This window comes from Nocardioides sp. zg-DK7169, assembly GCF_013155365.1.
In the GTDB taxonomy this organism is placed as follows: Bacteria; Actinomycetota; Actinomycetes; order Propionibacteriales; family Nocardioidaceae; genus Nocardioides.
Map to the genome: position 1 here is coordinate 1 of NZ_JABJRA010000015.1, position 55551 is coordinate 55551.

Annotated in this window: 55 protein-coding genes and 1 riboswitch (1 of these 56 only partly in view); of the genes, 16 read left to right on the forward strand and 39 right to left on the reverse strand. The window is 73.9% G+C overall.

All coding sequences use genetic code 11. The annotated features are described in order from the left end of the window. A partial coding sequence (locus HOQ23_RS18870; RefSeq protein ID WP_216654441.1) for a hypothetical protein occupies nucleotides 1–575 on the reverse strand: 575 nt, incomplete at its 3' end. Nucleotides 576–885: 310 nt separating this feature from the next. Between HOQ23_RS18870 and HOQ23_RS18875 the strand changes: the two genes are divergently transcribed. Together HOQ23_RS18875 and HOQ23_RS18880 are read left to right on the forward strand one after the other, a co-directional pair. Beyond that, a complete protein-coding gene (locus HOQ23_RS18875; protein ID WP_172216863.1) occupies nucleotides 886–3162 on the forward strand; it encodes a helicase C-terminal domain-containing protein in 2277 nt (758 codons plus the stop codon). A 44-nt stretch (nucleotides 3163–3206) separates the two neighbouring features. Then, nucleotides 3207–4847, forward strand: a complete 1641-nt coding sequence (locus HOQ23_RS18880) for a DNA repair helicase XPB (RefSeq protein WP_172216865.1) — start codon at nucleotides 3207–3209, stop codon at nucleotides 4845–4847. A gap of 100 nt (nucleotides 4848–4947) precedes the next feature. On the opposite strand, the gene HOQ23_RS18885 is transcribed toward HOQ23_RS18880, so the two are convergent. Beyond that, nucleotides 4948–5709 carry a hypothetical protein gene (locus HOQ23_RS18885; RefSeq protein ID WP_172216867.1) on the reverse strand — a complete coding sequence of 254 codons (762 nt, stop codon included), beginning with the start codon at nucleotides 5707–5709 and terminating at the stop codon, nucleotides 4948–4950. A 165-nt stretch (nucleotides 5710–5874) separates the two neighbouring features. Here HOQ23_RS18885 and serA point away from each other — a divergent pair, with 165 nt between their 5' ends. The 3 genes from serA to HOQ23_RS18900 all read left to right on the forward strand — a co-directional run bounded on the left by serA (nucleotide 5875) and on the right by HOQ23_RS18900 (nucleotide 9435). After that, nucleotides 5875–7077 carry a phosphoglycerate dehydrogenase gene (gene serA, locus HOQ23_RS18890; RefSeq protein ID WP_172216869.1) on the forward strand — a complete coding sequence of 401 codons (1203 nt, stop codon included), beginning with the start codon at nucleotides 5875–5877 and terminating at the stop codon, nucleotides 7075–7077. Between the two features lie 99 nt (nucleotides 7078–7176). Next, nucleotides 7177–8058, forward strand: coding sequence for an oxygenase MpaB family protein (locus HOQ23_RS18895; RefSeq protein WP_172216871.1), 882 nt, complete (start codon nucleotides 7177–7179; stop codon nucleotides 8056–8058). Between the two features lie 36 nt (nucleotides 8059–8094). Beyond that, nucleotides 8095–9435, forward strand: coding sequence for a collagen binding domain-containing protein (locus HOQ23_RS18900; RefSeq protein WP_172216873.1), 1341 nt, complete (start codon nucleotides 8095–8097; stop codon nucleotides 9433–9435). On the opposite strand, the gene HOQ23_RS18905 is transcribed toward HOQ23_RS18900, so the two are convergent. Then, a complete protein-coding gene (locus HOQ23_RS18905) occupies nucleotides 9428–9802 on the reverse strand; it encodes a nuclear transport factor 2 family protein (protein WP_172216875.1) in 375 nt (124 codons plus the stop codon). The genes HOQ23_RS18900 and HOQ23_RS18905 overlap by 8 nt on opposite strands. Before the next feature lie 66 nt (nucleotides 9803–9868). Between HOQ23_RS18905 and HOQ23_RS18910 the strand changes: the two genes are divergently transcribed. Beyond that, nucleotides 9869–10477 (forward strand): hypothetical protein, encoded by a 609-nt coding sequence (locus HOQ23_RS18910; protein ID WP_172216877.1) that lies wholly within the window; start codon nucleotides 9869–9871, stop codon nucleotides 10475–10477. 103 nt (nucleotides 10478–10580) lie between these two features. Here HOQ23_RS18910 and HOQ23_RS18915 read toward each other — a convergent pair whose 3' ends face one another. Genes HOQ23_RS18915 through HOQ23_RS18935 form a run of 5 tightly spaced genes read right to left on the reverse strand, consistent with a single transcriptional unit; the run spans nucleotide 10581 to nucleotide 13009 of the window. Beyond that, a complete protein-coding gene (locus tag HOQ23_RS18915) occupies nucleotides 10581–10853 on the reverse strand; it encodes a DUF4031 domain-containing protein (protein WP_172216879.1) in 273 nt (90 codons plus the stop codon). Next, on the reverse strand, nucleotides 10850–11572 hold the full coding sequence (locus tag HOQ23_RS18920) for a copper homeostasis protein CutC (RefSeq protein WP_172216881.1): 723 nt from the start codon (nucleotides 11570–11572) through the stop codon (nucleotides 10850–10852). The genes HOQ23_RS18915 and HOQ23_RS18920 overlap by 4 nt, the downstream gene beginning before the upstream one ends. Nucleotides 11573–11581: 9 nt before the next feature. After that, nucleotides 11582–11920 (reverse strand): hypothetical protein, encoded by a 339-nt coding sequence (locus HOQ23_RS18925; RefSeq protein WP_172216883.1) that lies wholly within the window; start codon nucleotides 11918–11920, stop codon nucleotides 11582–11584. Further along, nucleotides 11917–12660 (reverse strand): WXG100 family type VII secretion target, encoded by a 744-nt coding sequence (locus HOQ23_RS18930; RefSeq protein WP_172216885.1) that lies wholly within the window; start codon nucleotides 12658–12660, stop codon nucleotides 11917–11919. Before HOQ23_RS18930 ends, HOQ23_RS18925 begins: the two co-directional genes overlap by 4 nt. Before the next feature lies 1 nt (nucleotide 12661). Next, nucleotides 12662–13009 (reverse strand): hypothetical protein, encoded by a 348-nt coding sequence (locus HOQ23_RS18935; RefSeq protein ID WP_172216887.1) that lies wholly within the window; start codon nucleotides 13007–13009, stop codon nucleotides 12662–12664. Nucleotides 13010–13102: 93 nt separating this feature from the next. Between HOQ23_RS18935 and HOQ23_RS18940 the strand changes: the two genes are divergently transcribed. Further along, entirely contained in the window at nucleotides 13103–13450 is a 348-nt protein-coding gene (locus HOQ23_RS18940; RefSeq protein ID WP_172216889.1) for a hypothetical protein, read from the forward strand. Nucleotides 13451–13453: 3 nt separating this feature from the next. On the opposite strand, the gene HOQ23_RS18945 is transcribed toward HOQ23_RS18940, so the two are convergent. From HOQ23_RS18945 to HOQ23_RS18955, 3 genes are all read right to left on the reverse strand, one after another. Further along, nucleotides 13454–14173 carry a GntR family transcriptional regulator gene (locus HOQ23_RS18945; protein WP_367650580.1) on the reverse strand — a complete coding sequence of 240 codons (720 nt, stop codon included), beginning with the start codon at nucleotides 14171–14173 and terminating at the stop codon, nucleotides 13454–13456. 74 nt (nucleotides 14174–14247) lie between these two features. After that, on the reverse strand, nucleotides 14248–16794 hold the full coding sequence (locus HOQ23_RS18950) for an ABC transporter permease (protein ID WP_172216893.1): 2547 nt from the start codon (nucleotides 16792–16794) through the stop codon (nucleotides 14248–14250). After that, on the reverse strand, nucleotides 16791–17549 hold the full coding sequence (locus HOQ23_RS18955) for an ABC transporter ATP-binding protein (protein ID WP_172216895.1): 759 nt from the start codon (nucleotides 17547–17549) through the stop codon (nucleotides 16791–16793). Before HOQ23_RS18955 ends, HOQ23_RS18950 begins: the two co-directional genes overlap by 4 nt. A 128-nt stretch (nucleotides 17550–17677) precedes the next feature. Here HOQ23_RS18955 and HOQ23_RS18960 point away from each other — a divergent pair, with 128 nt between their 5' ends. From HOQ23_RS18960 to HOQ23_RS18970, 3 genes are read left to right on the forward strand one after another with little or no spacing between them, the layout of a single operon-like run. Beyond that, nucleotides 17678–18295 (forward strand): alpha-ketoglutarate-dependent dioxygenase AlkB, encoded by a 618-nt coding sequence (locus HOQ23_RS18960; protein ID WP_172216897.1) that lies wholly within the window; start codon nucleotides 17678–17680, stop codon nucleotides 18293–18295. 54 nt (nucleotides 18296–18349) lie between these two features. Next, complete coding sequence (locus tag HOQ23_RS18965; RefSeq protein ID WP_216654443.1) at nucleotides 18350–19234, forward strand: aldo/keto reductase; 885 nt, start codon at nucleotides 18350–18352, stop codon at nucleotides 19232–19234. 59 nt (nucleotides 19235–19293) lie between these two features. Beyond that, on the forward strand, nucleotides 19294–19674 hold the full coding sequence (locus HOQ23_RS18970) for a lipopolysaccharide assembly LapA domain-containing protein (protein ID WP_172216900.1): 381 nt from the start codon (nucleotides 19294–19296) through the stop codon (nucleotides 19672–19674). Nucleotides 19675–19788: 114 nt separating this feature from the next. On the opposite strand, the gene HOQ23_RS18975 is transcribed toward HOQ23_RS18970, so the two are convergent. The 20 genes from HOQ23_RS18975 to HOQ23_RS19070 all read right to left on the reverse strand — a co-directional run bounded on the left by HOQ23_RS18975 (nucleotide 19789) and on the right by HOQ23_RS19070 (nucleotide 43573). After that, the gene (locus HOQ23_RS18975; RefSeq protein ID WP_172216902.1) at nucleotides 19789–20541 is read right to left on the reverse strand and encodes an SRPBCC domain-containing protein; all 753 of its coding nucleotides are present in this window, start codon (nucleotides 20539–20541) and stop codon (nucleotides 19789–19791) included. A 3-nt stretch (nucleotides 20542–20544) separates the two neighbouring features. Beyond that, complete coding sequence (locus tag HOQ23_RS18980; protein ID WP_172216904.1) at nucleotides 20545–21399, reverse strand: xanthine dehydrogenase family protein subunit M; 855 nt, start codon at nucleotides 21397–21399, stop codon at nucleotides 20545–20547. Continuing rightward, nucleotides 21396–23894: a xanthine dehydrogenase family protein molybdopterin-binding subunit gene (locus tag HOQ23_RS18985; protein WP_172216906.1), complete on the reverse strand. Its 2499-nt coding sequence runs from the start codon at nucleotides 23892–23894 to the stop codon at nucleotides 21396–21398. Before HOQ23_RS18985 ends, HOQ23_RS18980 begins: the two co-directional genes overlap by 4 nt. Continuing rightward, complete coding sequence (locus HOQ23_RS18990; protein WP_172216909.1) at nucleotides 23891–24388, reverse strand: (2Fe-2S)-binding protein; 498 nt, start codon at nucleotides 24386–24388, stop codon at nucleotides 23891–23893. The genes HOQ23_RS18985 and HOQ23_RS18990 overlap by 4 nt, the downstream gene beginning before the upstream one ends. A gap of 266 nt (nucleotides 24389–24654) precedes the next feature. Then, entirely contained in the window at nucleotides 24655–25878 is a 1224-nt protein-coding gene (locus HOQ23_RS18995; protein WP_172216911.1) for a helix-turn-helix domain-containing protein, read from the reverse strand. 90 nt (nucleotides 25879–25968) lie between these two features. After that, entirely contained in the window at nucleotides 25969–27039 is a 1071-nt protein-coding gene (locus HOQ23_RS19000) for an alpha/beta hydrolase family protein (RefSeq protein ID WP_367650581.1), read from the reverse strand. Nucleotides 27040–27043: 4 nt separating this feature from the next. Then, entirely contained in the window at nucleotides 27044–27415 is a 372-nt protein-coding gene (locus tag HOQ23_RS19005; protein ID WP_172216915.1) for a cupin domain-containing protein, read from the reverse strand. Nucleotides 27416–27447: 32 nt separating this feature from the next. Continuing rightward, on the reverse strand, nucleotides 27448–28584 hold the full coding sequence (locus HOQ23_RS19010) for an XdhC/CoxI family protein (protein ID WP_172216917.1): 1137 nt from the start codon (nucleotides 28582–28584) through the stop codon (nucleotides 27448–27450). Further along, the gene (locus HOQ23_RS19015; protein ID WP_172216919.1) at nucleotides 28577–29713 is read right to left on the reverse strand and encodes a VWA domain-containing protein; all 1137 of its coding nucleotides are present in this window, start codon (nucleotides 29711–29713) and stop codon (nucleotides 28577–28579) included. Before HOQ23_RS19015 ends, HOQ23_RS19010 begins: the two co-directional genes overlap by 8 nt. Next, nucleotides 29710–30585: a MoxR family ATPase gene (locus HOQ23_RS19020; RefSeq protein ID WP_172216921.1), complete on the reverse strand. Its 876-nt coding sequence runs from the start codon at nucleotides 30583–30585 to the stop codon at nucleotides 29710–29712. The genes HOQ23_RS19015 and HOQ23_RS19020 overlap by 4 nt, the downstream gene beginning before the upstream one ends. 112 nt (nucleotides 30586–30697) lie before the next feature. Beyond that, nucleotides 30698–31282, reverse strand: coding sequence for an NTP transferase domain-containing protein (locus HOQ23_RS19025; RefSeq protein ID WP_367650582.1), 585 nt, complete (start codon nucleotides 31280–31282; stop codon nucleotides 30698–30700). Then, entirely contained in the window at nucleotides 31279–31920 is a 642-nt protein-coding gene (locus HOQ23_RS19030) for a hypothetical protein (protein ID WP_172216923.1), read from the reverse strand. The genes HOQ23_RS19025 and HOQ23_RS19030 overlap by 4 nt, the downstream gene beginning before the upstream one ends. After that, on the reverse strand, nucleotides 31917–32459 hold the full coding sequence (locus HOQ23_RS19035; protein ID WP_367650583.1) for an RNA polymerase sigma factor: 543 nt from the start codon (nucleotides 32457–32459) through the stop codon (nucleotides 31917–31919). Before HOQ23_RS19035 ends, HOQ23_RS19030 begins: the two co-directional genes overlap by 4 nt. Nucleotides 32460–32533: 74 nt before the next feature. Then, on the reverse strand, nucleotides 32534–33253 hold the full coding sequence (narI, locus tag HOQ23_RS19040; RefSeq protein ID WP_172216925.1) for a respiratory nitrate reductase subunit gamma: 720 nt from the start codon (nucleotides 33251–33253) through the stop codon (nucleotides 32534–32536). Continuing rightward, nucleotides 33253–33969, reverse strand: a complete 717-nt coding sequence (gene narJ / locus HOQ23_RS19045) for a nitrate reductase molybdenum cofactor assembly chaperone (RefSeq protein WP_367650584.1) — start codon at nucleotides 33967–33969, stop codon at nucleotides 33253–33255. The genes narI and narJ overlap by 1 nt, the downstream gene beginning before the upstream one ends. Beyond that, entirely contained in the window at nucleotides 33966–35717 is a 1752-nt protein-coding gene (gene narH / locus HOQ23_RS19050; RefSeq protein ID WP_172216927.1) for a nitrate reductase subunit beta, read from the reverse strand. The genes narJ and narH overlap by 4 nt, the downstream gene beginning before the upstream one ends. Next, nucleotides 35717–39460 carry a nitrate reductase subunit alpha gene (locus HOQ23_RS19055; RefSeq protein WP_172216929.1) on the reverse strand — a complete coding sequence of 1248 codons (3744 nt, stop codon included), beginning with the start codon at nucleotides 39458–39460 and terminating at the stop codon, nucleotides 35717–35719. Before HOQ23_RS19055 ends, narH begins: the two co-directional genes overlap by 1 nt. Further along, a complete protein-coding gene (locus HOQ23_RS19060) occupies nucleotides 39457–40644 on the reverse strand; it encodes an MFS transporter (protein WP_172216931.1) in 1188 nt (395 codons plus the stop codon). Before HOQ23_RS19060 ends, HOQ23_RS19055 begins: the two co-directional genes overlap by 4 nt. Nucleotides 40645–40889: 245 nt before the next feature. Continuing rightward, a complete protein-coding gene (groL, locus tag HOQ23_RS19065; protein ID WP_172216933.1) occupies nucleotides 40890–42515 on the reverse strand; it encodes a chaperonin GroEL in 1626 nt (541 codons plus the stop codon). Between the two features lie 203 nt (nucleotides 42516–42718). Then, a complete protein-coding gene (locus HOQ23_RS19070; protein ID WP_172216935.1) occupies nucleotides 42719–43573 on the reverse strand; it encodes a RimK family alpha-L-glutamate ligase in 855 nt (284 codons plus the stop codon). Nucleotides 43574–43682: 109 nt separating this feature from the next. Between HOQ23_RS19070 and HOQ23_RS19075 the strand changes: the two genes are divergently transcribed. Genes HOQ23_RS19075 through HOQ23_RS19085 form a run of 3 tightly spaced genes read left to right on the forward strand, consistent with a single transcriptional unit; the run spans nucleotide 43683 to nucleotide 45468 of the window. Continuing rightward, nucleotides 43683–44051, forward strand: a complete 369-nt coding sequence (locus tag HOQ23_RS19075; protein ID WP_172216937.1) for a YciI family protein — start codon at nucleotides 43683–43685, stop codon at nucleotides 44049–44051. Next, nucleotides 44048–44266 (forward strand): hypothetical protein, encoded by a 219-nt coding sequence (locus tag HOQ23_RS19080; protein WP_172216861.1) that lies wholly within the window; start codon nucleotides 44048–44050, stop codon nucleotides 44264–44266. The genes HOQ23_RS19075 and HOQ23_RS19080 overlap by 4 nt, the downstream gene beginning before the upstream one ends. A gap of 47 nt (nucleotides 44267–44313) precedes the next feature. Then, nucleotides 44314–45468 (forward strand): RNA polymerase sigma factor, encoded by a 1155-nt coding sequence (locus HOQ23_RS19085; RefSeq protein ID WP_253945714.1) that lies wholly within the window; start codon nucleotides 44314–44316, stop codon nucleotides 45466–45468. A gap of 1 nt (nucleotide 45469) precedes the next feature. Here the strand turns inward: HOQ23_RS19085 and HOQ23_RS19090 are convergent, their stop codons facing one another. The 3 genes from HOQ23_RS19090 to thrC are packed head-to-tail and all read right to left on the reverse strand — an operon-like array spanning nucleotide 45470 to nucleotide 47594. Beyond that, on the reverse strand, nucleotides 45470–45931 hold the full coding sequence (locus tag HOQ23_RS19090; protein ID WP_367650585.1) for an OsmC family protein: 462 nt from the start codon (nucleotides 45929–45931) through the stop codon (nucleotides 45470–45472). Between the two features lie 47 nt (nucleotides 45932–45978). Further along, nucleotides 45979–46257 carry a MoaD/ThiS family protein gene (locus HOQ23_RS19095; RefSeq protein ID WP_172216941.1) on the reverse strand — a complete coding sequence of 93 codons (279 nt, stop codon included), beginning with the start codon at nucleotides 46255–46257 and terminating at the stop codon, nucleotides 45979–45981. Between the two features lie 50 nt (nucleotides 46258–46307). Continuing rightward, nucleotides 46308–47594 carry a threonine synthase gene (gene thrC / locus HOQ23_RS19100; RefSeq protein ID WP_172216943.1) on the reverse strand — a complete coding sequence of 429 codons (1287 nt, stop codon included), beginning with the start codon at nucleotides 47592–47594 and terminating at the stop codon, nucleotides 46308–46310. Nucleotides 47595–47605: 11 nt separating this feature from the next. Beyond that, nucleotides 47606–47746, reverse strand: a riboswitch (SAM riboswitch). A 674-nt stretch (nucleotides 47747–48420) separates the two neighbouring features. Here thrC and HOQ23_RS19105 point away from each other — a divergent pair. Then, on the forward strand, nucleotides 48421–49725 hold the full coding sequence (locus HOQ23_RS19105) for an HNH endonuclease signature motif containing protein (protein WP_172216945.1): 1305 nt from the start codon (nucleotides 48421–48423) through the stop codon (nucleotides 49723–49725). Between the two features lie 195 nt (nucleotides 49726–49920). Here the strand turns inward: HOQ23_RS19105 and otsB are convergent, their stop codons facing one another. The 3 genes from otsB to HOQ23_RS19120 are packed head-to-tail and all read right to left on the reverse strand — an operon-like array spanning nucleotide 49921 to nucleotide 51646. Then, nucleotides 49921–50778, reverse strand: coding sequence for a trehalose-phosphatase (gene otsB, locus HOQ23_RS19110; protein WP_172216954.1), 858 nt, complete (start codon nucleotides 50776–50778; stop codon nucleotides 49921–49923). Between the two features lie 59 nt (nucleotides 50779–50837). Next, on the reverse strand, nucleotides 50838–51341 hold the full coding sequence (locus HOQ23_RS19115) for a LytR C-terminal domain-containing protein (RefSeq protein ID WP_172216956.1): 504 nt from the start codon (nucleotides 51339–51341) through the stop codon (nucleotides 50838–50840). 8 nt (nucleotides 51342–51349) lie between these two features. Beyond that, the gene (locus HOQ23_RS19120; RefSeq protein WP_153322036.1) at nucleotides 51350–51646 is read right to left on the reverse strand and encodes a DUF3263 domain-containing protein; all 297 of its coding nucleotides are present in this window, start codon (nucleotides 51644–51646) and stop codon (nucleotides 51350–51352) included. Nucleotides 51647–51796: 150 nt separating this feature from the next. Here HOQ23_RS19120 and HOQ23_RS19125 point away from each other — a divergent pair, with 150 nt between their 5' ends. Beyond that, nucleotides 51797–52804: a Gfo/Idh/MocA family protein gene (locus HOQ23_RS19125; RefSeq protein ID WP_172216958.1), complete on the forward strand. Its 1008-nt coding sequence runs from the start codon at nucleotides 51797–51799 to the stop codon at nucleotides 52802–52804. Here the strand turns inward: HOQ23_RS19125 and HOQ23_RS19130 are convergent. Then, nucleotides 52789–53442 carry a response regulator transcription factor gene (locus HOQ23_RS19130; RefSeq protein ID WP_172216960.1) on the reverse strand — a complete coding sequence of 218 codons (654 nt, stop codon included), beginning with the start codon at nucleotides 53440–53442 and terminating at the stop codon, nucleotides 52789–52791. The genes HOQ23_RS19125 and HOQ23_RS19130 overlap by 16 nt on opposite strands. Continuing rightward, complete coding sequence (locus HOQ23_RS19135) at nucleotides 53439–54728, reverse strand: sensor histidine kinase (protein WP_216654444.1); 1290 nt, start codon at nucleotides 54726–54728, stop codon at nucleotides 53439–53441. The genes HOQ23_RS19130 and HOQ23_RS19135 overlap by 4 nt, the downstream gene beginning before the upstream one ends. A 116-nt stretch (nucleotides 54729–54844) precedes the next feature. On the opposite strand from HOQ23_RS19135, the gene HOQ23_RS19140 reads away from it, so the two are divergent. Further along, nucleotides 54845–55551, forward strand: partial view of a trehalose-6-phosphate synthase gene (locus tag HOQ23_RS19140; protein WP_172216962.1) — the 5' end (the start) only. Its footprint extends 721 nt past the window's final position; the window shows 707 of its 1428 coding nt (coding positions 1–707); the start codon lies at nucleotides 54845–54847; its stop codon lies beyond the right edge, outside the window.

The following is a 55551-nucleotide window of genomic DNA, read 5'->3' on the forward strand; positions in this document are numbered from 1 at the left end:
GGGGCGGGCGGGGCCGGGGGCGGCGCCGCGGGCGGTGCCGGCGGCGGCGTGGTCGGAGGGCCCGAGGGCGGGGCCGGCGGGGCGGTCGGGGGCGACGGCGCCTCGGCGACGTACGGCGGGTGGTCCACGCGCGCGGCGCGCACCAGGCCGTCGGTGACCAGCAGGTCCGGGCCGCTCGACTCCCCCGCGCTCAGGGTGATCCGGCGCACCCGGGCGAAGCGGCGGTCCAGGAAGCTGGCGGCCTCGGCGCCGTCCAGGGTGGTGACCCCGTCCGGGCCGTGCACCTCGACGCGGACGTCGCCGCGCAGCAGCACCCGGGTGTCGCCGTCCTCGACGACGCCGGCGAGGGCGAAGGCGGACAGCGAGCGCAGGCCGCCGGCGAGCAGCGCGTCGAGGAGGTCCTCGAGGTCGGCGCCCTCGTCGGCCAGCTCCCAGAGCCGGGCCGCGCGGGCGCGCTGGTCCGGGGGCAGGAGCAGCGCGGTGCGCGGGCCCAGGACGGCGTACCAGTCCCCGGTGCGGTAGGAGCGCGGGCCGCTGTGCGGCGTCCGCCCGCCCTCCGGCTGCGAGTCGGTCATCGTCTGCCTCCCCATGCCTCTCAGTACCTCTCGGGCCTCTCGGAACATCTCGGCTCTCTCCGCCTCTCGGGCGTCTCCGGGCCCGGCCCGGCGAGGGACGGGCCGTCGTGGGTGTCTCGCGTGTGTCTCGGTCGATCCCACCACACGTCCCACCGGGGCATCCTCCCCGTCACCCAGCATCCCGCACCGCCGTCCCCACCGGCCTGTGGAGGGCCCGGTGCCTAGGCGCCCGCCGCCGTCGTGGGTGAGGGCCGGTCCTGTTCGCGGACCCCGCCACGCGGCGTACCGCCGGGCCGCTAGCGTGGGAACGATGTCCGGACGATCTCCGCTCCCCAGCGGTTTCCGCTCCCTCGCCGACCAGCTGCGCAGCTGGCCCGACGCGCGGCTCTCCCGCCTGCTCGCAGCCCGTCCCGACCTGGCCAGCCCGGTGCCGCACGACTCCAGCCAGCTGGCCTCGCGCGCCGCGGTGCGCTCCTCGCTGCTGCGCGCCCTGGACCAGCTCGACCTGCTCGAGCTCACCGTCCTCGACGCGCTGGTCGTGCTGGGCCACACCACCCCCGAGCGCCTCGCGGAGGTCGTGAACGCCGACGACGTCGCGGTCGCCGCCGCCCTGGCCCGGCTGGGCGACCTCGCGCTGGTCTGGGAGAGCCCCGCCGGGTTGCGTCCCCTGACCGGCGTCGCCGACGCGCTGGGCTCCGGGCCGGGGACCAGCGGCCTGCAGCCGTGCAGCGCCGAGCCGCCGTCCGCCGCGCAGGTGGACAAGCGGCTGGCCGAGCTGTCCGACCCCGCCCGCGCGCTGCTCGAGCACGTCGCCGAGCACGGCGGTGAGGCGACCACCGGCACCTCGCGGCACCTGGTCAGCCCCGCCGACGCCCGCACCCCCGCCGAGGAGCTGCTGGCCCGCCGGCTGCTGGTGCCCCGCGGCGGCGGGGTCGTCGTGCTCCCCGGCGAGGTCGGCCTGGCGCTGCGCGGGGGCCACACCACCCGCGAGGCCGTCGGCACGCCGCCCGCGCTGCTCACCAGCGAGCGGGCGGGCGAGCTGGTCGACCGGGCCGCGGCCGGCACCGCCTTCGAGGCGGTACGACGCGTGGAGCTGCTGCTCGACCACTGGAGCACCCACCCGCCCACGGCGCTGCGCACCGGCGGCCTCGGCGTGCGCGACCTGCGCGCCACCGCGCTGCTGCTCCACGTGGACGAGCCCACGGCCGCCCTCGTCGTCGAGGTCTCCTACGCCGCGGGGCTGCTCGCCACGGCCGCCGACGCCGACGGCAACCCCGCCTGGGTCCCGACCGACGCCTTCGACCTGTGGATCGCCACCTCTCCCGCCGAGCGGTGGGCGACGCTGGTCCGGGCCTGGCTGGGATCCTCGCGGCTGCCCGGCCTGGTCGGGCGGCGCGACAACGCCGGCAAGACCTGGAACGCGCTCGCCCCCGAGCTCAGCGGGACCCATGTGGTCGAGACCCGCCGGGCCGCGCTGGAGGAGCTCGCCGCGCTGCCGCGCGACCGGGTGCTCGCGACGGGCACCGGCGCGCCGTCGCTGGTGGCCCGGCTGGCCTGGCTGCGGCCGCGCCGACCCCGCACCCGCGCCGACCTGGTCGCCTGGACCCTCGAGGAGGCCGCGGCCCTCGGGGTCACCGCGCTCGGCGGCGTGCCCGGCCCGGCCCGGCTGCTGCTCGAGGGCAGGGACCCGGCCGCCACCCTGACCACGCTGATGCCCGAGCCGGTCGACCACGTGCTGCTCCAGGCCGACCTGACCGCGGTCGCCCCCGGCCCCCTGGAGTCGAGCCTCGCGCGACGCCTCTCGCTGGTGGCCGACGTGGAGTCGCGCGGCGGCGCCACGACGTACCGCTTCACGCCGGGGTCGGTACGCCGCGCGCTGGACACCGGCTGGGGCGCGGGCGAGCTGCACGAGTTCCTCGCCTCGGTCTCGCGCACCCCGGTGCCGCAGCCGCTGACCTACCTCGTCGACGACACCGCCCGGACCTTCGGGACCATCCGGGTCGGCCACGCGGAGGCGTTCCTGCGCGCCGACGACGAGACCGCGCTCGCCGAGCTGCTGCACCACCCCCGAGCCGCGTCGCTCGGACTGCGCCGCATCGCCCCGACGGTGCTCATCAGCGACACCCCGATCGACGTTCTCCTCCCCCGGCTGCGCGACCTCGGCGCCGCGCCGGTGGTCGAGGCCCCCGACGGCACGGTGCGGGTCTCGCGCCCGGACCTGCTGCGCGCCCGCACCCCCAAGGAGCACCGCCGCAGCGCCGGCGCGAGCGCGGCCCGAGCGACCGCCACCGTCGCCGCCGTCGTCACCGCGATCCGCTCCGGGGACCGCGCCGCCGACGCGCGCCCGACCGGCGCCGCGGCCGCCCCGCTGACCCCGAGCGGCTCGCTGGCGGCACTGCGCGAGGCGGTCGAGACCCGCTCCAGCGTGCTCATCGGCTACGTCGACAACCACGGCACCTCCACCGAGCGCGTCGTCGACCCGATCTCGGTGGAGGGCGGCCAGCTCACCGCCCACGACCACCGCTCCGACGACGTGCGGACCTTCGCGGTGCACCGCATCTCGGTGGTCCGCCCGATCGAGGACTAGCCGGCGACCGGGCCGCGCACCCGCCCGCTCCGTAGACTCGCCGGGTGAACGACGGCCCCCTCATCGTCCAGTCGGACAAGACCCTGCTGCTCGAGATCGACCACGAGCGTGCCGCGGACTGCCGCAAGGCGATCGCGCCGTTCGCCGAGCTCGAGCGCAGCCCCGAGCACATCCACACCTACCGGCTCACCCCGCTGGGGCTGTGGAACGCCCGCGCCGCCGGCCACGACGCCGAGCAGGTCGTGGACACGCTGCTCGCCTACAGCCGCTACGCCGTACCGCACGCGCTGCTCGTCGACGTCGCCGAGACGATGGCGCGCTACGGCCGGCTGCGCCTGGAGAAGCACCCCACCCACGGCCTGGTGCTCTCCAGCACCGACCGCCCGGTGCTCGAGGAGGTGCTGCGCGCCAAGAAGGTCAAGGGGATGCTCGGCGAGCGCCTCGACGACGACAGCGTGGTCGTGCACCCCTCCGAGCGCGGCAACCTCAAGCAGGCGCTGCTCAAGCTGGGCTGGCCGGCGGAGGACTTCGCCGGGTACGTCGACGGCGAGGCGCACGCGATCTCGCTCGTCGAGGACGGCTGGTCGCTGCGCGACTACCAGCGCGACGCCGCGGAGTCGTTCTGGCACGGCGGCTCGGGCGTCGTGGTGCTGCCCTGCGGCGCCGGGAAGACGATCGTCGGGGCCGCCGCGATGGCGCACGCCCAGGCGACCACGCTGATCCTGGTCACCAACACCGTCAGCGCGCGGCAGTGGAAGGACGAGCTGGTCAAGCGGACCTCGCTGACCGAGGACGAGATCGGCGAGTACTCCGGCGCCGTCAAGGAGATCCGGCCGGTCACGATCGCGACGTACCAGGTGCTGACGCTGCGCCGCAAGGGCAGCTACCCGCACCTCGACCTGCTCGACGCGCGCGACTGGGGCCTGATCGTGTACGACGAGGTGCACCTGCTGCCCGCGCCGATCTTCCGGATGACCGCCGACCTCCAGGCGCGCCGCCGGATCGGGCTGACCGCGACGCTGGTGCGCGAGGACGGCCGCGAGGGCGACGTGTTCTCCCTGATCGGGCCGAAGCGGTACGACGCGCCGTGGAAGGACATCGAGTCGCAGGGCTGGATCGCGCCCGCCGACTGCGTGGAGGTGCGGGTGACCCTGCCGAGCTCGGAGCGGCTGGTCTACGCCACCGCGGAGCCGGAGGAGCGCTACCGCCTCGCGTCCTGCACCGCGGAGAAGACCCGGGTGGTGCGCGACATCGTGGCCGCGCACCCCGACCAGCCGACGCTGGTGATCGGGCAGTACATCGACCAGCTCGACGAGCTCGCCGCCGAGCTCGACGCCCCGGTGATCAAGGGCGAGACCACGGTCAAGGAGCGCCAGCGGCTCTTCGACGCCTTCCGCTCCGGCGAGATCGGGCTGCTGGTCGTCAGCAAGGTCGCGAACTTCTCCATCGACCTGCCCTCCGCCGAGGTGGCGATCCAGGTGTCGGGCTCCTTCGGCTCGCGCCAGGAGGAGGCCCAGCGCCTCGGCCGGCTGCTGCGGCCCAAGAGCGACGGCAAGTCCGCGCACTTCTACACGATCGTCTCGCGCGACACCGTCGACGCGGAGTTCGCCCAGAACCGCCAGCGCTTCCTCGCCGAGCAGGGCTACGCCTACCGCATCCTCGACGCCGAGGACCTCCCCGCCTGACCCCTCCCCCGAGTCGGCCCGCGTGGTTGCGCGAGTCGGCCCGTGTGGTGCGGCGAGTCGGCCCGTGTGGCGCGGCGAGTCGGCCCGTGTGGCGCGGACGTCAGCGCGCAGGCGGCGTCGTCCGCCCCTTGTCGAACAGCTGGTCCAGGTCGGCGTCGACCTCGAGGATGTCGTTCTCCAGCCGGGGCGCGTCGTCGGGGCCGCCGACCGGCAGACAGCGCACGACCATGCCGGTCTGCACGTCCAGGGCGACGTCGTAGTGGTCGGGGTAGGTCCGGCCCCGCCAGCGCTCGGGCACCTCCTCGTCGTCCTCGAAGTCGGCGCGCAGCCCCGCCTCGCTGAAGAGCAGCTCGCAGCAGTTGCCGCCGCACCGCGGGTCGTAGCCCGGCAGCGCGCGCAGGTCGGCCCGCCACGCCGGCCGGTCCGCGACGACGTCGGTACGCAGCCGGTCCACCGCCACGTGGTGGCTCAGCTCGACCGGGTCGAGCATCGCGACCCAGCTGTAGTTGACGTACATCGGGTCGTCGTAGTCGAGGTAGAAGCGCTCGGGTCGCCGCTCGACCAGCCCGTCGGCACGCAACGGCGGGGCGATCTGGTGCGGGAGCACCGAGGTGTGCCCCGGCATCGGTTCCGGGCGCGGCGTCTCCTCCGCGGTGAAGACCGTCAGCGTGGCGCGGGTGTAGGGCAGCCCGCCCTCCCGGTGCCACTGGCCCTCGCTGTCGCGCACCAGCAGCTCGCCCGGGCGACGTACCCAGGCCTCGCACGCCCCCGCGAACGCCGAGCGGTGCGCCAGGTGCAGGGTGGTCCAGCGCCACGGCGAGCTGCGCGCCAGGGCGAGGAAGGCATCGACGTCGGGGGTCACCACGGCGACGCTAGACGCGGCACCGCCCGGGCCGCCACGGGTTTGCCCGCGGGTGTGGCGCGTGGCGGCGTACCGCCCGAGCACGACGTGCGCCGTAGGTCACGCACCGTCCGAGGACCGGCCCGGTCCGGTCCGGACCGCGGTGCAGTCCTACAGTGAGTAACCGTGAAGGTCCTGCTGCTGGAGAACATCCATCCCGTCGCCGTCGAGCAGCTCGAGGCCCGTGGCTTCGAGGTCGAGCTGCTGAGCCGTTCGCTCTCCGAGGACGAGCTCATCGCGGCCCTGCCGGGCGTGTCCATGCTCGGCATCCGCTCCAACACCAACGTCACCGCGAAGGTGCTGGAGTCTGCCCCGGAGCTGCTGGCGATCGGCTGCTTCTGCATCGGCACCAACCAGGTCGACCTGGCCGCGGCCGCCGCGCGCGGCGTGGCCGTGTTCAACGCGCCGTACTCCAACACGCGCAGTGTGGTCGAGCTCGTCATCGGCGAGATCATCGCCCTCGCGCGCCGCCTGCCCGAGAAGATCGAGCGGATGCACGCCGGGGTGTGGGACAAGTCGGCGAAGGGCAGCCACGAGGTGCGTGGGCGGGTGCTCGGCATCGTCGGCTACGGCAACATCGGCACCCAGCTCTCCACGGTCGCCGAGGCGCTCGGCATGCAGGTCGTCTTCTACGACACCTCCGACCGCCCGGCCCACGGCAACGCGCGCCGGATGGACAGCCTCGAGGACCTGCTCGCGATCGCCGACGTCGTGAGCCTGCACATCGACGGCCGCACCGGCAACGCCGGCCTCTTCGGCGCCCAGCAGTTCTCCCAGATGAAGCCGCGGGCGATGTTCATCAACGCCTCGCGCGGCATGGTCGTCGACGACCACGCGCTGCGCGACCACCTGGTCTCCGGGCATCTCGCCGGCGCCGCCCTCGACGTCTTCCCTGTCGAGCCCAAGGCCCAGGGCGACTCCTTCGAGTCCGTGCTGCGCGGCCTCGACAACGTCATCCTCACCCCGCACGTCGGCGGCTCCACCCAGGAGGCCCAGGAGGAGATCGGCCGCTTCGTCTCCGGCAAGCTCGCTGCCTTCGTCCTCGAGGGCAGCACCGGTCTGTCGGTCAACCTGCCGGCCGTCGCCGCCCCGCCGCTGGCCCCGGGCCACCACCGCCTGGGCTTCCTGCACCGCAACGTGCCGGGCGTCCTGGCCAAGCTCAACGACCTGCTGGCCGAGCAGGGCGACAACGTCGCCGGCCAGACCCTGGCCACCTCCGGCGAGATCGGGTACGTCGTGACCGACGTCGCCGCGCCGCCGTCGGCCGGCTCGCTCGAGCGTCTCGACAGCTCCGAGAACGCCATCTGGGTCCGCGCCTGGTCGGCCTGAGCCACCCGAACGACCGGCATCGGCCGCCGCGAGCACCGCTCGCGGCGGCCGGCGCCATTCCGGGTCGTGCCTCGAGCACCGGTCCGTACGCTGGGCGACATGGGTGTGCGGGACCAGCTCGGTCAGGCCATCTTCCAGCGCGTCGCCGGCTCGGACGGCGATGCCAACCGACAGCGCATCCACGGCCGCCCGGGTCCGCGGCTCTTCGAGCCCGGCTCGCCGATCACCGTCGTGCACGGTGACGCCTCGATGTTCGTCGGGGGCCTGCGTGCGCTGCTGCTGCAGACCCTCCACCCCGCCGCCATGCGCGGCGTCGCCGAGCACTCCGACTACCGCGTGGACACCTGGGGCCGCCTGGCGCGCACCAGCACCTTCCTGGCCACGACGACCTTCGGCCACGTCGAGGACGCCGAGGCCGCGGTCGCCCGGGTGCGCCGCATCCACGAGCGGGTGCGGGGCACGATGCCGGACGGCACGCCGTACGCCGCCTCGGACCCGCACCTGCTGGGGTGGGTGCACGCCGCGGAGGCCGACAGCTTCCTGCGCGCCCACGACGTGTACGGCAGCCACCGCCTCGACGCCGCGGGGCGCGACACCTACCTGGCCCAGCTGGCCGAGGTCGGACGCCGCCTGGGCGTGATCGACCCGCCCACCACCACCGAGCAGCTCGCGGCCACGCTGGCGTCCTACCGCCCCGAGCTGCGCGCCACCCCCGAGGCCCGCGAGGCCGTCTCCCACGTGCTCCTGCACCCGCCGCTGCCGCTCGCGGCCCGCCCGCCGTACGCCGTCCTGGCCGCGGCCTCGGTCGGGCTGATGCCGGCGTGGACCCGCCGGCCGCTGCGCCTGCCCTGGCTGCCGGTCACCGAGCGCACGGTCGTGCGTGCCCTCGGCACGCTGGCCACCGGCACCATCCGTTGGGCGATGCGGCCCCCGCCGGTGGACGACCCCGGAGATCTTGAGGAAAGCCTTCGTCAGGCTTGATCCGGGCCGTCGGACGGCGCCCCTAGGCTCCTCGCCATGGGGAACCTCCAGGCCCGCCGCGCCTCCGTCCTGCTGGCGCTCGTCGCGCTCGTCGCCGCCCTGATGATCGCGATCGCGACGCCCGCGCCGACCGCCGGCGCGGCGTCGAGCACCGGCACCGTGCGCGGCCAGATCACCGGTCCCCAGCAGACGGCGCCGCCGCTGAAGATGCTGTGGTTCACCCAGGACTGGCGCTACCTGGGGCAGAAGAAGGTGCGCTACGGGATCTACACGATCAATCTCGCGCCCGGGACCTATCACCTGCAGTTCGTGGACCAGCGGCCTTCCTACGACCTGACCAAGTACGCCCCCGGCGACGTGACCGTCACGGTCAGGGCCGGGCGCACGGTGCAGGCCAACGTGCACCTGGCCCGTGGCGCCGGCATCACCGGTGTCGCGCGCGGCGGCGGCAAGGTCCTGCCCGGCGCGAAGGTGGTCGCGGCCAACGCCGGCGAGCAGTCCTTCGAGACCAAGGCCAACGCCAAGGGCGAGTTCGCGATCGGGGGGCTGCCGGCCGGTCGCTACTCGGTCTTCACCTGGGACCGGCGAGGCACCTGGGTGGACAAGAGCGCCTGGGCCGGCGGGCTCAAGCGCGGCCAGGTCCGCAACGTGAGCCCGCGCCTGCGCACCCGAGGCGGCACCCTGCTGGTCGACCTGCGGTTCGGGCAGGCTGCCGGCGCCAAGGTCCGCCAGCGCGTCACGGTGACCGTGGTGAGCAAGGCCAGCGGGCAGTGGTGGAGCGCGCGCAGCCGCGGCGACGGCACCGTCACCTTCCACGGCCTGTACCCGGGCCGGTACCGGATGGTGGCTCCCGGCGTCGGCAGCTATCTGCCCCAGGACGGCCAGGTGCGCGGCGCCCGGGTCCGCCCCGGGCGCGCCGACCTGGCCAGCACCTTCGTGTGGACCAAGCGAGGGGCCTGGGTGAGCGGCACCGTCGTGGACGGCGCCGACGGGGCCTATCCGATGACCGGCGTGCAGGTGCTGCTGTTCGGCCGCGATGGCACCCGCCTGGGCGAGACCAGGACCAGCGGCTCCGGCCGGTTCAGCTTCAGCGGCCAGCTGACCACCCAGACCGGCCTCACCGTCGTCGCCCTGCCCCGCGAGGGCGACAACGGCTGGCAGCAGGGGGTCGAGTGGTGCATGTTCACCCGCGCCCAGCGTGGCCCGTTCGCGGTGACGACCGGGCGGGGAACCGAGCTCGGGCTGGTCGCCCTCCCCCGGTCCACCCACCGCGACCAGCCGGCACGGTGCCTGCCGACGCCGCCCGCGGCGCCAGAGCCGGAGCCGGAGCCGGAGCCGGAGCCGGTGCCCGCGCCCGACGGGGCGCCGGTCAGCTGACCCGCATGTCCGTCCCGCTCCAGAAGGCCCGCATCGAGGTGATGCGGCCCTGCTCGTCGAAGGTCATCACGTCGATCGGGGCGACCGTGTAGGTCTGCTCGCCGACGCGGGTCTCCACCTCGAAGTGGAACGCGGCCTCGTTGCCGCAGATGCGCGTCTCGATCAGCCGGGTCCGGGACTCGGCGCCGGTGAGGTTGCCGTAGAACTCGCGGATCTGCTCGCGGGTGGTCAGCGGCGTGCTGCCCACCGGGTCCTCGACGGTCGCGCCGTCGGCGTAGAGCCCGGCGATGTCGTCGGCCGCGCCCTTGCCGACGTGCTCGATGTACTGCTCCACGACCGCGCGGATCCGTTCCGGGGTGAGTGCCATCTCGTCTCCTGAAATCTGTAATACGTTCTGGTTTGCGTCACGGTAGCGGCTTGCTTAGATGGAGGCGTGGACCCCGCTGATCAATGGCCCCTGCCCGACGCCCCCGAGCTGCGCGACGCACTGCACGCGGCGTACGCCGACCCGAGTCGCGGCTACCACGACGTGCAGCACCTCACCGAGGTGCTGCGGCGGCTGAGCGAGCTCGCCCGGGCCGGCGTGGTCTACGACCCGGTGCCGGTGCTGCTGGCCGCGTGGTTCCACGACGCCGTCTACGACGGGGAGCGCGACGCGGAGGAGCGCTCCGCGGCGTGGGCCGAGGACGCCCTGGTGGGCCTGGTCGAGGACCAGGTCCGCGCCGAGGTCGCCCGCCTGGTGCGCCTGACTGAGACCCATGACCCGGCCGACGTCGACGCCAACGGTTGCGCGCTCTCCGACGCCGACCTGGCGATCCTCGCCGCCGGCGCGGAGCGGTACGCCGCGTACGCCGCGGCGGTCCGGGTGGAGTACGCCCACCTCGACGACGCCACCTTCCACGCCGGGCGCGCGCAGGTGCTGCAGGGTCTCGCGGCCAAGGAGCGGCTGTTCCGCACGCCGTACGCACGCGAGCGGTGGGAGTCCGCCGCCCGCGCCAACCTCGAGCAGGAACTGGCCGACCTCAGCACGCTGATCGACTGATCAGCGCCACGAGCGCCGAGTCGGCACGCCACAAGCCCCGACTCGCCGCGCCACAAGCCCCGACTCGCCGCGCCACAAGCCCCGACTCGCGGAGAGGCCCGGGTCAGGGGAGGCGGGGGCGGGGGGTCTTGCGGCGGCGCAGGCCGGCGGCGTTGAGGCGGGCCACGAGCTCGCGGGAGGAGACGGGGGTGGCGCCGGCGGCGAGGACGGCGTCGTACCAGTCCGAGGGGACGTCGTAGTGGTCGCGGTCGAAGCCGCGCTCGGGGAGGCCGAGGTCGCGGGCGAAGCGGTGCAGCTCCTCGAAGGAGGTGTCGCTGGCCAGGTGCGACCAGAACCGGCCGTGCCCGGGTACGTGCGGCGGGTCGAGCAGGATCATGGGATCCGCTCGGCGGCGTCGTCGAGGAGCAGGCGCCACGAGCGCACGTGGCCAGCGTCGACGTAGGAGCGGTACGTCGCCCCGGGCCGCGTCTGGCGCCCCAGGTGGAACTGCCGCACCCCGGCGCGCAGCAGCCACGGGACGTGCTCGGCGAGCAGCCCGCCGCCGGCGATGAGCAGCCGCGCGGCGTCCGGGTCGGCGCCCGCGGTCGCGAGCAGCTCGTCGACCCCGGACTCCATCCCACGCAGCGACCCGGCCGAGCGGACCCCGACGAGGCCGGGCAGCGCGGCGACGTCGTGCCAGGCCCGCCGCGGCTCCAAGGTGGCGTCGAAGCCGCGGTGGAAGGTCCACGGCACCCCGCGCAGCATCCGGGCCAGCTCCGCGCACACCTCGGTGTCGATGCCGAGGTCGGTGTCGAGGAACCCGAAGGAGACCCCGGCCGCCCCCGCGCCGAGGTAGTCGTGACCCAGCCCGGCCAAGCGGGTCAGCTCGCCGCCGGTGGTGGTCCACGAGGCGTTGAGGCGCAGCAGCGCGAAGACCGGCACCTCGCTGGCGCGGCACACCGCCGAGACCGTCGCCGGCTCCGGCGACGTGGGTCCGTCCTCCACGGCGCCGGCATGCCTGACCAGGTGCAGCCGGTCGGCGCCGCCGGCCACCGCGCCGGGCACGTCGCGCTCGTGCAGCACCGTCACCTCGAGCAGCGGCGGCACGGTGGTCATGAGCCGATGCTAGGACCCCAGGCCCTGCCGGCGCGCGGAGCGCGCCAGCGCGGCGAGGGCGCGTCGCACCACCAGCACCGCCTCGGGACCGACCTCCTGGGGCTCCTCCCACACCCGGTCCCAGGTCAGCGTCCCGCGGCGCACCCGGTCCCCCACCGTGCGCGGGACCAGCGGCGCCTGTGGCCCGGTCGCCTCGTGCAGGGCGGCCCGCAGCGCGGCGCGCACGACCGGGTCGCCGTGGCCCGCCCGGTCCAGGGCGCGGGCGCGGTCGTGGAGCAGCGCGCTGCGGGCGAGCACCCGCTCCACCGCCGCCTGGGCCGGCCCGCCGACCGGTGCTCCGCCGTTCACGGCGACATCAGTCCCGGCAGCCCGGCGAACAGGGCGAGCCGCTCGCGCTGCTCGCCCACCCACGCCGCGACGGTGTCGCGCAGGTCCAGCAGGGTGCGCACCAGGTCGACCACGAGCCGCACGTCGTCGACGATGTCGGTGACCGCGTCGAGGCCGCGCGTGACCAGCTCCGCGGCGAACGCCGCCCAGCCCAGCGGCCCGGACACCTTGGCGCTGAGCTTCGCGACCAGCCGGAAGAGCGCCTGGCCGAGGTCGACCAGCAGCCGCTCCACCTCCACGGCCAGCCGCTCGGCGAAGTCCGCCACCACCTCGAGCACCCCGGCGCCCGCGCCGACCAGCTCGGCGACCGCCCGCCCGGCCAGCCCGAAGGCGTTGACCCTCACGACGTACGCCGTCGCGGCCCGCCCGCCCCAGGCGGGGTCGACGCCGACGGAGAGCCGCAGCAGGTTGTCGGCCCACACGTGCAGGGCGGAGCGGACGTCGCCGCAGGCGTTGGCGTTCTGGCGGATCGCGGCGTAGTCGCCGGTCAGCGGCAGCACGACGAGCTCCTCGAGGCTCTCCTCGGGCAGCCGGGGCAGCCCGGCACCGGCCTTGTTGAGGGCGTCGATGCCGAGGTTCACGACGTCGCGCAGCTCCGAGAAGGTCGAGTCCCACGCGGTGAAGGTGGCGTCGTGCCGCAGCTCGCGCGAGCCCGGGTCCGGCGGCGCCAGGGTGAGGTCGACGAGCGTCGGGACGGCCATCTCAGGCCGGCCCGGGCAGGACGGCGTGCACCCGCGCCGCGTCGTCGGCGGCGAGCCGGTCGGAGCGCTCCAGCTCGGCGGTGCTCGCGACCACGGCGTCGCGCACGTCCTGCCACTGGGCGGCGTAGCGACTGCCCAGCTCCTCGAAAGCGGCCGCGACCTGGTCCATCGCCTCGCCCAGCGGCCGCAGCAGGCACACCGGGCTCGGCTCGAAACCGTCGCGGCGCGCCACCCAGGTGACCGCATGGTCGACGACCGCGGCGGCCTGCGCGGCGACCTCGTCCATCACCTCCGGCAGTCGTCTGAGGTCCAGCCACCGCTCCACGAACACGTCCCCGAGTGCCTCCATGCCGCGCCTCCTCGCCCCGCGGCCACCGCGTGCGGCCGACCCTCAAGGGCTGCCCGGGCGCGGGCGCCCTTGAAACGGTCGCACAATGGGGGTGTGGACAACGCACTGCTCTTCGATGCCAGGGCCCGGGTGCTCGCCGACCTCGAAGCCAGGAAGCGTGCGACCCCGGCGGCCGTCAGCGCACTGGAGGACGCCGTCTCCGCCCGCACCTGGTGGGCCGAGCAGTGGCCCGAGGGGCAGGTGTACGTCGCGGGGCTGGTCGCCCAGGACGTGCAGGACGCCCTGCTGGAGACCGAGGGCCGCTGGCCGGTGTGCCTGCGCTGCCCCGAGGACACGCCCCAGCACGCGCTCTACATCCAGCCCGACCTCGGGGGTCCGGACCCGGTGTGGGTGTGCGAGGAGACCGGGGAGCCGGTCGCCGCGCTGGGTCAGCTGGGCTGAGCCTCAGTCGTCCTGGCCGAGCTGGACGTAGAGGGTGAAGCGGTCCGCGCGGTAGACGGTGCGCGAGACCTCGACGACCGTCTCGCCGACCAGCGCGCGGCGCGAGTGGCGCAGCACCGGGTCGCCGGGGGCGATCTCGAGCAGCACCGCCTCCTCGGCCCCGGCCAGGTCGGCGCGCATCGAGTCCTCGGCCCAGGTCGGGCGCAGGCCGCGGGCCTCGAGCGCCTCGTAGAGGCTGGTGGGCATCCCGGACTGCAGGAAGCCCGGCAGCAGCACCTCGTTGAGGTAGGCGTCCTCCAGGCACATCGGCGCCCCGTCGGCGCGGCGCAGGCGGCGCCAGTGCAGCACCGCGTCGCCCTCGGTGAGGGCGAGCGCCCGGGCGACGCCGGGGCCGGCCTGCTCGCGGCGGGCGAGGAGGGTCTGCGACTCCGGGTGCAGGCCCCGGCGGTTCATCTCCTCGGTGTAGCCGACGATCTGGCTCGCGGTGCGCCGCGGGCGGGCCACGAACGTCCCGCGGCCGGGCACCCGCTCGAGCAGTCCCTCGACCACCAGCGCGTCCATCGCCTGGCGCACGGTCATCCGGGCCACCCCGAAACGGTGCACGAGCTCGCGCTCGGAGGGGGCCGGCGTCCCTGGGGCGGCACCTGCCACGAGGGACCTGACATACTCACGCACCTGCACGTGCTTGAGGGCGCGTCCATCGGTCTGCACGGTGAGCTCCACAGGAGCGACCCTAGGGTTTGACCGTCCGGGCGTCACCCGTTTGCGTGATTTCATATACGAAATCCCCCGGACGCTCAGTCGGTCGCTATCGCGGTGAGCACGTCCAGGCGCGCCGCCCGCCGGGCCGGCAGCACGGCCGCGAGCACCCCGACCACCACCGCCAGCGCCAGGAACACCACGAGCTGGACCACCGGCACGCTGATCACCTCGAGGCCCTCGTCGCGCAGCGCCCGCATCAGCACCACCCCGAAGACCACGCCGAGGACCACGCCCAGCACGGCGCCGAGCAGCGAGATCACCACCGACTCCAAGGTGATCATCCGGCGCAGCTGCGAGCGCGAGAGGCCGATGGCGCGCAGCAGCCCGATCTCGCGGGTCCGCTCGATGACCGACAGCGCGAGGGTGTTGACGATGCCGAGCACCGCGATCACCAGCGCCAGTCCCAGCAGCGCGAAGATGGTGAGCACCAGGTTGTCGATCGGCTCGCGCTGCTCCTCGGCGAACGCCGCCTGGTCCTTCACCGTGACCGCCGGGAGGTCGTCCACGACCGTGTCGAGACGCCCCTGCAGGGTCGAGGCCGCGACGCCGGGCGCCCCGAAGACGATCAGGGCGTTGTCGCGGTCCTGGAACCCGGCCGCGAGCAGGTCCTCGACGCTGACCAGCACCGGCGCGAAGACGACCGGGTTGTCCTCGAAGATCCCGGCCACCTGCCAGGTCACGGCCCCGGTCGGGACCTGGAGGTCGAGCTCGTCGCCGACCCCGACGCCCCGCTCGTCGGCCCACGACTCCTGCACCAGCACCGAGCCGGAGCGCAGCGAGGCCCGCCCCTCGTCGAGGACCAGTTCCAGGGAGCCGATCTCGCCGCGATCGGTGGCGGCGAGCGCGACCTGGTCGCCGTCGAGCAGGCCGGCGCCGAAGCGCTCGCGGACCACCCGCTCGACCCCGGGGACGGCCGCCATCTGCTCCGCGACCTGCGGCGAGAACGGCGCGCCGAACAGGCTGCTGACCACGAAGTCCCCGACGAAGCTCTCCTCGATGGCACGGTCGACGCTCGCCTTCGCGGAGTCGCCGATGATCGCCATCGTGCAGGCCAGGGTGAGCCCGATCATCAGCGCCGAGGCGGTGGCCGTCGTACGCCGCGGGTTGCGCAGCGCGTTCTGCCCGGCCAGCAGCCCCACGAACCCGAAGACCCGCGAGAGGGTCGCGCGGGAGAGGTCCAGCAGCGGGCGCCCCAGCACCGGGCTGGCCGCGCTGACCCCGAGCAGGACCGCGAGCACACCGGCGCCGAGGACCCAGCCGCCGCGCGGCACGTCCACCACCGTGCCGAGCCCGGCCACCATCGCGAGCGCCCCGGGGACGACCAGCCCGAGCCCCAGGACGAAGCGGCGCCGCAGCGAGGTCTCCGGCAGGGCCACGTCGTCGCGCAGCGCCTGCACCGGCGCGATCCGCCCGGTGCGCCGGGCCGGGAAGTACGCCGCCACGACGGTGACCACGATCCCCACGGCGTACGCCGCCAGGACGGTGCGCGGGGCGAGCACCAGCGACTGGCTGCCCAGGTCCAGCCCGAAGCGGCCGACGACCGAGGCGATCCCGCGCGCCAGCAGCACCCCGAGGCCGAGGCCGAGGGTGGCGCCGAGCGCGCCGAGGATCAGCGCCTCCAGCAGCACCGAGCGCACCACCTGCCCGCGCGAGGCGCCGAGGGCGCGCAGCAGCGCCAGCTCCCGGCTGCGCTGGGCGACCAGGATCGAGAAGGTGTTGACGATCAGGAAGGAGCCGACCACCAGCGCGATGCCGGCGAAGATCAGCAGGAACGTGGTCAGGAACCCGACGGCCTCCAGCAGGTCGCTGGCGGCGTCGTCGGCGGCCTGCTCGCCGGTGACCGCGACCAGCCCGTCGGGCAGCACCTGCTCGGCCTGGTCGGCGAGGTCGGTCTGGGAGACCCCGTCGCGGGCGGTCACCCACACCTCGGTGTAGGCGTCCTCGCCGTCGAGGAAGAGCTGCTGGGCGGTGCGGGTGTCGAAGAGCGCCAGGGTGGCGCCGCTGAGCGAGCCGCCCTCGGGGAACCCGGCGATGCCGACCAGCACCGGGTCCACGGTGCTGCGCTCGCCGCCGGTCGTGATCTGCACCCGGTCGCCCAGCTCGTAGCCGGCCTTCTCGGCCGTCTGCTCGTCGAGCACCACCTCGTCCCCGCCGTACGGCTTCTCCCCCTCGAGGATCGCCAGGCCCTGCAGGCCGCCGGCGGCCGGCGCGTCGTTCCAGCTGCCCCCGAGCCCGGGCGGCCCGAACCCGCCGACCAGCTTGCCGTCGGTGCCCACGACGAACACCCCGTCGGCCTCGACCTGTCCGTCGGCCCGGGCGGCTCCCGGCAGCTCGGCCAGCCGGTCGACCACCTCCGCGGGCACCGTGTTGGTCGACAGGAAGCCGTCGGCGGTCTGGGCGACCTCCGGCTCCACCACCACGTCGCCGACGGTGGCGTCGAAGAGCGCGGTGAAGCTGCGGTTGAGCATGTCGGAGAACATCAGGGTGCCGGCGACGAACGCCACGCCCAGGACGATCGCGAACGTGCTCATCAGCAGGCGCACCTTGCGCCCGAGCAGGCTGCGGAGCGCGGCGCGGATCACGCCGACCCGGCCAGCGCCTCGAGCACCGTCTCCCGGGTCGGGTGGTGCAGCTCGTCGACCACGCGGCCGTCGGCGAGGAAGACGACGCGGTCGGTGTACGCCGCGGCGACCGGGTCGTGGGTCACCATCACGATGGTCTGGCCGTCGTCGGCGCTCTGGCGCAGCAGCTCGAGGATCTCCGCCCCCGAGCGGGAGTCCAGGTTGCCGGTGGGCTCGTCGGCGAACACGATCCGCGGGCGGCTGACCAGCGCCCGGGCCACGGCGACGCGCTGCTGCTGACCCCCGGACAGCTCGTTGGGCCGGTGGCCGAGCCGGTCGCGCAGGCTGACGGTGTCGATGACGTGGTCGAACCAGTCCGGGTCCGGACGGCGCCCGGCGATCGCCAGCGGCAGCACGATGTTCTCCCGCGCGTCCAGGGTCGGCACCAGGTTGAAGGACTGGAACACGAACCCGATCGAGTCGCGGCGCAGCCGGGTCAGTGCCTTGTCGCGCAGCCGGGTGATGTCCTCCTCCCCGATGTGGACGCTGCCGGAGTCGGGCCGGTCCAGCGCGGCACAGCAGTGCATCAGCGTGGACTTGCCGGACCCGCTCGGGCCCATGATCGCGGTGAAGCGGCCCGCCGCGATGTCGAGGGAGACGTCGTCGAGGGCGCGCACCGTCGCCGGTCCCTCGCCGTAGGTCTTGGTCAGGTGGCGCACCCGCGCCGCGGCGGGCTCGTCGGCGTGCTCCGGCGCCGGGGGTGCGGTGTGGCTCATGCGGGAACCATTCCGTGTCCGGCGCCGCAGCGCCACCCCCTTCTGGTGGCCCCGGCCGCACCGGCCCGCCGCCACGCCGTACCGAAGGATCTCGAACAGGCGTTCGACATGGGCGTAGGGTGGGTGGCATGGACTTCCAGGGAACGCTCTTCGGGGCACCCCCGGCCGGGGTGGGCTCCTTCGACGGCATCGAGCGCCGCGACCTCGGCCGCGGCGCCTGGATCGACGTGCTGCGCTCGTGGGTGCCGGCCGCCGACGAGGTCTTCGAGACCCTGGTGCGCGACGTGCCGTGGCGCGCCGAGCGCCGCCAGATGTACGACCGGGTGGTCGACGTGCCCCGACTGCTGCACACCTACCTCGCCGACGACCCACTCCCCCACCCGGTGCTCGTCGAGGCGCGCGACGCCCTCAGCGCGCACTACCGCCCCGAGCTCGGCGAGCCGTTCCGCACCGCCGGCTGCTGCTACTACCGCGACGGGCGCGACAGCGTCGCCTGGCACGGCGACACCATCGGCCGCGGCCGCACCACCGACACCATGGTCGCGATCGTCTCCCTCGGCGACCCGCGCCGCCTCGCGCTGCGACCCCGCGGCGGCGGGGGCGGGTCGCTCTCGGTGGAGATGGGCCACGGCGACCTGCTGGTGATGGGCGGCAGCTGCCAGCGCACCTGGGAGCACGCGGTCCCGAAGGCCAGCCACGCCGGCCCGCGGATCTCGGTGCAGTACCGCCCGCTCAACGTCTTCTAGCCCGCCGGCGGTCCAGACACCGCCGCGGTTTGCCCCGTCCGGTTGGCTGGGGCCATGAGCACCGTGACATCTGGGACCTCCGCGACCCCGTCCGCCGCCGCGTCCGGCACCTTCTCCCTCGGCGGCGACCTGCCCGTGGTCCGCCTCGGGTACGGCGCGATGCAGCTCACCGGCCCTGGCGTGTGGGGCCCGCCGCGCGACCACGACGAGGCGGTCCGCGTCGTACGCCGTGCCGTCGAGCTGGGCGTCACCTTCATCGACACCGCCGACTCCTACGGCCCCTTCTACTCCGAGGAGATCATCCGCGAGGCGCTGGCGCCCTACCGCGACGACGTGGTGGTGGCGACCAAGGCCGGGCTGCTGCGCACCGGGCCCGACGTGTGGGTGCCGTGCGGGCGCCCCGAGTACCTGCGCCAGCAGTGCGAGACCAGCCTGCGCCGCCTCGGCACCGACCGCATCGACCTGTTCCAGCTGCACCGCATCGACCCCACGGTCCCGCTGGAGGACCAGGTCGGCGAGCTCCGCGCGCTCCAGGAGGAGGGCAAGGTGCGCCACCTCGGCCTCTCCGAGGTCGGGATCGAGGAGCTCGAGGCCGCGCGCCGGGTGGCCCCGATCGTGTCGGTGCAGAACCTCTACAACCTCGCCCACCGCGACGCCGAGGCCCTCCTGGACCACTGCACCGAGCAGGGCATCGCCTTCATCCCGTGGTTCCCGCTCGCGACGGGGAAGCTCTCCGCGCCCGACAGCCCGCTCGCCGCGGCGGCGCGTGAGCGGGGCGCGACCCCGGCACAGCTGGCGCTGGCCTGGCTGCTGCACCGCTCGCCGGTGATGCTGCCGATCCCGGGCACCTCGCGGGTCACCCACCTGGAGTCCAACGTCGCGGCAGCGGAGATCGAGCTGAGCGAGCAGGAGCAGGCCGACCTGGCCGCGCTGGCCTGATCACGGCGTACCTGCCCGGGTCGGGGATTCCTCCCGGCCCTCGCTGGGCACCTGCAGGCATGACCGAGTCCAGCGACATCCCGGCCCCGGAGCAGCAGCCGGCGCCGCAGGCGAGCCAGCAGCCCGTCCCCACCACGGACGCCACGCCCGGCAAGCGGTCCTCGAAGTCCCCGGGGACCACCTCCGACCCGCTGCGCGGCTCGAAGACCAGTGGAGTCTGGGCGGCGCTGGTCGGCATCGCGGTGCTGCTGATCCTGCTGCTGATCTTCATCGTGCAGAACACCCAGGACGTCGAGGTGGCGTTCCTCGGCTGGGAGGGCCGGGCCCCGCTTGCGGTCTCCCTGATCGCCGCCGCCGTGACCGGCATGGTGATCGCGATCGTCACCGCCTCCCTGCGCATGCTCCAGGTGCGCCGCCGGATCAAGCGCGAACGCCGCTGACCCCCTCGCCGAGTCGGCCCTCGTGGTTGCCCGAGTCGGCGCCACTGGCGCCGACTCGGCGCACCATTGGCGCCGACTCGGCGCACCATTGGCGCCGACTCGGCGCGGTGTCGGTCAGCGCTCCCGGTGTCCCCAGAGCCAGCGCAGCACGAGCAGCCCGGCGACCGCGGCCGCGAGCTGCTTGCCGTAGGCCCGCAGCAGCGCCGGTACGACGGCGGCGCCGAGGTCGAGGGCGCCGTCCTCCCCGACGGGGGACGCCGGCGCGCTGGAGTGGACCGGCTCCGCCGGCCGGGTCGGGGGCACCGGCGCGACCGCCCGGTCGGGTGCCGCCTCGCGGTGCGGGGTCCCCGGGTCCGGGGACGTCTCGACCGTCGTCGGGGCGGGCGTCTCGGCCCCGACCGGCGCATCCGAGGACGCGGGGGCGGGACCGGCGAGGCGCTGCTCGAGGCAGGTCACGAACTGCCCGAGCAGCTTGTCCGAGACGTCCTGCATCACCCCGCGGCCGAACTGCGCCGGCTTGCCGGTGATCGCCAGGTCGGTGAGGACCTCGACGTCGGTGGACCCGCCGGCGGCGGACATGCTCACCGTGACGGTGGCGCCGGCGGTGCCGTTGCCGCGCTTGTCCTTGCCCTTGGCCTCGACGACGAAGCGGTGCGCCGCCTCGTCCTTGTCCACGAACGTGCCGGAGCCGTTGTAGACCAGCGCGATCGGCCCGAGCTTGACCTTCACCGAGCCGGCGAAGCTGTCCCCCTCGGCCGAGGAGACCGTCGCGCCCGGGAAGCACTCGGCCACCGAGGCGATGTCGTTGAAGTGGCTCCAGGTCTCCTCGACCGAGGTGTGGACGGTGAAGCGGTGGGCGAGATCCACGACCTAGGCCCCCGCCGCGCTCAGCACGGCCCGGCGCGTCAGCACCGTGGCCAGGTGGCGCCGGTAGTCGGCGTCGCCGTTGAGGTCGGAGGGCGGGTTCGCCCCGTCCGCAGCCAGCGCGGCTGCCCGGCGTACCGCCTCCTCGGTGGCGGGCTGGCCCACCAGCGCCTCCTCGACGCCGCGCGCCCGCAGCGGGGTGCTGCCCATGTTGGTCAGCCCCACCCGCGCCTCGGCGATGGTGCCGCCCTCGGCGCGCACGGTCGCGGCGACCGCCACGATCGGCCACTGGTGGGCGACGCGCACGAACTTCTCGTAGTGCGCGCCCCAGCCGGTACGACGCGGGATGCGCACCTCGGTGAGGATCTCGTCCTCGGCCAGGGCGGTCTCGAAGAGGTCGACGAAGAAGTCGTCGGCCGGGATCGTGCGCCGTCCGGTCGGGCCGACGGCGACGAAGGTGGCGCCGAGCGCGAGGACGGGCGCCCCCAGGTCGCCGGCGGGGTCCGCGTGGGCGAGGGCCCCGCCGAAGGTGCCGCGGTGGCGGACCTGGGCGTCGGCGAGGTGCTCGATCGCGGCCGGGACCAGCGCGGCGTGGCGGGCCATGAGCGGGTCCGCGGCCACCACCGAGTGCGGCGTCATCGCACCGACGACGATCTCCTCGCCGTCCTCGCGGATCCCGCGCAACGCGTCGATGCGGCGCAGGTCGATGACCATCTCGGGGGCGTTGAGCCGCATCCGCAGCACCGGCAGGAGCGACTGGCCGCCGGCCAGCACCTTGGCGTCGTCGCCGTGCTCGGCGAGCGCGGCGACGGCCTCCTCGAGCGTGGTCGGCGCGAGGTAGTCGAACTGTGCGGGGATCATGCGTCGGTCCCTCCGGTCGTGCGGTCCACGGTTCCCTCCATGCCGGTCGCGGCGTCGAAGTGTGGAGCGGCGGCACCGGTGGTGCTCCCGCCCTTGTCGGCGCCCTGGATGGCGCGCCACACCCGCTCCGGGGTGCACGGCATCGCGACGTCGTGGACGCCCCAGGGCCGCAGTGCGTCGACGACGGCGTTGACCACGGCCGGGGTCGAGGCGATGGTGCCGGCCTCGCCGACGCCCTTGGTGCCGAGGGTGTTGGTCAGCGCCGGGGTGGTGGTGTGGTCGACCTCGAAGCTGATCGTGTCCGCCGCCGTCGGCAGCAGGTAGTCCACGAACGAGCCCGACACCAGCGTCCCGGAGTCGTCGTACACCGCCTCCTCCCACAGTGCCTGGGCGATGCCCTGCACCAGGCCGCCGTGCACCTGGCCTGCGACGATGAGCGGGTTGATCACGTTGCCGATGTCGTCGACGCAGACGTACTTGCGCATGTGCAGCGCCCCGGTCTCGGTGTCGATCTCCATCGCGCACAGGTGGGTGCCGTGCGGGTAGTTGAAGTTCACCGGGTCGAAGGTCGCGTCGGAGTCGAGGCTCGCCTCCACCCCGTCGGGCAGGTTGTGCGCGGCGAAGACCGCGCTCGCGATCTCGGCGATCCCCATCCCCTGGTCGGTGCCGCGCACCGCGAAGCGCCCGCCGCGGTACTCCAGGTCGTCGGCGGAGGCCTCGAGCAGGTGCGCGGCGATCGGGCGGGCCTTGTCGATGACCTTGTCCACCGCCTTGACCAGCGCCTCGCCGCCGACCACGAGCGAGCGCGAGCCGTAGGTGTCCAGGCCCTTGTGGGAGATCGCGGTGTCGCCGTGGAGCACCTCGACGTCCTCGAAGGGCACCCCGAGCCGGTCCGCGACGATCTGGCTGAACGCCGTCTCGTGGCCCTGGCCGTGGGCGCTGGCGCCGGTGACGACCTCGACCTTGCCGGTCGCCAGCATCCGCACGCTCGCGTGCTCCCAGCCGCCGGCGCCGTAGTCGAGCGAGCCGAGGACCCGCGAGGGCGCGAGGCCGCACATCTCGGTGAACGTCGAGACGCCGATGCCCAGCTGCACCGGGTCGCCGGAGTCGCGGCGGCGCTGCTGCTCGGCGCGCAGCTCGTCGTAGCCGAAGAGCTCCTTGGCCCGGGCCGTGGCCGCCTCGTAGTTGCCGGAGTCGTACTCCAGTCCGGCGACCGTGGTGAACGGGAACTCCTCGTGCTTGATCCAGTTCTGCTCCCGGATCGCCAGCGGGTCGACGCCGACCTCCGCGGCGAGCTCGTCCATCAGCCGCTCGATGGCGAACGTCGCCTCCGGGCGCCCGGCGCCGCGGTAGGCGTCGGTCCAGGTCTTGTTGGTGAGCACCGTCTGCACGCCGAAGTGGTAGGCGGGGAACTTGTAGATGGCGTTGAACATGAACGCCCCCAGCACGGGTACGCCGCCACCGACGAGCGAGACGTAGGCACCGAGGTCGGCGAGGAGCTCGACCTTGAGGCCGGTGACGGTGCCGTCCTTGGTGGCCGCCAGGGTCAGCTTCTGCCACTGGTCGCGGCCGTGGTGGCCGGCCATCAGCGACTCGCTGCGGGTCTCGGTGTACTTCACCGGCCGCGACAGCCGGCGGGCCACCGCGACGGTGATCCACTCCTCCGGGGTGGTCTGCAGCTTGCCGCCGAAGCCGCCGCCGACGTCGGGGGCGATCACCCGCAGCTTGGACTCCGGGATGCCGGTGGTCGCGGCCAGCGCGAAGCGCAGGATGTGCGGGATCTGGGTCGCCGACCAGACGGTCAGCTGCTCCCCGGTCGGGTCGACGACGGTGGAGCGGGGCTCCATGAACGCCGGGATCAGCCGCTGCTGGCGGTACTCGCGCTCCAGCACGATGCCGTCGGTGCGGGCCTGGCGGATCGCCTCCTCGACGTCGCCGCCGGTGCCGGCCTCCGCGGAGTCGAAGACCCAGTGGGCCGACTTGTTGGTGCCGAGGTCGGGGTGCGCGAGCGGTCCGCCGTTGTCGGCGTCCGCCGCGGCGGCCTCCTTGAGGTCGAGCGCGGGCGGCAGCACGTCGTACTCGACGTCGACCAGCTCGGCGGCGTCGCGGGCCTCGGCGGCGGTGCGCGCGACCACGACCGCGACGATCTCGCCGGCGAACGCGACCCGGTCGATGGCGACCGGCAGGTGGGTGGGGGTCTTCTGGTCCGGGGTGATCGGCCAGGCGTTGATCAGCACGCCCTGGGTGTCGGCGAGGTCGGCGCCGCTGAGCACGTCGACGACGTTGGTCGCGCCGCGCGCCGCCTCGGTGTCGACGCTGAGGATCCGGGCGTGCGCGAACGGGCTGCGCACCATCGCGAGGTGCAGCATGCCGGGGAGCACGATGTTGTCGGTCCAGCGGGTGCGCCCGGTGATCAGGCGCTGGTCCTCCTTGCGGCGGCGCTCGCGGCCGATCTCGCGCTCGCCCTGCTCGGGGCGGGTCTCGGTGGCGGTCACGACAGGCCTCCCGTCGGGGCGGCGGCGGGGGTGTCCATCGAGTCTGCGGCGTGCTGCACGGCGCGGACGATGTTGTGGTAGCCCGTGCAGCGGCACAGGTTGCCCTCGAGCCCGAGGCGGATCTCCTCCTCGCTGGGGCGGGGGTTCTCCGCCAGCAGGGCGACGCTCTGCATGATCATGCCGGGCGTGCAGAACCCGCACTGCAGGCCGTGGCACTCGCGGAACGACTCCTGCACGGGGTGCAGCTCGCCGTCGCGGGCCAGCCCCTCGATCGTGGTCACCTCGGCGCCGTCGGCCTGCACCGCCAGGACGTTGCAGGACTTCACGCTGGTGCCGTCGAGGTGGACGGTGCAGGCGCCGCAGTTGCTGGTGTCGCACCCGATGACGGTGCCGGTCTTCCCGAGGCGTTCGCGCAGGTACTGCACCAGCAGCATCCGCGGTTCGACGTCGTCGGCCACCTTCGCGCCGTCGACGGTGAGGCTGATCCGGGTCATGGGCCCTCCTGGGCAGGGGCAACGGACGTGTGACGCCGCTCACGTTACGACCGGTTCGGTTGGCTGAAGGTTGGACCGCCGAGTCGGCGCTTGTGGTTGCGCGAGTCGGCGCTTGTGGTTGCGCGAGCAGGTCCGGCGGCCGGGCCTGCTGCGAGGGCGGCTGCGGGTGCACACAACTGCGCAATTGCTGGGAAAAGCACCCGCCTGCGGCCCGCGCCGGTGCTTTTCCGCGCAGTTGCGCGGAAGAACCCCTCCCGCGACCTCGATCAACCGCGCGCGACCGCCAGCCGGCCCTTCAGCAGGGGTACGGCGGGGTGGGCGCGGCCGCCCAGCGAGCGCAGGCACACCTCCAGCACCTCGGCGTCGTACGGCGCGTACTCGCCGTAGCGCACCACGGCGTCCGGGTCGGGGTCGGCGAGCAGTGCCTCGCGCAGCGCGACCGCGACGTACTCCCCCAGCTCGCACAGCGCCGGCGAGTTGGTGCCCGGGAGCAGGTCCCCGCCGTAGGCGTCGACGGCGTCGGCGACCCGGCCGCGGCGCAGCAGCCCGAGCACGTGGTCGACGTCGGTGGCGACCGGCATGAGCAGCCGGTAGGGGCGCGAGGAGAGCTGGCCGCCGAGCGCTGCGCGCAGGTGCGAGACCTCGGCCTTGAGGGTGGAGAAGGTGACCGCCTGGTCGCCGTAGACCAGCGCGTGCAGCTGCTCCAGGGTCAGTCCCTCGGGGTGCATCGCGAGCAGCGCGAGGATCTCGGTCTGGCGGCGGTTGAGCAGCAGCCGCTGACCGTCGAGGCGCGACTCCGCGGTGCCGAGCAGCGTCATCACGAGCCCGGGGTCGTGGGTGCGCTCCGGCGTGCCGGGGCTCGAGCGCGGCAGCGCGGTCTCGATCAGCCGCGCCATCACCCGCGCGGTCGCGAGCCCGATCGGGTGGCTTCGGTCCCAGGTGGTCGAGAGGTCGAGGACGCCGAGGTGCGCGCCGGTCACCGGGTCGTGCAGCGGCGCGGCCCAGCACACCCAGTTGTGCACGATCGGCGCGTAGTGCTCGGCGCTGAAGACCATCGCCGGCGCGGCGGTGCGGTTGGCGAGGTCGAGGGCGTTGGTGCCGACCGAGCGGTCGTCCCAGCGCCCACCCGGCACGAAGTTCACCGACTCGGCCTTGCGCCGCATCACCCGCCCGCCGTAGGTCCACAGGATCCGGGTCTCGGGGTCGGTCACCGCGATCACCAGGTCGCCGTCGCTCGCCGTACGCCGCAGCTCCTCCTCCACCCGCTCCACCGCGACCTGGAGCGGGGAGTCGCGCCAGGACGCCGCGGTCTCGGACTCGTCGGCCAAGGGGGCCTCGGCGAGGTCGGGGGTCAGCGCCGCCCGCGACCGGGTCCAGCTCGACAGGATCTCTGGGCGCACCAGCGGCGCGGCGTCGTCGCCGTGCTCGACGAAGCGCACCCACGCGCGCACCGCGTCCTGCCTGCGTGCCGCCAGGTCGGACCCCTCCATGGCGGGGACGCTAGCACCGAGGTGAGCGGCGTCACAGGAGTTCGCCGGGCCCCGGCGCCCTCTTCCCCGGGGCAGGGGACGGCTGCGCGCTCACCGCCCGCGGAGCTCGCGGCGCAGGAAGGCGACGGTGGCGCGCATGGAGTCCTCGAAGCGGGGGCCGAAGGCGTGGCCCTCGCCCTCGTAGACGGCCAGCTCGCTGTCGACCCCGGCCTCGCGCAGCAGGCGCTGGCTCTCGCGCGACCAGGCGATCGGGCAGCTGTCGTCGAGGGTGCCGTGGTGGATCAGCACCGGCACCTCGATGCGGTCGAAGTAGGTGCGCGCGGACAGCTCGCGGTAGGGCCGCGGGTTGCGCTCCGGCGGCCCGCCGAGGCGCTCGAACAGCACCTGCGCACCGTCCGGGCGCTCCGGGATCGTCCAGCGCCGCAGGTTGTCGGTGAAGTCCGAGCTGACCGGCGCGAAGACCACCGCGGCGTCGACCAGGTCGGGATCAGCCACGAGCGCGTTGTAGGTGACCGCCCCGCCCATCGAGCGACCGATCATCGCCAGCCGGTCGTCGTCGACGTACCGCTCACGGGTCAGCGCCTTGACCGCACCGATCGCGTCGCGGGTGTAGACCAGCCGCGACTCGCGCCCCAGGTCGCTCACCGGGTCGGAGCCGGCGTGCCCGCGGTAGTCGGTGTGCAGCACGACGAACCCGTTGGCCGCCAGCCACTCCTGCTCCCGCGACATCCCGCGGCCCAGGGTGTAGAAGCCAGGGTCGATGTAGCCGTGGTTGAGCACCACCGCGGGGAACGGGCCCGGCCCGGTCGGCACCAGCAGCTCCCCGGAGACGGTCGCGCCGTCGACGGTGTAGGTCACCGCCCAGCTGTTCCAGGCCTCGGTGCCGCCCAGGGGCTCGGTACGCCGGATCCGGCCGCCGACGACGTCCTCGCGCATCAGCGCCGGCAGCGACATCGAGTCCCGCACTGGGGGCAGGTCCTCGCCCGCGGTCTCCTCCGACGGGTCGTCGAACGGCGCCTCCGACGGCGCGGGCTCCGGCTCCGGCGACCCGGCGGACTCTGTGGGTGTCGACCGCGCGCCGGGGGCGTCCGGCTCCTCCTCGCTGCACCCCAGCGGTACGACGAGCAGCAGCGCGGCGGCCGCGATCGCTGCCCGGCGCACGGGCTCAGCTCGCCCCGGCCGACCCGCTCGGCCCGGTCGCGGCCGTGGCATCGGTGGCCACCGTGAGCAGCACCGCGGCGTCCTCGAGGGCGGTCAGGTCGTGGCGCGCCTGCGGGACCACCAACAGCTCGCCGGCCGCGCCCTCCCAGGACTCCTCGCCGCTGTGCAGCCGCACCCGCCCGCGCAGCACCAGGAGCGTCGCCTCCCCCGGTGCCTCGTGCTCCCCCAGCGCCCGGCCCTCGGCCAGCGCGATCAGCGTCTGGCGCAGGTCGTGCTCCTGGCCGCCGAAGACGGTGGCCGCGCTGCGTCCGCTGGAGGCCTCCCGTGCGGTGGCCAGGTGGGTCTCGGCCAGGTCGGTGAGGGATGTCGCGTGCATGTGCTCCTCGTTCCTCCCACCCCGCAGGTGGGTCAGACGATCTCGGGCTCGTGCGCGTGGATGCGCCCCTGGGTGGTACCCAGCGGCTCGCCCGAGCCGCCCCAACGACCGGCGATGATCTCCGCGGCGATGCTGATGGCGGTCTCCTCGGGCGTCCGGGCGCCCAGGTCCAGGCCGATCGGGCTGCGCAGCCGGGCCAGCTCGTCCTCGCCGACCCCGGCCTCCCGCAGCCGGGCGAGGCGGTCCTCGTGGGTGCGCCGCGAGCCCATCGCCCCGACGTACGCCACCTCCGGAAGGCGCAGGGCGACCTCCAGCAGCGGTACGTCGAACTTCGGGTCGTGGGTCAGCACGGTCAGCACGGTGCGCCGGTCGACCCGGCCGGCCTCGACCTCCGCGGCGAGGTAGCGGTGCGGCCAGTCCACGACCACCTCGTCGGCATCAGGGAAGCGGCTGGCGGTGGCGAAGACGGGCCGGGCGTCGCAGACGGTCACGTGGTAGCCCAGGAAGCTGCCCACCCGGGCCACGGCGGCGGCGAAGTCGATCGCGCCGAAGACCAGCATCCGCGGCTTGGGCGCGAAGGCCCACACGAAGACCCGCATCCCCTCACCCCGGCGCTCCCCGTCGGGGCCGTAGGACAGCGTCGCGCTGTGGCCGGCGGCGAGCAGGCCGAGCGCGTCGTCGTGGATGGCGTCGTCCGCGCGCGGCGAGCCGAGCCCGGTGGTCGGCGTGGTGTCGGGGCGCACGACCAGGCGGCGTCCGAGCCAGGCCGGGTCGGGGTGCTCGATCACGGTCGCGAGCGCGACCGGGCGGCCGGCCTCGATGTCGTCGGCGACCTCCTCGAGCTCGGGGAAGGTCTCCCGGCTCACCTTCTCGACGTAGACGTCGAGGATGCCGCCGCAGGTCAGGCCGACGGCGAACGCGTCGTCGTCCGAGACGCCGTAGCGCTCCAGGACCGGCTCCCCGGAGCCGACGACCGACTCGGCGAGCTCGTAGACCGCGCCCTCGACGCAGCCGCCGGAGACCGAGCCGACGGCCGAGCCGTCGGGGCCGACCAGCATCGAGGCGCCCGGGGGGCGCGGCGCGGAGCGGAACGTCGCCACCACGGTGCCGACCCCGACGCTCTCGCCGGCGCGCCACCACTCGAGCAGCTGGGGCAGGACCTCACGCACGCGCGATCACCTCCATCAGTCGGGCATAGGTCGCCAGGGAGTGCCCGGCCACGAAGTCGTCGACGTGCGGCAGCACGGCCAGCACCCCCTGCTGGACCGGCTCGTAGCCCTCCTTGCCGCGGTGCGGGTTCACCCAGACCACGCGGTGGGCCACGCGCCGCAGCCGGGCCACCTGGCCGGCGAGCAGCGAGGTGTCGCCGCGCTCCCAGCCGTCGCTGAAGACGACCACGACCGCGCCGCGGGCCATGCCGCGCTGGCCCCAGCGGTCCAGGAACACCTGGAGGGTCTCGCCCAGCCGGGTGCCGCCGGACCAGTCCGGCACGGTCGTGCCCGCCGCGACCAGCGCGCGCTCGGGGTCGCGGGCGCCCAGCGCCCGGGTCAGGTGGGTCAGGCGGGTGCCGAGGGTGAAGGTCTCCACGCCCGGGACCGCGCAGGTCATCCGGTGTGCGAGGCGCAGCAGCGCGTCGGCGTACCCGCTCATCGAGCCGGAGACGTCCACGAGCAGCACCACCCGGCGCGGGCGCACGCCGCGTCGCCGCCAGCGGATCTCCGCCGGTTCACCCATCCGTCGCAGGCTCGCGCGCAGCGTGGCGGAGGCGTCGACCCGGCCGCGCGGGCCGGCGACGCGGCGCGGGGTGCGCCGTTGCGGCGCCCGGACCGCCAGGGTCGCGAACATCGCGGCGAGGCGCTGGCGCTCGGCGGCGCTCATGGTGGCGACGTCGCGGTGGCGCAGCACCTCGGCGGCGCTGGCCGCGGCCCGCACCACGTCCTCCTCCTCGCCCTCCCCCGCGCCGCCGGTGTCGGTCTCGGGCAGGTCGGAGTACGTCGTGGTGGTCGCCGGCGTCGGCCGCTGGCGGGGCAGCTCGTGGGGCGAGCCGAACCAGGCCTCGAAGACCTGGTCGTGGCGCAGCAGGTCGTCGGGCGAGCCGCACAGCGTCGCCCGGCCCGCGGCGTACGTCGCGCGTCGGTCGCCGGCGCCGACCAGGGCGACCGCGGCGAGGTAGCCCTGCGCACGGTCCTGGGTGACCGCGACGCCGGCGGCGCGCAGCGCCCAGGTGAAGCCGAGCAGCACCTCGTCCGCGTCGCGAAGCCTGCCCGCGGCGCCCGGCGGGGCGAGGACGCCGCTCACGGCCGCAGCATCCGGTCGAGCGCCTGGCGCACGCGGTCGGAGTCCTCGCGGTACTTCACCAGCGCGCCCAGCGTGGCGCTCGCGGTGGCGAGGTCGAGGTCGGTGGTGCCGAGGTGGTGCAGGGCGCGGGCCCAGTCGAGGGTCTCCGCGACGCCGGGCGGCTTCTGCAGCCCGCCGTCCGCGCGCAACCGCTGGGTGACCGCGACGACCTGCTCGGCGAGCGTCGCGGAGATCTCCGGCGCCCGCGAGCGCACGATCGCCATCTCCCGCTCCGGCGCGGGGTGGTCGATCCAGTGGTAGAGGCAGCGCCGCTTGAGCGCGTCGTGCAGCTCGCGGGTGCGGTTGGAGGTCAGCACGACCACCGGAGGGGTGCTCGCCCGCACCGTCCCCAGCTCGGGGATGGTGACCTGGTAGGTCGAGAGCACCTCGAGCAGGAACGCCTCGAACTCGTCGTCGGCGCGGTCGACCTCGTCGACCAGCAGCACCGCCGGCGCCTGCTGGAGCGCGGCCAGCACCGGGCGGGCGAGCAGGAAGCGCTCGTCGTACAGGCTCTTCTCGGCCTCGGCCACGTCGTTCGTGCCGCCCGCGGCCTCGAGGGCGCGCAGGTGCAGGATCTGGCGCGGGAAGTCCCAGTCGTAGAGCGCCTGGGTGGCGTCGATGCCCTCGTAGCACTGCAGCCGCACCAGCGGCAGCCCCAGGCTCTCCGCGATCGCCTCCGCCAGCGCGGTCTTGCCGGTGCCGGGCTCGCCCTCGAGCAGCAGCGGGCGCTGCATCCGCAGCGCGAGGTAGGTCACCGTCGCGAGCCCCTCGTCGCTGAGGTAGCCCGTCTCGCCGAGCCGGGCAGCGATCTCAGCGGCAGAGGTGGGCTCCATGGGCCAAGGCTACTGACGCGGCCGTTGGCGGGAGGTTGGCAGCAGTTCACACACTCCCCGGGGCGGGTTGGTGGAGGGTGGCTGAGTGGTGCGCACGGAAGGGGCCGGCGCCCTACCCCGGCCGGCGGTCCACGTCGCGGCCGGTCGCCAGGTCGCCGCACTCGATCCCGCGAGCGCCGTGCTCGGCGAGGTAGCCGCGCGCGCCGGCGTCCCCGGCCGCGTCGGCGAGCACGCCGGCCCAGTGGGCGCGGCCGAGCAGCACCGGGTGCCCCGCCCGCCCGTCGTACGTCGCGCGCGCGAGGGCGTCCACGGCGGAGCCGTCGGCCGCGGCCAGGACCCGGGCGACGACCTCGGGGCCGACGTCGGGCAGGTCGACCAGGCTCACGAGCGCCGCCTCGGCCAGCGCCGGGTCGAGCGCGCGCAGCCCGGCGCGCAGGGAGGCCGCCATCCCGTCGGCCCAGTCGGGGGCGAGGACCACCTCGGCGGGCGTACCGGCGAGCAGCCCGCGTGCCTCGGCTGCGCCGGCACCCAGCACGACCGTCACCTCGGGGCAGCCGCCGGCGCGCAGCACCTCGACGGCGCGCACCAGCCAGGAGGCCCCGTCGGCGTCGTGCACCAGCGCCTTGGGCATCCCCATCCGGCGCCCGGCGCCCGCGGCGAGCAGCAGCCCCTGGACCCGCACCGGCGCCGGGGTCACTTGTCGAACGCCTCCACGTAGAGCGCCTGCAGGTCCGGGTCGACGGGGCCGCTGAGCCCGCACAGGCTCACCTGCCCGTCGGTCGCCGAGACCAGGTAGGTCTCGCCCTCCTCGAAGGGGACGGCCTGCAGCAGCGCGCCGAGCTCCTGCGGCGGGCCCTGCACCTCGACCAGGTCGGAGGGCGCGCCGGCGTAGAAGACGCTCGGCACCAGCACCACGACGTCCTCGTCGACCTCCTGCACGGTGCCCTGGAAGGCGACCTCCTGCTGGGCCAGCAGCGCGGCGGTCGGGACCCCGCAGCGTCCCCCGGGGGCCGCGGCGGCGAGCGTGGTCACCGGCGCGATCTCGCCGGTGGGCTCGATGCTCTCCTCGGCGGCCGGGACGGTGGGCTCGTCCTCGCCGTTGGTCAGCACGAAGGCGCCGGCCCCGCCGATCACCACGAGCGCGGCGGCGGCCACCAGCCAGGTCAGGGTGCTGCGGTTGCGGGTGCCGTCCTGGCGGGTCTCGTTCAGGGGGTCGTCGCTCATCGTGGTCTCCAGAAGTCGGGCCACCCGGGACGGGTCGGCCGGCGGGAGGGAGGCGGCGGGGTCGGCGTCACGGAGCCGGGCCCGCAGGTGCTCGTCGTCGGGCTGGTTCATCGCTTCCTCCCCTCTCTCGACTCCTCATGTCCGGCAAGCCCGTCGCTCTTTCCCAGCTCCTCGCGCAGTCTCCCGCGGGCGCGGTGCAGCCGGATCGAGGCGGCGTTGGGGCTGATCCCGAGCACCTGCGCGATCTCCGCGGCGCTCAGCTGCTCCCAGGCCCACAGCCGGAGCAGCTCGGCGTCCTCGACGCGCATCCCCGCGAGCGCCTCGGCGACCGCGGCCGCGGGGCCGTCGTCGTCACCCGGCCCGGGCCCCGCCTCCGGCGGCGGGTCCAGCACCGCGACCTTCGCCGCCACCCGGCGCTGGCGCCGGCTGCTGCGCTCGGCGTTCGCCAGGCAGTGCCGCGCCACGCCGTACGCCCACGGCAGCGGCTCCTCCGGCAGCTGCTCGAGGCGGCGCCAGCACACCAGCAGGGTGTCGGCGAGGACGTCGTCGGCCGTGGCCGGGTCGGTACGTCGCGCCAGGTAGCGCCGCAGCGGGTCCACCATCGGCGTGACCAGCTCCTCGAAGCGCCTGCGCCTCCCCGCGTCGTCCACGTCCTCACCCTCACACGTCCCCGCGGGCGTCCCGGTCCGCCCGTCCGGGACGTGGTACCCGCCCCGGCGGCGGGCTACCGCCCGGTGCGCTCCCAGCCCGGGCGGGGCCGGTGGCTGCCCAGCTGCTCGTCGCGGCTGCGGTAGACGATGTAGGGCCGGGTGAGGTAGCCCAGCGGCGCGCTGAACACGTGCACCAGGCGGGTGAAGGGCCACAGCGCGAACAGCGCCATCGCCACCAGCGCGTGGGCCTGGAAGCCGAACGGTGCGCCGTCCATCAGGTCCGGCTGCGGGTCGAGGCGGAAGATCCCGCGGAACCACACCGAGACCGACTGGCGGTAGTCGTAGTCGTCGAGCACGTTGGACACCGCGGTGTTCCACAGCCCCAGCACGATGACGGCGGCCAGGAAGACGTACATGACCTTGTCCATCGTGGTGGTCGCGGAGAAGACCGGCCCGACGGTGCGGCGGCGGTAGATCAAGATCGCCATCCCGACGACCGTGGCGAAGCCGGCCAGCGCGCCGAGCACCACGGCGAGGACGTGGTAGGCGGTGTCGGAGATCCCGACCGCCTCGGTCCACGACTCCGGCACGCCCAGGCCCATCACGTGACCGAGGAACACGATCAGGATCCCGAAGTGGAACAGCGGGCTGCCCCAGCGCAGCAGCCGGTCCTCGTAGAGCTGGGAGGAGCGTGTGGTCCAGCCGAACTTGTCGTAGCGGTAGCGCCAGACGTGCCCGAGCACGAAGGCGGTCAGGCAGACGTAGGGCACCACGATCCACAAGAAGGTGTCCATCAGGGTGCTCCCGGGAAGCTCGGCATCGGCAGCGGGACCGGGCCGGCACCGCCGGTGGGCCGGGCGGGCCCGGGGTCGAAGCCCGGGGTGGCGTACGGCGTGAGCCCGACCTCCTCCTCCGGCGGCCCCTCCGCGGCGAGGCGCCGGATGGCGGCCCACTCGTCCTCACCCAGCGGCGGCAGCGTCGCGCAGACCGCCTCGACCGCCCCGGCCCACGGTGACCCGGCGTCGCGCAGCGAGACCCGCAGCAGCTCCAGGCCGGCCCGGTGGTCCAGCAGCAGCCGGCGCCCGAGCTCCTGGTGGCCGGTGGCGGCGAACTCCAGCACCACGCACAGGTGGTCGGGCAGCTCGGCCTCGTCCGGCACGTGCCCGGCGGCGAGATAGGTCTGCTTGAAGCGCAGCAGCGCCACGCCGCGCTTGCGGGTGTCGCCGTGGGCGAAGTAGGTGAGGAACAGGTTGTGCCGCCGCCGGCTGTCGAAGGTCTCGACGTAGTCGGCCTGGCGCTGCCCCAGCGGGAGCGCGCCGAGGCGCTCCACGGTCGCCGCGAGCGGGTCGCCCACCGGGGCGGGCAGCGCCTCCGCCGCCCGGGCGACCAGCGCCAGCCGCTCGGCGTCCTGCTCGTCGGGGTAGCCCAGCAGCAGCGACGCCGACTGCCAGGCCCAGGTGAGCTGCTCGGCGGACAGCGCGGTACGACGCCGCAGGCCCGGCGGCCTCACCGGTGGTCGGCCCCGCCCGTGAGGCCCCCGGTGCCACCGGGGCCCGAGCTGCCGCCGGCGGTGTCCGGCGGTCCGGTGTCGCCGACCGCGCCCGGCCCGCCCGAGCGCGGCGGGAACAGCCCCGACGGCGTCCCCTTGCCGTCCCAGTTGAGCAGGTTGACCCGCGAGGAGCCCTGCTGCGGCTCGTGCACGGTGTCGGAGGTCTGGCGGTCCTGGAGCATCTGGAAGTTCTCCACCGCGATCGGGGTCGGCGCCCCCGAGCCCTCCCCGAACGGCCCCGACCCGCCCATCCCGGGCCCGCCGTCGTAGCTCAGCGAGCACTCCGTCGCGATCTCCTCCAGGGAGTGCGCCTGCTCGGTGTGCGCCGGCGGGATGACGTAGCGCTCGTCGTACTTGGCGATCGCGAGCAGGCGGTACATGTCGTACATCTCCTCCTCGCCCATCCCCACCGCGGCCGGGATGGAGGCGTCGGGCTCGCGGCCCAGGTTGATGTCGCGCATGTAGGAGCGCATCGCGGCCAGTCGGCGCAGCACCGCGTCGACCGGCGCGACCTCGCCGGCGGTGAACAGCTCGGCGAGGTACTCCACCGGGATCCGCAGCGCGTCGATCGCGGCGAACAGGTTGCCGTGGTCCTCGGCGTCCTCCCCGGTGTCACGGACCACGTCGACCACCGGCGACAGCGGCGGGATGTACCAGACCATCGGCATAGTGCGGTACTCCGGGTGCAGCGGCAGCGCCACCCGGTAGCGCTGGATCAGCGCGTGCACCGGGGAGCGCCGGGCGGCCTCCACCCAGTCGTGCGGTACGCCGTCGCGCTCGGCGGCCCGCGCGACCTCGGGGTCGTGGGGGTCCAGCAGCACCGCGCGCTGTGCCTCGTAGAGGTCGTGCTCGTCGGGCGCGGACGCCGCCTCCAGCACCCGGTCGGCGTCGTAGAGCACCAGCCCGATGTAGCGCAGCCGGCCCACGCAGGTCTCCGCGCACACCGTCGGCAGCCCGACCTCCACCCGCGGGAAGCAGAACGTGCACTTCTCGGCCTTGCCGGTGCGGTGGTTGAAGTAGACCTTCTTGTAGGGACAGCCCGAGACGCACATCCGCCAGCCGCGGCAGCGGTCCTGGTCGACGAGCACGATGCCGTCCTCGGTGCGCTTGTAGATCGCGCCGCTGGGACAGCTGGCCGCGCACGAGGGGTTCAGGCAGTGCTCGCAGATGCGCGGCAGGTAGAACATGAAGGTCTGCTCGAACTCGAAGCGCACCTTGTCGGCGATCTTGCGCAGCATCGGGTCGTGCTCGGCGGTGGCCGCCGAACCGCCGAGGTTGTCGTCCCAGTTGGAGGACCACTCGACCTTCATCTCCTTGCCGGACAGCAGCGAGCGCGGCCGCGCGACAGGGGTGTGCTGCTGGGCCGGGGCGTCGGTGAGCGAGCTGTAGTCGTAGGACCAGGGCTCGTAGTAGTCCTGGATCGAGGGCATCTTGGGGTTGGAGAAGATCGTCGCGAGCTTCTTCAGCCGCCCGCCGGAGCGCAGCGCGAGGCGCCCGCGCCGGTTCAGGTGCCAGCCGCCCTTCCAGGTCTCCTGGTCCTCGTAGGTGCGGGGGTAGCCCTGCCCGGGCCGGGTCTCGACGTTGTTGAACCAGACGTACTCGGTGCCGCTGCGGTTGGTCCACGCCTGCTTGCAGGTCACCGAGCAGGTGTGGCACCCGATGCACTTGTCGAGGTTCATCACCATCGCCATCTGCGCCATCACTCGCATCAGTACTCCACCTCCTGGCTGCGCCTGCGGATCACGGTGACCTCGTCGCGCTGGTTGCCGGTCGGCCCGAGGTAGTTGAACGCCCACGACAGCTGCGCGTAGCCACCGATCAGGTGGCTGGGCTTGATGAGCAGCCGGGTCAGGGAGTTGTGGATCCCGCCGCGCAGCCCGGAGGTCTCCGACAGCGGCACGTCGATGAGCCGGTCCTGGGCGTGGTGCATGTAGACCGTGCCCTCGGGCATCCGGTGCGAGACGATCGCCCGGGCCACGACGACGCCGTTGCGGTTGACCGCCTCGACCCAGTCGTTGTCGGCGACGCCGACCTTGGCGGCGTCCCGGTCGCTCATCCAGATCGCCTGGCCGCCTCGCGAGAGCGACAGCATGAACAGGTTGTCCTGGTACTCGGAGTGGATCGACCACTTGTTGTGCGGGGTCAGGTAGCGCACCGTCAGCCCCTCCACGCGGGGACCCCCGGGGCTGGCCAGGTCACCCAGGGCCGGCTCGGCGAAGAGGGCGGCCATGTTGAGCGGTGGGCGGTACACCGGCAGCCCCTCGCCCATCTCGCTCATCCAGTCGTGGTCGAGGTAGAAGTGCTGGCGCCCGGTCAGCGTGTGCCACGGCTTGAGCCGCTCGACGTTGATCGTGAACGGCGAGTAGCGCCGCCCGCCGGCCTCCGAGCCCGACCACTCCGGCGAGGTGATCACCGGCGCCGGCGCGGCCTGGGTGTCGGCGAAGGTGATCCTCCGGCCCGCCTGCTCGGCGGCCAGGTCGTGCAGCGGCCGCCCGGTGCGCTCCTCGAGCTGGCGGAACCCGGCGGTCGCGAGCTCGCCGTTGGTGGTGCCCGACATCGCCAGGATCGCCTCGCACAGGTGCACGTCGCGGTCCAGGCGCGGCCGACCGTCGGCCACGCCACCGCGCACCGCGCCGTTGGTGCGCCGCAGCCGCTCGACCTCCTCGCCCAGGTCGAAGGTGATGCCCTTGGTGGCGCCGCCCAGGCGCTCGGCGAGCGGTCCGAGCGCGACCATCTTGGCGCCGACCGCGGCGTAGTCCCGCTCGACCTCCACCAGCCTCGGCATCGTCTCGCCGGGCACCAGGTCGCACTCGCCGGCCTTCCAGTCGCGGACCACGCCGTGCGGGTTGGCCATCTCGTCGGGGGTGTCGTGCGAGAGCGGGACGGCCACGACGTCGCGCCGGGTGCCGAGGTGGACGGCCGCGAGCTCGCTGAACCGCTCCGCGATCGCGCGGAAGGCGTCCCAGTCGGTGCGCGACTGCCACGGCGGGGCGATGGCGGGGTTGAAGGAGTGCACGAACGGGTGCATGTCGGTCGAGCTCAGGTCGTGCTTCTCGTACCAGGTCGCGGCGGGGAGCACGACGTCGGAGAACAGCGTCGAGCTGGTCTGGCGGAAGTCGAGGGTGAGCAGCAGGTCGAGCTTGCCCTGCGGCGCCTCCTCGCGCCACACCACGTCGCGCGGGCGCAGCCCCTCGGGCGTCTCCTCGGCGCGCACGGCGGAGTCGACGCCGAGCAGGTGCTTGAGGAAGTACTCATCGCCCTTCGCCGAGGAGCCCAGCAGGTTGGCGCGCCACATGGTGAGCAGCCGCGGGAAGTTCTCGGGGGCGTCGGGGTCCTCGGCGGCGAAGCGCAGCCGCCCGGCCCGCAGCTCCTCCACCACGTGCTCGCCCGCGCTGCGTCCGGCCGACGCGGCCTCCTCGGCCAGGTCGAGCGGGTTGCGGTCGAAGGTGGGGTACGACGGGGACCAGCCCATCCGGGCGCTCTGCGCGATCACGTCGGCGACGCCCATCCCGGCCAGCCGCCCGCGCCCGGTGCGGGCCGCGAGGGTGTCGGCGCCGAACTGGTCGTAGCGGAACTGGTCGCTGTGCAGGTACCAGTACGCCGTCTGGATCATGTTGCGCGGCGGGCGGCTCCAGTCCAGCGCGTTGGCGACCTGGTTGTAGCCGGTGAGCGGGCGCACCTTCTCCTGCCCGACGTAGTGCGCCCAGCCGCCCCCGTTGACGCCCTGGCATCCGGTGAGCGTGGTCAGCGCCAGGAAGGTGCGGTAGATCGTGTCGGAGTGGAACCAGTGGTTGGTCCCCGCGCCCATCAGGATCATCGAGCGTCCGCGCGACTCCGCCGCGTTGCGGGCGAACTCGCGCCCGATGCGCGCCGCCGCGGCGGCCGGCACGCCGGTGATCGCCTCCTGCCACGCCGGGGTGCCCGGCGAGGAGGCGTCGCCGTACCCGCGGTCCTGCCCGGTGGCCTCCGTCGCCGCGGGCCACTGCCCGGGCAGCGGCCGGCCGAGCACCTCGCGGCCCACGCCGTACTGCGCCATCATCAGGTCGAACACGGTGGTCACCAGGTGGCCCTGGAAGGTGCGCACCGGTACGCCGCGCAGCACGACGCCCGGCTCGCCGCCGGGGTCGTCGAAGCGCGGCAGCTCCACCAGCGCGGCCCCCTCGGCGGTGGGGGCGAGGCTGAGCCAGGGGTCGGTGGCGCCCAGGTCGAGGTTCCAGCGGCCCTTGCCGCCGTCGCCGAAGCGATGGCCCAGCGTGCCGCCGGGCACCACCGGCAGGTCCGTGGCGGTGTCGAGCAGCACGGGCTTGAACGCGGCGTGCTCCTGGCGCCGGTGGCCCGGGAGGTCCTCGGCGGTGAGGAACTTCCCCGGCCGCAGCGCCTCGCCCTCGCCCGGCTCCAGGCGCACCAGGAACGGCAGGTCGGTGTAGCGCTTGGTGTAGTCGAGGAAGTAGGGCTCGGGGTCGTCGAGGAAGAACTCCTTGAGCACCACGTGGCCCATCGCCATCGCCAGCGCCCCGTCGGTGCCGGGGTGCGGGGCCAGCCACTCGTCGGCGAACTTCACGTTGTCGGCGTAGTCGGGGGCCACGACCACGACCTTCTGGCCGCGGTAGCGGGCCTCGGTCATCCAGTGCGCGTCGGGGGTCCGGGTGACCGGCACGTTGGAGCCCCACATCATCAGGTAGCCCGCGTCCCACCAGTCCCCCGACTCCGGGACGTCGGTCTGGTCGCCGAACACCTGCGGCGAGGCCACCGGCAGGTCGGCGTACCAGTCGTAGAAGCTGAGCATCGAGGCGCCGATGAGGTGCATGAACCGCGACCCCGCCGCGTGCGAGACCATCGACATCGCCGGGATCGGGGAGAACCCCGCGATCCGGTCCGGGCCGTGGCGGCGGATCGTGTGGACGTGGGCCGCGGCGACGATCTCGACGGCCTCCTCCCAGGTCGCGCGCACCAGGCCGCCCTTGCCGCGCGCCGACTTGTAGGCGCGCGCCTTCTCCGGGTCCTCCACGATGCTCGCCCAGGCCTCGACCGGGTCGCCGAGCTCGCGGCGGGCCTCGCGGTAGAGCTCCAGCAGCACCCCGCGGACGTAGGGGTAGCGCACCCGGGTCGGCGAGTAGGTGTACCAGGAGAACGCCGCCCCGCGCGGGCACCCGCGCGGCTCGTACTCCGGGGAGTCCGGGCCCACCGAGGGGTAGTCGGTCTGCTGGGTCTCCCAGGTGATGATCCCGTCCTTGACGTAGACCTTCCACGAGCAGGAGCCGGTGCAGTTCACGCCGTGCGTGGAGCGCACGACCAGGTCGTGGCTCCAGCGGTCGCGGTAGAAGTCGTCGGCCCCGCGCCCGCCGCGTTGGGTGAGCGTGCGCAGGTCCGACGAGACGGTCCCCTTGGTGAAGTAGCGACGGCTGCGCACCATCGCGTCGGTGAGCGCGCTGTCGAGCCCGGGAGCGGTCATCGCGTCGTCTCCTGCGTCGTGGCGTCGCCGGCGGCGAGCCGGCGCACCGAGGTCAGGGTGAGCGCCAGGGTCAGCGCGGCGGTCACGGCGAGCAGCCACAGCCCGATGGCGTAGGAGTCGGTGTGGCCGTAGACGTAGCCCATGATCAGCGGCGGCACGAAGCCGCCCAGGCCGCCGGCTGCGCCGACGAGGCCGGTCACCCCGCCGACCTTCGACGGCTCGCTGACCTGCGCGATCAGCGCGAACGTCGCGCCGCTGCCGGAGCCCAGCGCGGCCGCCATCGCGAGGAACGCGACCGTGCCGAGGCCGTCCAGGGGCGGGTTGCCGGCGGCGACCGCGGCGCCCGCCGCGACCACGGCGTACCCGACGGCGAGCACCGGGATCGCCCCCAGCTTGTCGGAGAGCCAGCCGCCCACGGGGCGCATCAGCACCGCGACCACCACGAACCCGGCCATCCGCGCCGAGGAGTCGGCGATGCTCAGGCCGTGGGAGTTCTGCAGGTACGTCGGCAGGTAGACCGAGAACGCGACGTACCCACCGAAGGCGACGGCGTAGAGGATGCACGCCTGCCAGGTGATCGGCAGCCTCGCCGTCACGGCCATCCGGGAGCCGAGCGAGCCCGTGGGGGCCACCCGGCCGGGGGCGTCGCGCATCACCAGCCAGGCGACGACGGCGTACACCGCGAGCACGGCGGCGGTGATCAGGAACGGCGCGGTCTCCCCGAGGTCGTCGTAGAGGCGCACGGTGGTGAGCGCGCTGATCGCGGTGCCGCCCATCCCGGCTCCGAAGACCCCGGTCGCGAGCCCGCGGCGCTCGGGCGGGAACCAGGCGTTGACGAACGGGACCCCGACGGCGAAGGCCGTGCCGCCGATGCCGAGGAAGAACCCGCCGACGAGGACCAGGGCGTAGGAGTCGAGGGCGACGAAGGCCAGGAACAGGATGGGGACCACGGTGGCGGCGGAGACCAGCGGGAACATCACCCGGCCGCCGTAGCGGTCGGTGAGCGCGCCGACCCAGATCCGGCCGAGCGAGCCGACGATCACGGGGACCGCGACCATCAGCGAGACCTCGGACTCGCTGATGTCGCCGAGGGTGCCCTCCTTGCGGAACAGCGGGCCGAGCGGGCTGAGCAGCGCCCAGGCCCAGAAGTTCACCGCGAAGCCGATCGTGGCCAGGACGAGCATCAGCCACGGGCTGGACGCCGACCGACCGCCGGCCCGCCCTGGGGTCCTCGTGTGGGTTCGCTCGGCCACCGCACACCACCGTTCTGCGCGCCCGATCGCACGTCTGGTCCTTCACCATGACAGAGAACGTGACCTGCGTCACGCCTCGCCGTGAGCGGTGCGACCCAGTGGTGACCCGGTGCAGACGCAACGAGGCCCCCGCCGCAGCGGGGGCCTCGTCGTTGGTGCGAGTGGTGGGGCTGGACTCAGAAGTCCATGCCGCCCATGCCACCGGACGGGTCGGGCATGGCCGCGGCCTTCTCCGGCTTGTCGGCCACGACGGCCTCGGTGGTGAGGAACAGCGCGGCGATCGACGCGGCGTTCTGCAGCGCCGAGCGGGTCACCTTGGCGGGGTCGATGATGCCGGCAGCCAGCATGTCGACGTACTCGCCGGTGGCCGCGTTGAGGCCGTGACCGGCCTCCAGGTTGCGGACCTTCTCCGCCACGACGCCGCCCTCGAGGCCGGCGTTGATGGCGATCTGCTTGAGCGGGGCCTCGGTCGCGACGCGGACGATGTTCGCGCCGGTCGCCTCGTCACCGGTGAGCTCGAGCTTGTCGAACGCGGTCGCGGCGGCCTGCACCAGGGCGACGCCACCGCCGGCGACGATGCCCTCCTCGACGGCAGCCTTCGCGTTGCGAACGGCGTCCTCGATGCGGTGCTTGCGCTCCTTGAGCTCGACCTCGGTGGCCGCGCCGACCTTGATGACGGCCACGCCGCCGGCCAGCTTGGCGAGGCGCTCCTGGAGCTTCTCGCGGTCGTAGTCGGAGTCCGACTTCTCGATCTCGGCGCGGATCTGGTTGACCCGGCCCTCGATCTGGGCCTGGTCGCCGGCGCCCTCGACGATGGTGGTCTCGTCCTTGGTGATGACGACCTTGCGGGCCTGGCCGAGCAGGGTGACGTCGGTGGTCTCGAGCTTGAGGCCGACCTCCTCGGAGATGACCTGACCACCGGTGAGGATCGCGATGTCCTGCAGCATGGCCTTGCGGCGGTCACCGAAGCCCGGGGCCTTGACGGCGACCGAGCGGAAGGTGCCCTTGATCTTGTTCACGACCAGGGTCGACAGCGCCTCGCCGTCGACGTCCTCGGCGAGGATCACCAGCGGCTTGCCGGACTGCATGACCTTCTCGAGCAGCGGCAGGAGGTCCTTGACGCTGGAGATCTTGGAGTTGGCGATGAGGATGTAGGGGTCCTCGAGGACCGTCTCCATGCGCTCGGTGTCGGTGACGAAGTAGGCCGAGATGTAGCCCTTGTCGAAGCGCATGCCCTCGGTCAGCTCGAGGTCGAGCCCGAAGGTGTTCGACTCCTCGACGGTGATGACACCTTCCTTGCCGACCTTGTCCATCGCCTCGGCGATGATGCCGCCGACGGTGGTGTCAGCGGCGGAGATCGAGGCGGTGGAGGCGATCTCCTCCTTGGTCTCGATGTCCTTGGCCATCGCGAGCAGCTGGGTCGACACGGCCTCGACGGCCGCCTCGATGCCGCGCTTGAGGCCCATCGGGTTCGCACCCGCGGCCACGTTGCGCAGACCCTCGCGGACCATCGCCTGCGCGAGGACGGTCGCGGTGGTGGTGCCGTCGCCCGCGACGTCGTCGGTCTTCTTGGCGACCTCCTTGACGAGCTCGGCACCGATCTTCTCGTACGGGTCCTCGAGCTCGATCTCCTTGGCGATGCTCACACCATCGTTCGTGATGGTGGGCGCGCCCCACTTCTTCTCGAGAACGACGTTGCGGCCCTTGGGACCGAGGGTGACCTTGACGGCGTCGGCGAGCGTGTTCATGCCACGCTCGAGGCCGCGCCGGGCCTCCTCGTTGAAGGCAATAAGCTTCGGCATAACTCCTGGGATCCTTAACGATTGGAGTTCTGGGGTCCGGTTCGGTGGGCTGCCCGCGACGGACGGCCTGCGCGGCTCGGCGAACCCTTCTCGCCGGCGCGTCGACCTCAGCTGGCACCGATCCGGTGTTGTCACTCTCATCATAAGAGTGCCAGTTCCATGTTTAGCACTCGACCCATGCGAGTGCAAGCAACTTGTCGCCGTCAGGACGGCAGGTGGCGGGCCACCAGGTCGGCGAACCGACCCGCGTTCTCGGGCACCACGTCGAGGTAGAGGCCGGGCTCGATCAGCTCCAGCTCGCTCACCGCCCAGCCGCCCTCCCAGCGCATCAGGTCGACCCGGGCGTAGGTCAGGTCGGCTCCGGTGAGCCCGGCCGCCGCGCGGACGGCCTCTTCGGCGAGCACCGCCTGCTCCTCGCCCAGCGCGGTGGCGCGCGAGCGCCCGCCGTACAGCTCGTGCACGCGGATCTCCGCGCCGGCCACCGACTTCTCCACCTGGCTGGCGGCACCGCCCCCGAGCACGAACACCGAGACCTCCCCGGTGGTGCGCACCGACTCCACCAGCGGCTGGACCACCCACGGCGCCGCCGTCAGGCCCTCGAGGCGCTCGTCGGCCAGCGACTCCGCGACGACCACGCCCACCCCGCCGGCGCCGGTGCGCGGCTTCAGCACCACGCTCCCCCAGCGCTCGAGGGCGTCGCCCAGCCCGGCGACCAGCGTCGCGTCGTCCAGCAGCCCGGTCGGGACCGTGGGCACCAGGTCGGCCAGCTCGGTCAGGTAGGCCTTGTCGGCGTTCCAGGCGAAGACCTCCGGACCGTTGAGCAGCCGCGTCGAGACCGAGGTGCGGCGCGCCCAGGCCAGGAACTCCGGGGTGCGCCGGTGGTAGTCCCAGGTGGAGCGCACGGCGACCAGCCGTGCTGCCGCCCAGTCGACGTCCGGGTCGTCCCAGCAGGCCCAGGCCGCACCGACCCCGCGCTCGGCCAGCGCGTCCACCAGCAGCTCACCGCCCGGCTCGCCGTCGGGCATCAGGGCGAAGGTCGCGAGCAGCACGTCGGTCACCCCGCGAGACTAGGACGCGGCGACTGTCGATCGGGGCCCGGGCCGCGCGTCATCGTGGTGACCCACCACCACGACCGGCGACCGAACGACACCGAGAAGAGGAACCGCGATGACCGAGTACGTCGTACTGCTGCCCGGGGACGAGAGCACCTGGGAGGCCGCGACCGCCGACGAGCGGGCCGCGACCTACGCCCGGCACGAGGAGTTCGCCCGTCTGCTCGCCGAGCGCGGCCACCGCGTCACCGGCGGGGCGGAGCTGACCCACTCGCGCACCGCCCGGACGGTCCGTCGCGCCCCGGACGGCACGACCACCGTGACCGACGGGCCGTACGCCGAGACCGTGGAGCAGCTCAGCGGGTTCTACCTCGTCGAGAGCGACGACCTCGACGACCTGCTCGAGATCTGTGCGCTGCTGGTCGACGCGGACGGCGGCGTCGAGGTGCGCGAGACGGTCGCCTACGAGGAGGACCCGGCGTGAGGTTCGTGCTGCTGATGGCGGAGGAGGACCACTTCGCCCGCTGGGAGTCCGCCGACGCCGTCCTGCGCGAGCGGGTCGTCGCCGACTTCGCCGCGTTCGACCGGGCGGTGCAGGCCAGGGGCAGCATCCTGGCCGGGGAGGCGCTGGAGCATCCGGCCACGGCGCGCACGGTCCGCCCCGGGGCGGACCGTCCGGTCGCCGAGGTGGAACTCTGAGCCCGCTCGAGGAGCTCCTGCGCGCCGAGTGGGGCCGGCTGCTCGCCCTGCTCGTCGCGCACTACCGGCGCCTCGACCTGGCCGAGGACGCGCTGGCGGAGGCGTTCGAGGCCGCGGCGCGGACCTGGACCGAGCCGCCGGACAACCCCGCTGCCTGGCTGCTCACCGCGGCGCGTCGGCGACTGCTGGACCGGCTGCGCGCCGAGGCGGTCGCGGCACGGCACCGACCCACGATGGAGGCGGAGGCCTCGCGGAGCGCCGAGACCGCCCGCACGATGGCCGACCCGGGCGGGCTGCTGGAGGACGAGCGGCTGCGGCTGGTGCTGCTCTGCGCCCACCCGCGCCTGTCCCGCGAGGCCGCCGCCGCGCTGAGCCTGCGGCTGGTGCTCGGCGTGCCGACCGAGGACGTGGCCCGGCTGTTCCTGGTGAGCACCCCGACCATGGCCGCCCGGCTGACCCGGGCGCGCAAGCGCCTCGCCGACGTCCGGCCCGACGTGCCGACCGGCGAGGCGCTGGCCGAGCGGGTCGGCGTGGTCGCCGACGTCGCCTACCTCGCGTTCACCGCCGGCTACGCGCCCGGCAGCGGCGCCGACCCCCTGCGCGCGGAGCTCGCCGGGGAGGCGGTCCGGCTGGTGCGGGTGCTGCGCGAGGTGCTGCCCGAGCCGGTGGCGGAGGTCGACGCGCTGCTCGCCCTCGTCCTGCTCCAGCACTCCCGCCGCGACGCCCGGGTCGCCGACGGCAGGCTGGTGCTGCTGCCCGAGCAGGACCGCTCGCGCTGGCACCTCGAGGAGATCGGCGAGGCCCTCGCCCTGCTCCGCCCGCTCGTGCACGCGCCGCCCGCGCCGTACCTGCTCCAGGCACTGATCGCCGCCGAGCACGCGATCGCGCCGTCGTCCGAGGCGACCGCCTGGGACCGGATCGTGGCCCGCTACGACGAGCTGCTGGTGCTGCGGGACTCCCCGGTGGTGCGGCTCAACCGCGCCGTCGCGCTCGCCGAGGCGCAGGGTCCCGCGACCGGTCTGGCGGCGCTCGACGGCGTCGCGCTGCCCGGCCACCGGCTGCCCGCCGCCCGCGCCGAGCTGCTCGCCCGACTGGGCCGCACGGCCGAGGCCCGCACGGCGTACGACACGGCGATCGCGCTGTGCGACAACGCCGCCGAGGCCGACCACCTGCGGCGCCGTCGCGACGCAGGCCTCGGGTGACTCAGCCGACGAGGACCACCGGCTCGTGGGTGACCGGGAAGCTCACCGACGCGGCGATGAAGCAGTTGGCCGAGGCCTCGCGGTGGATCTCGCGGGCCAGCGCGACCTGGTCGGGGTCGGTGATCGTGACCTGCGGGTGCAGCACGACCGAGGTGAACCGGCCGCCCTGCCCGACCTGCTCCATGGTGCCGACGGGTGCGTCGGCGTAGCCGGTGACCACGATGCCGTGCTGGACCGCGGAGTGCAGGTAGGACAGCAGGTGGCACTGGCCGAGCGCCGCGAGCAGCAGCTCCTCGGGGTTCCAGCGCGAGCCGTCGCCGCGGAACGGGACGTCGGCCGAGCCCGCCAGGTCCGGCTTGCCGTCGGCGCGGACCAGGACGTCGCGGCCGTAGTCGCGGTAGCCGCTCGTGCCGGAGCCGCGGTTGCCCTGCCAGGTCAGGTCGAGGCGGTAGTGGTGCTCCACGCGGCCCACCCTAGGGGCCGTGGCCCCCGGGGTGCGCCGCCCGTGGTTCAGCAGCCGCCGGCGACCGCGGGAATGACCGAGACCTGGGCGCCGTCGGGCGTCGCGGTGCCGAGGTCGTCGAGGAAGCGGACGTCCTCGTTGCCGACGTAGACGTTGACGAAGCGGCGCAGCGCGCCGTTGTCGTCGAGGATGCGGCCCTTGATGCCGGCGAAGTTGGCCTCGAGGTCGTCGAGGACCTCCGCCAGGGTCGCGCCGGTGGCGCTGACCTCGGACTCGCCACCGGTGTAGGTGCGAAGGATGGTCGGGATCCGGACGGAAACGCTCACGGCTGCTCCTGTGGTGCGACGTGCGGGGCGGGGAAGGTGGCGGAGCCGGGTCAGACGACGCCGGAGGCGCGGAACGCCGCGTAGTTCGGCTCGATGGTGGCGCGGGCGCCGACCACGTCGGCCACCGCGTCGAGGGTCTTCAGGCCGTGGCCGGTGTTGATGACCACCGTCTCCAGGCTGGTGTCGAGCTGGCCGGTCTCGACGAGCTTCTTCAGCACGCCCACCGTGGTGCCGCCGGCCGTCTCGGTGAAGATGCCCTCGGTGCGGGCCAGCAGCACGATCGCCTCACGGACCTCGTCGTCGGTGATGTCCTCGACCGCTCCCCCGGTCTGGCGGCACACGTCGAGGACGTAGATGCCGTCGGCGGGGTTGCCGATCGCGAGGCTCTTGGCGATGGTGTCGGGCTTGACCGGGCGGATCGCGTCGACGCCGGACTTGTAGGCGACCGAGACCGGCGAGCAGCCGGTGGCCTGGGCGCCGTACACCTTGTAGGGCTTGTCCTCGACGAGGCCGAGCTTGATCAGCTCCTGGAAGGCCTTGTGCACCTTGGTGAGCTGCGAGCCGGAGGCGACCGGGATGACGATCTGGTCGGGCAGGCGCCAGCCCAGCTGCTCGGCGATCTCGTAGCCGAGGGTCTTGGAGCCCTCGGCGTAGTACGGGCGAACGTTGACGTTGACGAACGCCCAGCCGTCCTCCTCGCCCGCGATCTCGCTGGCGAGCTTGTTGACGTCGTCGTAGTTGCCGTTCACGGCGACCAGCGAGTCGGTGTAGATCGCAGAGTTGATCTGCTTGGGCTTCTCCAGGTTGCTCGGGATGAAGACGACCGTCTTGATCCCGGCGCGGGCGCCGGCCGCAGCCACCGCGTTGGCGAGGTTGCCGGTCGAGGGGCAGGCGAAGACCGAGCTGCCGAACTCGCGGGCCGCGCTCAGGGCGCAGGCCACCACGCGGTCCTTGAAGGAGTTGGTGGGGTTGGTGCTGTCGTCCTTCACCCACAGGTTGTCGATGCCGAGGGTGCGGCCGAGGTTGTTGGCCTTCAGCAGCCGGGTGAAGCCGGGCTCCATGTTGGGGCTGGTCTCGATGTCGCTCGGGACCGGCAGGAGCGCCTTGTAGCGCCAGATGTTGGCCGGGCCGGCCTCGATCTCCTCACGGGTGACGGCCGGGAACTCATAGGCGATCTCCAGCGGGCCGAAACACTCCGGACAGGCGTAGTGCGGCCCCAGCTCGACCTGGTGGCCACACTCGCGACAGCTCAGCCCGGTGGCGTGACCGAACGCGCCGTCGCGCAGCTCTCGACCAGCGGTGGCGACCTGGGTGGACTCGGTGACAACGGCGCTCATGAAGGACCTCCTTCTCATCTTCTCCGGCTGCGACCATCGCGCCGGACGGAATTGGCACCGTTTCCACGATCCGATCCCTGGCGGGAGGCGGAGGCTCGTGGCGGTTGCCGGGACTTCTTCGGGCCGTATCCCTCAGTCCCTCTTGATGAGCAGGCCCCACCTTACGGGTCGCCCTCCGGCTCCGCGCACCGGTCCCGGGATGTGGACCCGGCGGGGTGTCGGCGGGTCGCTCCCGCCGAAGTGCTGGGCCGACGTCGGTCCCCGCCATCGGTCGGCCCTGGCGAGACCCAGCACTGCGTTGGTCGCGCTCGTCGAGACGCCTGGGTGTGATGCCTCAGGACATCGGTGACACTTCGGGGTTCTTGGATCGGGTCCGGAGGGTCGGCCGTTGCCGACGTAACGGACGCCGCGAGGTGGGGGGTGTGTTCGGCCAGGATCTCGCCGTCGATCGACGGATCGACCGGTCCGGCTTCGGGCGAGGTGCTTCGATGGCTGCGTCGTCTCCCAAGCCCCAACGTCGCGGCAAGTGGCCGCTTGTCGAGGTAGCGGAACAGAACGTCTTGCGGCCGATCTCGTGCTGGGCGCGAAGGTCGACACCGCCCCGCGGGAGCGTTGTCGGGCCACCGAGCAGTCGCGAGGCGGACACGAGGATCAACAGGCTCGTTGGTAGCGGGCACTGCCCCAGCCAGCCAGAAGTGTCACTACCAAGCACCCCGGTTGCGTCACCGATGTCTGACACAGCACCGTCACCGATGCCCTGCGAGATGACATCCAGACGCCGGGGAAACACCCTTGCCGTCGAACATGCGTTCGAGTAAAATGAGGCATGGCCTCCCCCGAACTCCCCGACTGCGACACCCCAGCCGCCGTGCTGGCGTTCGTGGAGGCGCAGCGGGCCGCCGCCCAGGCTGCGGAGGTCAAGGTCCTCCAGGGGGCTCTGGCGTGGGCGGCGATGCACCCGGAGGAGTTGGTCTCGACGAGCTCGACCAACGGGGTCGCCGGACTGATCTTCGCCGAGATCGCCGTCCCGCTCGCCGGTGAGGGGACCCCGCTGGTGGCAGAGTTCGCGCCGATGGAGCTCGGTGCCGCACTCGGCCTCTCGACCGACTCCGCGAAGTCGCTCATCGGCGACGCCCTCGAGCTGGCCCACCGGCTGAAGCGAACCTGGGCCCTCGTTCGGGCCGGCGAGGTCCCCGCCTGGAAGGCCCGCCGGGTCGCCCAGCTGACCACGACCCTTCCGCTCGCGGGCGCGGAGTACGTCGACCGCCAGCTCGCCCCCGTCGTGGCGAAGATCGGGTTCGCAGCCATCGGCCGGCTGGTCGAGCACGCCCGGGTCACCTTCGACCCTGAAGGTGCCGAGAAGCAGCGCCGTCAGGCAGCCGACGGGCGCCGCTTCGACGTGCACACCGAGTCGGCCGACTTCGACGGCACCGTCCAGGTCGAGGGCACCCTCGACCTCGCGGACGCGCTCGATCTCGACGCCGCGATCCGCCAGGGCGCCCAGGAGCTCGCCGCCCTCGGCTCGGAGGAGTCCCTGGACGTACGCCGCTCGATGGCCGCCGGCGAGCTCGCCCGGCGCCAGCTCACCTTGGACCTGATGGCCGAGGCCGGCGGGACCGCGGCGGTGGTGAAGCCGCGGCAGGTCGTCATCCACGTCCATCTGTCCCACGCCGCGATCGGCCGCGACGAGGCGGGCATCGCCCGGGTCGAGGAGACCCGCTCGATCGTCTCGACCGACCAGGTCCGCGAGTGGTGCAGCGGCGACGCCCAGGTCGTCATCAAGCCGGTCATCGACCTCGACGCCCACCACCACACCGCCGCCTACGCCGTGCCGGACCGCCTGGTCGAGCAGACCCGTCTCATCCAACCGAGCTGCGCCTTCCCGTGGTGCGAGAGACCAGCCCGACGCTGCGACACCGACCACGTCGTCGCCCACGGCGACGGAGGCCCGACATGCAGCTGCAACCTGGCCCCGCTCTGCCGACGACATCATCGGGCCAAGACCCACGCCGGGTGGACCTACGAGACGACCGCGCCGGCGACCTACCTCTGGCGATCGCCCCACGGCCTCCACCTCGAGAAGGACCACGGCACCACCCGTCTCCTCACCGCACACCCACCGGACGAGTGAACCCGAGCGTCAGGTCGACGGCGCGCACCCCTACCTGCGGTTCACCGCAGACTTCGAGAACAACGACGGCTCCATCATTGACGGGCAGGCCTAGGGGTTCCGCCTCGACCGCGACGACGCCAACCGCTGGCACGTCATCGAGGCCGGCGCCGGCTGACGCTGCCCGGCGCAGGTCGGTGTCGACCAGCGGTTCGCTCAGGCGTCGACGGGGGCGTGGGCGGCGCGGATGTCGGCGGCGAGCCGGCGCAGCAGGGCGACGACGCCCTCGGGGCCGTGGACGACGACGTCGGAGCGACCCATCAGGGCGCTCTCCTCCTCGGAGGCGGAGCAGACCAGCAGGGTGGGCATGCCGGAGTCGGCCAGCGCGGTGACCGCGTCGAAGGCCTCCAGGTCGCCGAGGTCGTCGCCGGCGAACAGGAAGCCGCCGGCGTCGACCTCGCGGACCAGCGCCTCGACCGCCTTGCCCTTGTCCATGCCCGGGGCCCGGACCTCGATGACCTGGCGGCCGGGCTCGATGCTCAGCCCGTTGCGGGCGGCGAGGTCGCGCAGCACCGGGAGCAGCCGGGCGAACGCCTCCTCCGAGTCGGGGAGGCGACGGGTGTGGACGGCGTGGGCGAGGCCCTTGTCCTCGACCCAGGCGTCCTGGGTGCCGGTCTCGCGCAGCACGCGGGGCAGGTCGCGCAGGAACGTCGCCAGTCCCTGGGGCGGGCGCGGGGAGACGATGCGTCGGCGCGTGGAGCTCCAGCGCTCGTTGCCGTACTGGCCGAAGAGGAAGAGCTCGCGACCGGTCTCGCCGATCGCGTTGCCGACCTCCTCGAGGCCACCGAGGTCGAGCGCCTGGCGGGCCGGGCGCCCGGTCACGACGGCGATCGCGGCGACCTCGCCGGCGAGGTCGACCAGCGCGGGCCCGGCGTCCGGGTGGATGTGGGCCTGTTCGGGGTCATCGACGATGGGGGACAGCGTGCCGTCGAAGTCACAGGCGACGACCGCGCGAGGCGCGGCGCGCACGAACTCGGCGTACTTCTGCTCCCCCGCGGGCGAGGTGAACTCCATCCCTCAAGCCTCCCACGCCGCCCTGCGAGCAGGTACGGCGGAGGTCACCCAGCGGGCGGTCAGCCCAGCGGGCCGGTCAGGATGATCGTGAGCCGGTCGAACTTCATCGGCGCGACGGCGGTCTGCACCCGCTCGATGCCCAGGTCCTTCGCGAGCACCGCAGCGGCACGCTCGAGGCGAGCCGGGTGGTAGACGGTGGTGGCCGGGATCGTGCCGTACCAGTTGTCGGCACCGACGACCTGCCAGCCGGCGCCGCTGGCGCGCGAGGAGACGTCGCCGGCGAGCCCGGAGATGCCGGAGTTGTTGTAGACCTCGACGTAGACCTTGGCGCGGTCGACGGCGGGCTTGCGCTTCTTCTTGCGCGGCTCGCGGGCCGGCTCCGAGGCGGAGGGCTCGGCGGTCGGTGTCCCGGTGCTCTCGGGCTGGGCGACCGGCGTGATGTCGCGCTCCGCCGGCTCGTCGGCACGGGTCGCCACGAAGGCCACCGCGGCCATGACGACGGCGACGATGCTGAGGAGCACCACCGGGGAGGGGAAGACGCCGCTGCGCTGGAGACGTGCCATGGCCGGTCTCAGACCTCGAAGCCGAGCCGGCGCGCGGAGCGCTGGCGCTGACGGGCGGCACGCAGGCGACGCAGCCGGCGCACCAGCAGCGGGTCGGCCTCGAGCGCCTCGGGACGGTCGATCAGGGCGTTGAGCACCTGGTAGTAGCGCGTGGAGCTCATGTCGAACTCCTCGCGGACGGCCGTCTCCTTGGCGCCGGCGTACTTCCACCACTGGCGCTCGAAGGCGAGGATCCGGGTGTCGCGGTCGCTCAGACCGGACGGGGTGTCGTCCGCGGTGTCGTGGAGTGCGTTCGCGGCATCCATGCGATGTCTCCCTGAGGTGCGGCTGCGGTGTGGCTGAGGTGCGCGGGGCAGGCATGCCTGCGCGGGTCCGCCGCCCACTGTAGACGTCGAACGACATCGATGTCATTCAACGCCTCCGACGGGTGTGGCGGGCGTCGCTAGGGTCGCGGGATGACAGCCAGCTCCCGACCCGTGCGCTGGGGCATCCTGGCCACCGGGAAGATCGCCCACTCCTTCGCCCGTGACCTGCGCCTGGTCCCCGGGACCGAGCTCGTGGCGGTCGGGTCGCGCCGCGAGGAGTCCGCGCGCCGCTTCGCGGCCGAGTACGACGTACCGCACGCCCACGGCAGCTACGCCGACCTGGTCGCGGACCCCGACGTCGAGGTCGTGTACGTCGCCAGCCCCCACGCCCTGCACCTGGAGCACGCCCGGCTGGCCTTCGAGGCCGGCAAGCACGTCGTGTGCGAGAAGCCGCTGACGCTCTCGCGCGCCGAGGGCGAGGAGATGGTGCGCCTGGCCCACGAGCACGACCGGTTCCTGATGGAGGCGATGTGGACCGCGACCCACCCGGTCGTGCGCCGGCTGGTCGCCGAGGTCCACGCCGGGCGCTTCGGCACCCCGCACCAGCTGCACGCCGAGCTCGGCTTCCGCGTCGACGTGCCGCCGCAGGACCGGATGCTCAACCCCGACCTGGGCGGCGGCGCGCTGCTCGACATGGGCGTCTACCCGCTGACCTTCGCCCACCTGCTGCTCGGCGAGGCCACCGAGCTGCGCGGTGTGGCCACCCTCTCCCCCGCGGGCATCGACCTCGACGTCGCGATCACCGGGCGCTACCCCGGCGGCGCGCTGGCCACGATGGGCGCCTCGATGACCTCGTGGTCCTCGCGCACCGCCTCCCTCGCCACCGACCTCGGGCGCCTGGTCGTGGAGGACTTCCACCACCCCGCCACCGCCCGCTTCGTGCCGTACGACGAGGACGGCCCCGGCGAGCCGGTCGTGCTGAGCGGCGCGGAGCCGGTGATCGGGCGCGGCTACGGCAACGAGGCGGCCGAGGCCGCTCGCTGCATCCGCGAGGGGCTGCGCGAGAGCCCGCTGGTCCCCCACCACCAGACGCTCACCCTGCTGGGCCAGCTCGACGACCTGCGCGCGCAGATCGGGGTGTCCTACCCCGGCGCCTGAGCCCGCAGGTAGCGCACCACGGCCAGCACCCGGCGGTGCGCGGCGTCGTCGTCGGGGCGCAGCCCGAGCTTGGCGAAGATCCGCTGGGTGTGCTTCTCCACCGCGCCCCCGGTGACCACCATGGTCTCGGCGATCGCGGCGTTGGACCGGCCCTCGGCCATCAGCACCAGCACCTCGCGCTCGCGCGGCGTCAGCGAGGCGACCGGGTCACGGCGGCGCCCCATCAGCTGGCGCACCACCTGCGGGTCCAGCGCGGTCCCGCCGCCGGCGACGGTCTCCAGGTCGGCGAGGAAGGTGTCCAGGTCGGCGACCCGGTCCTTGAGCAGGTAGCCCACCCCGCCCTCGCCGGCCGCGAGCAGGTCGTCGGCGTAGGAGGCCTCGACGTACTGCGACAGCACCAGGACCCGGGCCGCGGGCCAGGCCCGGCGCACCTCGACGGCGGCGCGCAGCCCCTCGTCGGTGTGCGTCGGGGGCATCCGCACGTCGACGATCCCGAGGTCGGGACGCTGCTCGAGCACCGCGGCGACGAACGACGGCCCGTCCCCCACCGCGGCGACCACCTCGTGACCCGCCTCCGCCAGCAGCAGCTGGAGCCCCTCGCGCAGGAGGAAGGAGTCATCGGCGACGACGATCCTCATCCGGCCCCCAGGGGGATCCGCGCGGTCAGGACCGTCGGCCCGCCGCCCGGCGAGTCGACGTCGAGGCGACCCTCGGCCGCGGCGACCCGCTGGGCGAGGCCGGACAGGCCCAGCCCCTTCGCCGGGTGCGCCCCGCCGACGCCGTCGTCCTGGACGCGCACCACCAAGTCGCCGGCGTCCTCGCAGACCTCGAGGCGCGCGCAGGACGCGGCGCTGTGCTTCGCGACGTTGGTGAGCGCCTCGCTGGCCACGAAGTACGCCGTGGTCTCCACGTGCGGGGCCAGCGCGGCCTGCTCGGGCACCTGCACCCACGCCTCGACCGGGACGGCGCTGCGCGCGGCGAGGTCCTCCAGGGCGACCCGCAGGCCGCGGTCGACCAGCAGCGGCGGGGCGATGCCGCGGGAGAGCCGGCGCAGCTCCTCGACGGTCTCGCGGGCCTGCTCGAGCGCCCCGTCGATGGTCGCGCCCACCCCGGCGGGGTCGCGGTCGAGCTGGCGGCGGGCCCGGCCCAGGTCCATGCTCAGCCGCACCAGCCGCTGCTGCGGGCCGTCGTGGATGTCGCGCTCGAGGCGGCGCAGCGAGGCGGCCTCCGCCTCGCGGGCGGCGGTGCGGCCGTCCTCGACCCGGCGCACCTGCGCCTGGAGGTCGGCGCGGCCCGAGAGCAGCACCCAGGCGGTGCCGGCGTTCAGCAGGGTGACCAGCCGGACGGCGTACGGCAGGGTCAGCGCGGCGATCGCGCCGACGGCGAGGTTGAGCAGGCTCTCGGCCACCCGCCCGGAGCCCAGGCCGAGCAGCTCGGCGAGCCCGCCCTCGTCCCCGGCCGGCAGGAACACCTGCCAGGCCCAGTAGGTCAGCCCGCCGAGCGCGACGGCCCACCACAGGACCGTCACTGCGAACGCCAGCGTCCCCGTGACCAGCCCGACCACGCACCACGCCACGTCGAGCCATGACTGCGGGTCGCGCAGCGACGTCATGCCGCGGCGCCAGATCCCGGAGCCGCGGGGGGCGCACAGGTACGCCGGGGTCGGCGCCGGGCGCCCGAGCATCGCGCGCTGGCGGTACCGCTCGAGCCGGGCGACGCCACGGGCGACCTGGGTGGCCAGCGCCAGCAGCAGCACACCGCCGACCACGACCGAGAGCCCGACGCCCAGGGCCAGGTCCACCACCACCAGCACGAACGCCGGCACGGCCAGGGCGAACGCCGACACGGCGTACGTCGACTCCAGCAGCACCCGTCGTACGCCGCGGGGCGGGTCGGTCCTCATCACGTTCATCGTCTCGTCCATGGCCACCATGCTGGTCGCGCGCGGCCCTGCGCACGATCCTGCCAGCACCCGTCCTCGGGGTGGGGCCAGCCCGACACGCTGCCCGTGGTTGGGGCCGGACCCCTAGGGTGTGAGGCGTGCCGAACAACCTCGTGATCGTGGCCAACCGGCTCCCTGTCGATCGGGTGGAGCAGCCCGACGGCACCCCCGGTTGGCGTCTGTCCCCCGGCGGCCTCGTGACCGCCATCGAACCCGTGATGCGCGCCAACGACGGCGTCTGGCTGGGCTGGCCGGGTGGCACCGACGAGGACCTCGAGCCGTTCGAGCACGACGGCATGAACCTGGTGCCGATGTCGATGAGCGCCCAGGAGGTCGAGCGCTTCTACGAGGGGATGAGCAACGCCACCCTGTGGCCGCTCTACCACGACCTCGTCGCCAAGCCGCAGTTCCACCGCGAGTGGTGGGACTCCTACGTCGCGGTCAACCGCCGCTTCGCGGAGAAGGCCGCGGCGCTGGCCGCCGAGGGCGCGACGGTCTGGGTCCACGACTACCAGCTCCAGCTGGTCCCGCAGATGCTGCGCGAGCTGCGCCCGGACCTGCGCATCGGGTTCTACCTGCACATCCCGTTCCCGCCGGTGGAGCTGTTCCAGCAGCTGCCGTGGCGCCGCCAGATCCTCGAGGGCCTGCTGGGTGCCGACCTGGTCGGCTTCCAGGGCACCGGCGCGGCGCAGAACTTCGTGCGCCTGGTGCGCCAGCGCGTCGGGCACAAGACCCACCGCGACCTGGTCTACCTCCCCGACGGCCGCACCGTGCGAGCGCACGCCTTCCCGATCTCGATCGACTC

Coding starts and splice junctions, on each gene's coding strand:
- HOQ23_RS18875 (WP_172216863.1), top strand. CDS start 886: ATGTCCGGACGATCTCCGCTCCCCAGCGGTTTCCGCTCCCTCGCCGAC.
- HOQ23_RS18895 (WP_172216871.1), top strand. CDS start 7,177: ATGGGTGTGCGGGACCAGCTCGGTCAGGCCATCTTCCAGCGCGTCGCC.
- HOQ23_RS18900 (WP_172216873.1), top strand. CDS start 8,095: ATGGGGAACCTCCAGGCCCGCCGCGCCTCCGTCCTGCTGGCGCTCGTC.
- HOQ23_RS18905 (WP_172216875.1), bottom strand. CDS start 9,802: ATGGCACTCACCCCGGAACGGATCCGCGCGGTCGTGGAGCAGTACATC.
- HOQ23_RS18915 (WP_172216879.1), bottom strand. CDS start 10,853: ATGATCCTGCTCGACCCGCCGCACGTACCCGGGCACGGCCGGTTCTGG.
- HOQ23_RS18920 (WP_172216881.1), bottom strand. CDS start 11,572: ATGACCACCGTGCCGCCGCTGCTCGAGGTGACGGTGCTGCACGAGCGC.
- HOQ23_RS18930 (WP_172216885.1), bottom strand. CDS start 12,660: ATGGCCGTCCCGACGCTCGTCGACCTCACCCTGGCGCCGCCGGACCCG.
- HOQ23_RS18935 (WP_172216887.1), bottom strand. CDS start 13,009: ATGGAGGCACTCGGGGACGTGTTCGTGGAGCGGTGGCTGGACCTCAGA.
- HOQ23_RS18955 (WP_172216895.1), bottom strand. CDS start 17,549: ATGAGCCACACCGCACCCCCGGCGCCGGAGCACGCCGACGAGCCCGCC.
- HOQ23_RS18960 (WP_172216897.1), top strand. CDS start 17,678: ATGGACTTCCAGGGAACGCTCTTCGGGGCACCCCCGGCCGGGGTGGGC.
- HOQ23_RS18965 (WP_216654443.1), top strand. CDS start 18,350: ATGAGCACCGTGACATCTGGGACCTCCGCGACCCCGTCCGCCGCCGCG.
- HOQ23_RS18970 (WP_172216900.1), top strand. CDS start 19,294: ATGACCGAGTCCAGCGACATCCCGGCCCCGGAGCAGCAGCCGGCGCCG.
- HOQ23_RS18980 (WP_172216904.1), bottom strand. CDS start 21,399: ATGATCCCCGCACAGTTCGACTACCTCGCGCCGACCACGCTCGAGGAG.
- HOQ23_RS18990 (WP_172216909.1), bottom strand. CDS start 24,388: ATGACCCGGATCAGCCTCACCGTCGACGGCGCGAAGGTGGCCGACGAC.
- HOQ23_RS18995 (WP_172216911.1), bottom strand. CDS start 25,878: ATGGAGGGGTCCGACCTGGCGGCACGCAGGCAGGACGCGGTGCGCGCG.
- HOQ23_RS19005 (WP_172216915.1), bottom strand. CDS start 27,415: ATGCACGCGACATCCCTCACCGACCTGGCCGAGACCCACCTGGCCACC.
- HOQ23_RS19020 (WP_172216921.1), bottom strand. CDS start 30,585: ATGGAGCCCACCTCTGCCGCTGAGATCGCTGCCCGGCTCGGCGAGACG.
- HOQ23_RS19030 (WP_172216923.1), bottom strand. CDS start 31,920: ATGAACCAGCCCGACGACGAGCACCTGCGGGCCCGGCTCCGTGACGCC.
- narI (WP_172216925.1), bottom strand. CDS start 33,253: ATGGACACCTTCTTGTGGATCGTGGTGCCCTACGTCTGCCTGACCGCC.
- narH (WP_172216927.1), bottom strand. CDS start 35,717: ATGCGAGTGATGGCGCAGATGGCGATGGTGATGAACCTCGACAAGTGC.
- HOQ23_RS19055 (WP_172216929.1), bottom strand. CDS start 39,460: ATGACCGCTCCCGGGCTCGACAGCGCGCTCACCGACGCGATGGTGCGC.
- HOQ23_RS19060 (WP_172216931.1), bottom strand. CDS start 40,644: ATGCTCGTCCTGGCCACGATCGGCTTCGCGGTGAACTTCTGGGCCTGG.
- groL (WP_172216933.1), bottom strand. CDS start 42,515: ATGCCGAAGCTTATTGCCTTCAACGAGGAGGCCCGGCGCGGCCTCGAG.
- HOQ23_RS19075 (WP_172216937.1), top strand. CDS start 43,683: ATGACCGAGTACGTCGTACTGCTGCCCGGGGACGAGAGCACCTGGGAG.
- thrC (WP_172216943.1), bottom strand. CDS start 47,594: ATGAGCGCCGTTGTCACCGAGTCCACCCAGGTCGCCACCGCTGGTCGA.
- HOQ23_RS19105 (WP_172216945.1), top strand. CDS start 48,421: ATGGCCTCCCCCGAACTCCCCGACTGCGACACCCCAGCCGCCGTGCTG.
- otsB (WP_172216954.1), bottom strand. CDS start 50,778: ATGGAGTTCACCTCGCCCGCGGGGGAGCAGAAGTACGCCGAGTTCGTG.
- HOQ23_RS19115 (WP_172216956.1), bottom strand. CDS start 51,341: ATGGCACGTCTCCAGCGCAGCGGCGTCTTCCCCTCCCCGGTGGTGCTC.
- HOQ23_RS19120 (WP_153322036.1), bottom strand. CDS start 51,646: ATGGATGCCGCGAACGCACTCCACGACACCGCGGACGACACCCCGTCC.
- HOQ23_RS19125 (WP_172216958.1), top strand. CDS start 51,797: ATGACAGCCAGCTCCCGACCCGTGCGCTGGGGCATCCTGGCCACCGGG.
- HOQ23_RS19130 (WP_172216960.1), bottom strand. CDS start 53,442: ATGAGGATCGTCGTCGCCGATGACTCCTTCCTCCTGCGCGAGGGGCTC.
- HOQ23_RS19135 (WP_216654444.1), bottom strand. CDS start 54,728: ATGGACGAGACGATGAACGTGATGAGGACCGACCCGCCCCGCGGCGTA.